Below are 57,671 nucleotides of genomic sequence, written 5' to 3'. Positions count from 1 at the left end.
CCGGATACGCAGCGACAAGGCCGGGGCGCAGCCCAACCAGAGCCTGATCGACGGCATTACCGTGCTCCAGGCCTTGGCCATCTCGACGGAGCCGGTGGGCTGCCGCGAGGTCGCGCGCCGCGTCGGGCTGGAGACGACGCGGGTCAACCGGCTACTCAAGACGCTGACCTATCTCGGCATCGCTCGCCAGACGCCCGATCGCAAATATCGGGCCGGCGCCGGTATGACCGTGCTGGCGGCCCAGAGCCTGTTCGCCTCGGGACTGCTGCGGCGTGCATTGCCGGCGCTCGAGGAACTGCGTCACTTCGGCCATACCGTCGCGATGGGCGTTCGCTGGCGCGACAATGTCAGCTATCTGTTCCACGCGCCGCCCAACATGCCGGCGACCGATGCGCTGGGCCGTATCGGGCTTTACCCCGCGACGCGCGGCGGCATCGGCATGGCGCTGCTCGCGACGCTGGAAGATGACGAGATCCATGAGATCTACGCCAAGGGAGACATACCCGGTTACGCCGATATCGATGCCCTGCTGCTGGCGCTGAGCGACATCCGCCGCAAAGGCTATGCCCGCTTGCGCGTCAAGGACGAGCGCGAGCAGCATACGGTGGCGATCACCGTGGGCGAGACAGCCTATGCGGCGATCGGCCTGTCGGGATGGATTCCCGAGGCGGCGATGCCGACTATGCTCGAAGCGCTGCGCGTCGCCGCTGCGGAAATCCAGGCGAGGGGCTTGGAACGCGGCGACGAAATCGCGCCAGCGGATCCGGCGCTCGACTATCGCCTCGCCGTTTAGGCTAGGTTGGGGCCTCAGATTCCTGGCGTCATTCCCGCGGAATCCTCCTGTCACCCCAGCGCACCTCCCGTCACCCCAGCGTACGCTGGGGTCTCTGGCGGTGACGCGATGCCGCTTGAGATCCCAGCTTTCGCTGGGATGACGAGTTTGGGAAATTAATCCCTTTAAGAACAACGGGTTATTTTTGGCCTCAACCTAAGGCTCAGCGCGCGGCACTGGCATGCTGCAGACGGTCGAGGACCGTCCCAAGCTCGCGCTGGTCGGTTTCGTCGAACTCGGGACCGGCGGCGCGTGTATAGGCCGAGGTGATCACGCCACGCCGCCGCAACACTTCCTTCGTGAGACGCCAGCGATAGACCGCCTGGATCATCAGGATCGGCAGCAACGCCTCGTACAACCGCCAGACTTCGGCGCGGTCGCCGGCGAGATGAGCGCGCATCAACGCGACATGCACCTCGGGCGTCTCGGCGGCGGGCATGCTGCCGATCGCGCCGCGCGCTAGCTCATCAGTGATGTACCGCCCGCCGGCGCCCCCGAAAACGCCCTCGAGATGCGGGACGCCGCTGGCCAGCAACGCAGAGATGCGCTGCCCGCACGGCATATTCTCCTCCTTGACCCAGCGGATCGCGTCGGACGCCGCGACGATGCGCGCGACCGCATCGGCGGCGAGCCCCAGGCCCATCGGCGCAGGCGCATTTTGCAGCATGATCGGCAAGCCGGCCTGCGCGCCCAGATCGCGATAGAAACGGGAAAGCGCGTCGACATCGGGGCCCAGCGCGCGAGGCGTCATCACCATCGCGGCGCTGGCGCCCGCCGCCGCCCCGGCCGTAGCCAGCCCTGCGCTATCGCCGACCTCATCGCTGCTGGCGCCGACCACGAACCGCACGCGACCGGCGACCGCGCCGCCGATCAGACCGATGAGTTCTCCGCGTTCGTCGAGCGTCAGCAGGTCATATTCGCTGGCAAGACCGGGAAAGACGAGACCATCGGCGCCCGACGCAACGACATACTCGACGACCGATCGCATGCCGTCGGGGTCGATATCGCCGCGGTCGGTAAAGACGGTCGGCAGCACCGGAAAGACGCCGCCGAAGGAAGACTGGCTCATTGAAATCCTATCGCAAGAGACGGGGGAGGTGGTCGAACTGCTTCACCCGAGCGAACCAAGAAGGGCGAACCGAACGCGTCAGAATTTCGCGTTGAACCCGAGCGAGAAGCGACGCCCCTGAATGCCGTAGAAAGAGGTAGCCTCAGGTGATTCCACGTAGCGGCGCTGGATTTCGTTGGTCAGGTTCGTGCCGTCGGCGAAGATCGTGAAGCGACCGAATTCATAGCGGATCGATGCGTCGACGGTCCGGAACGGCGCATAATAGATCGCCGTGCTGCCCGGCCCGACGCTGTCGAAGAACTTGTCGCGATAATTGTACGCGACGCGCGCGCCGAAGCCGTATTTCTCGTAATAGGCGACCAGATTGTAATTGACCTTCGACAGACCCTGGAAAGGCAAAGATTGTCCCTTGCGATCGAGCAGGCTGGTCGAGCTGTCGATGTACGAGAAATTGGCGACGACGCCGAAACCGTCGAGCGGCGAGGGAAGGAAAGAGAATGGCGTCTGGAACAGCACTTCGACGCCCTTCACCTTGCCGCCGGCACCATTATAGGGCCGCGTGATCAGATAGCCTTCGGGCTGGCCTGGCGGCGCGACTTCCCCCGGCGGGATTTCGTAGCTCGCCTTGCTGTAGATGAAGGTCTTCACGTCCTTGTAGAACGCGCCGACGGTCAACGCCGAACCGGGCGCGAAATACCATTCGAGCGACGCGTCGAACTGATCGGCGCGCAACGGCTGCAGCCGGGGATTGCCGGCGTTGCCATTATAGGGCGTCAACCGGTTGAGCGTCAGGTTCGGCGACAGATCGATCGAGTCGGGCAGCCCCAGGACCTTGGCATAGCCGGCGCGAAGCAGGAGCTTGTTGGTGATTTCCAGCTTGGCGACCGCGCTCGGCAGCCAATCGACCGATTGCGTCTTCACCGTCAACGGATCGGCCAGACCGCTCGCGCGCTTGATGGCGCCATTCGCTTCGCGCGTCGTGTCGGTATAGCGCAGCCCGACATTGCCGGTCAGCGGCATCGATCCCAGCCGTGTCGCGAAATTGATCTTGGCATAGGCCGCCATCGTCTTCTCGCCGATGCGGAAGGATTGCAGCGGATCGACGAAGCCGGCCGGGCACAGGCCGCTATTGGGCGCGATCGTGTTGCAGGCTCCCCCGATCGGGAGCGCCCAGGCATTCGCCGCGAGATATTTGGTGGCGATCGACGGGGCGTTCCCACCCAACAGGTCGGCATAGCCCCGAACGCTATAAATGGACGGACCCGACGACAGCAGGAACGTGTTGGCGGCCGTGGTACCGGCGAAGGCGACCTGGTTCTGGTTCGTCTGACGCGTCGTGGTCAGCGCCGAGTAACGCATGCCGGCATCGATCTCGGAAATGAACGAATTCTCCGGCTTGAAGGCGAAGTCGACCTTGCCGGCCGTTTCCTGGGCGGTGTTGCGGTTGAAATTGTCGAAGGCGTTCGAATAGCGGAACGACGCCGGATTGGTCGTGTCGAGACCCGCGGGGCCGGTCAGGCTGGGAATGCCGCCTTCGTTGACATCGAACGCGAAGGGATATTTGCTGACGCTCTGGACCCGGACGAATTCCTGGGTGACATCCATCGTCGAGCGCGAATAATTCACTTCGGGCCTGGCTGAGAAGCGCCCGTCATTTGTGCTCCACTTGAAACCCAGGGCACTAGTGAAAGTGTCGCTCTTGACCCTGAGCGCTTCGGCGTTGCCTTGCGCCACCTGGTTGATGACGCCCGAGGTCAGGATCTCGTTCGACGACAGGGTGTAGGAGGTATAGTCGCCGGCATTGCTGCTGAGCGGCACCGAGAACCAGTCGCGCGTGCGCGACGTCTTGAGGTGCGAGTAAGCCGCGTCGCCGTAAAGCTCGAAATTGGGGCTGGGCCGCCATTGAAACGCGCCATTGCCACCGATCTTTTCGCGCTTTTCGCGCAGACGCTGGAACCGGAAATCGGCGATATAGGTGCCGGGAATCCCGTCGCCATTCGGATCGTTCGCCTTGGGATGGGCGGGCGTGTTGAACGCCGAAGTGAGGGGGGTGTAGCCGGTGAAGGAATTGAATGAATCCTCGTTCACCGGCTTGTTCGAATAGGTGGCGTTGAGCAGGATGCCGAACGTGTCGTTGGCGAACGTGTTCGAATAGAGTGCCGACCCGTCATAGCCCCATCTCTTGTCCTGGTCGGAATAGACCGTGGACCCCGACACCGAGATGAGCTGACCCGGTTTGTCGAACGGCTTGCGCGTGATGATGTCGACCGTGCCACTCAGCGAGCCGTCGGTCCGGTCCGCGCCTTGCAGCTTGATGACGTCGAGGCGGCCGATCAGTTCGGAGGGAAAGAGCGAGAGCGGGCCGTAATCGGAATCGAGCACCGACGCGATGCCCGCACCGCGGCCATTGGGATTGATCAGCGTGCGCCCGTTGATCTCGCTACGGTTCTGACGAAGGCCGCGGATCGAAACGCTCGTTCCTTCGCCGAGCGCGCGGCGGATCTGGACGCCCGATATGCGCTGCAGCGATTCCGCGATGTTGTTGTCCGGCAGTTTTGCGACATCGGTGGCGACGACCGAATCCTGGAACTGGTCGGTGTTGCGTTTGACCTGGAGCGCTTCGGCGAGGCTCTTGCGATAGCCGGTGACGACGATCTCCTTGTCGCCCGCGCTGGGCGCATCGGCCGCCTGGCCGCTATCGGTGGAGGCTGCGGCATTGAGTGTGCCTGCCTTGTCCTGCGCCAAAGCCGGACTACCGGCGACGAGGGCGCCGAGACACACCCCGCCAAGCCAAAAGCCTGCTCTCATCGTTCCTCTCCCCTGCGATCTTATCGTCTAGTGAGGAATTAATGTTGCACATTTAGCTACACGTCAACTGAATTATTCGGCCATATTACAGTGTTTCGTCCGAGTGGCGCCCGGAAAAATGGCGCAATATGTTGCTATAAAGAGGTTAGCGGCGCGTCACCGATGCCCCGCCATCGATCTGATAATCGACGCCGGTGATCCAGCTCGCCTCATCGGAGCACAGGAACAGCGCCAGCGCCGCAACGTCCTCCGGCCGGCCGATACGGCCGAGCGGGTGGCGCTTGATGTTGGCGGCGATCGCCGATTGGGGGTCGGGTCGCGCCTCCATCCCGCGGCGCCAGAGCGGCGTATCGATCGACGCCGGGCGGACCGAGTTCACCCGGACGTTATCGGGCGCGAGCTCCAGCGCGAGCGTGCGCATCAGGCTGTCGAGCGCGGCCTTGGATGCCGCATAGGCGGCCAGCCCTGGGGTGGCGTAGGTCGAATTGATCGACGAAACGAACAGGAAACAGCCGCGCCGCCGCGCTTGCATGCCCGGCGCGAACGCCTGCGCCAGGCTCAACGCGGCGCCGACATTCACCGCAAACATCTGTGCCAGGAATGCCGCGTCGGTATCCATCGTCGGGCGAGAGTCGCCCATCGCGGCGGCGTGTACGACGATGTCGGGCGCCAGGCCGGAGGTCCTGATCGCGTCGACGGCGTGCGCCAGTGACGTCTCGTCGCCAAGATCGCATAGCAAGCGCAGGTCGCCGGATGGCGCCTCCACCCGGTCGAGCGCGATGATGCGACACCCTTCGCCCGCGAACCGCGCGGCGATCGCACCGCCGATACCACCCGCGGCCCCCGTTACCAACGCGACTTGCCCGGCGAGGCGTTGTGTCATGCGAACATCCCTTTTGCCCGGAGAAGAGCGGCAAGGCGCAGGAAACCCGCCGCGGTCAATCGGTCATTGTCGGCAATCTCGGCGGCGCCGCCCAGCTGGCGGATCGCAGCGGCGAACAAGGATGCGACCATAGGCGCGCCGGCCACCAGGCATGTCGCGCCCGGCGCGAGCGGCAAATTCTCCCGCACATCGGATCCGATCACCACGCCCCACAGGAAGGACGCGGCATCGCCGGCTTGCATCCGGTCAGCCTGCACATTCGATCGCGCCGCGAACAGCAGTCGGGCAAGGCCGCCGCCCTCGGCACCGCGAGCAACGCCGGCGCGGAATGCGGCTCCCTCCTCGGGCTCGGCCGCCATCAGGGGCGCGAGCACGCTGCGTTCGGCGAACACGCGATACAGTTCGACGGTCATCGAAGTGTGGAATTGCGTGACCTGCGCGCCGTCATGCGCCAGCCATTTGCCGTGCATGCCCGGCACCGACAGGAACAGCCCCGCTCGTCCCCCGGATTGCTCCAGCGCACCGATCGCCGCCACTTCCTCGCCGCGCAATACATCGGGATCGCCGAAGCGTTGCTCGCACGCCAGGCCGGGCAGAAAGAGGACGGCATGATCGCCGATCCGGCCGGCCACCGCGCCATCGGCGATTGCTTCCGGGCCGGCGGGGCAGTCGACGCGCGCGATTTCCTGCCAGCCCATCGCCGAGCCGATCATACCGCTCAGCAGCAAAGGATTCTGAGGATCGGGCCAACGCGCCCGCAGCCGGTCGACATGCTCGACGATCCCGTCGCGACCCAGGTCCGCCAGCCGCACGGTTTCTATCTGCGTATCGAGCGTTTCGCCGTCGCGCCGAAACAGACGGGCTCGCAATTGCGCGGTGCCCCATTCGACCGCGATCAGGTTCTCGCTCACGCCGCAATCTCGCGGTCGAGCATCGATCGGCCGGTCGTCGCCAGAAAGGCCGCCAGCAGTCCGAGCGGATAGGCGATCGCGATCATCAGGAACATCGGCCGATAGGTCATGGTCGCCACCAACGCGCCGACGAGTTGCGTCGTGACGATCGTGGCGAGGCCGCCGATGATACCGTTCACTGCCATCACTTTCCCGATATGCCGCCCCGGATACAAGTCCACGCACAAGGCGGTCTGGTTGGTCACCCAGGCGGTATGGACCAGTGCCACCAGCGCGCCGAGCGCAAGGCTGATCGAGACGGCAGGCGCCAGCGCGTTGAAGGCGCCGATCGGCGCGATCACGGCGACGAGCGCCATCGTCGCCACCCTGGCACGCGCCGGCCGCATGCCGCGCCTCACCAACGCGCCCGAGACGATGCCGCCGAGCACCGAACCGACACCCGCCGACGCATAGACCACCCAGCTCAGCCGGCCCATTTCGGCAACGGTCAGTCCGCGTTCCTCAGTCAGATATTTGGGAAACCAGAACAGATAGAAGAACCAGACCGGGTTGGTGAGGGCGTTGCCGATCGCGATCAGCCAGACTCCGCGGGTGCGAAGCACTGCACCCCATTCCGCCGGCGCGGGACCCGCGCGTTGCTCCGGCATTGTAGCCAGATCGACCGGACCGATACGACGGGGTCGATAGGCCATCTGCCAGACGGCGAGCCAGGTCAGCCCGATCGCTCCCGTGACGACGAACGTCGCGCGCCAACCGACCGTGATGAGCAGGGTGGTGATCAGGATCGGCGCCAGTGCCGCCCCGAAATGCGCGGCGGACGAATAGATGCCGATCGCCAGCGCGCGCTCGCGGTTGGGAAACCATTCCTGGACGAGCTTGGGCGAAGCGATCCAGCCGCCGGCCTCCGCGATCCCGAGCGCGAACCGCGTGGCGGCAAGCTGCCACATGCTTCCCGCCATGCCCGACAGCGCACTGGCCAGCGACCACCAGCCGACGAACAGCGCCATCGAGCGCCGGGCGCCGAGCCGATCCACGATCAGCGCCGAGATCAATCCGCCGATCGTGTAAGCGGCCAGGAAAGCGTTGACGAGGGCGGCATAGCCGACATCGCTGATCCGCAACTGCCCCTGGATGGTGCCGGCCATCAACGCCAGCGTCTGGCGGTCGAGATAATTGAGCACCGCGGCAGCCGCGAGCATGGCCACGACGAACCAGCGAAAACGCGGCCAGCGCTGTCCGGTTGCTGCCATTATCTCTCCCCGCGTCGAGCCATCATTGCCAAGGCCCTGTCTGCCCGGTAGCTAAAGGCGTGTAGCCGTTATAGCAACATGTTTAGTGAAAACGGGGAGCGAGCGTGGTAGAGCCGATGCAGGGGATCGCTCCACACATGTCATGGCCCGTCGGCGCTGCACTCGCCGAATGCCCGGTCTGGATTCCGGAGGCGCGGCTACTCGCCTGGGTCGATATCCTGGGTCCGACCTATAATTTGCTGGATCCTGTCACCGGCATCAATCGCTCCATTCCCCTCCATGCCAAGATCGGATCGGCAGCGCCGCTCGACGCGGGAGAGGCGATGCTGGCGCTCGAAGACGGCCTATGGCTGTTCCGGCAGGGCGGGTCTCTCGAGCCATTGCCATCGCCGGACATGACGGGTGTGCACTTCAACGACGGCAAATGCGATCCGGCGGGCCGGTTCTGGGTAGGCACGCGCGCGACTGATGGATCGGCAGGCGGCGGCGCCTTGTATCGCGTCGATCATGAACGCCGGGTCACGGCAATGGACAGCGGCTTCGACGTTCCGAACGGTATGGGCTGGAGTCCGGACGGACGATCTTTCTATCTGATCGATACGGTCCCGCGGCTGCTCTACCGCTACGATTTCGATCTGGCGGGCGGCGCGATTTCCAACCGAACGATATTGCACCGGTTCGAAGACACTGCCGGCAAGCCGGATGGCATGGCCGTGGACCGCGACGGCTATATCTGGTGCGCGATGTGGGACGGCGGCGGCATCGCGCGGCTTGCACCGGACGGAACGCAAGTCGGCTGGCTTCCCACCCCTTGCCAGCGGCCGACGAGCTGCGCCTTTGGCGGGGACGACCTGAGCACGTTGTTCGTTACCACGGCGGCCTATGGCCTCGATCCGCTCGATGTGCGGTTCGGCCAAGCCGGCAGCATTCTCGCGTTTCGCATCGACTGCGTTCCATAGTGAAGATACTTTAGCCGTTTGCGGGTTGAGCCCCGCCGCCGGCAAAGCCGTCGGCCGGATCGGCGTGCGCCGTCCGCCGGCCGTGCGGGGCGCTCGCTTCGCGATCGGCGCGGGCGCAGCCGCGCCTGCGCTCCGCACAACAAGAGGCCGGCCCCTTTCGGGACCGGCCTCCGCCCTCATACGCTACGCGAGGGGACTGTCTCTCCCGGATACGCTACGCGGGAGAACTCGACTGTTCGGGATTAGCGGCGGCAGTAACCGGGGCGATCCGAGCGATCGATTGCCCGGCCGGCCAAGGCGCCGACACCGGCGCCCAGGATGGTGCCGATCGTGCGGTCGCCGCGGCCGGCAACCGTATTGCCGAGCAGGCCGCCGGCGATCGCGCCGACGATCGTGCCGCCGTCACCATCGTTGCACTTCTGACGCGCACGATAGCTGCGGTTATAGCCACGGTAGCTGCGGTCATATCCGCGATAGCTGCGGTCGTTACCGCTATAATAGCCGTCACGGTTGTAATAGCCGTCGCGGTTGTATCCGTCGCCATACGACCGGTCGTAGCCGTAACGCTGCGCCTGCGCCGGGGCGAGGGGAACAACGGCACCGGCAGTCATCGCGAGCGCGGCGCCAACGAGCGAAAGGGTCTTCAGCATTTGTCGTCTCCGTCTCTAAAATTCATCCTTCGATCGGTCGCGGGCTCCGGCGATTTCCGTCTGCCCATTCCGTGTCGATGAAGAGGTTTTGCCCGATTCGCATTGAGCCAAGGCTGAATGCGTCCGTTATCCGCCGTTCAGGCTGGCGGGTTGCCGCGCGACGGCTATGAGGGCCGGCGATGCGCCGCCGCCACCGCTATCCCCTAATGCTCGTGCTCGCCTTGCTCTGTCAGTGGAGTGGTACGCCCGAACGGCCGATGCTTGGCCGCATCCCCGACATTACGGCGACGCGCGTGCCACTCGACGGCGCCGACCCTGCGCGCATCAAAATCGGGGCGATGACCTTCATGGGCGGCGTTCGCCTGACCAGCCGCGACACGGCCTTCGGCGGCTATTCGTCGATGACGATCGACCGTGGACTGTTCACGCTGCTCAGCGATGGCGGGACGATCGCGCGGTTTCGGCTCGACGATCATTTTCGGCTGAGCGCTCGCGCATTCGGCGACCTGCCGACGGGTCCGGGAACGGGGTGGAACAGGGCGCAACGCGACACCGAATCGATGGCCCTGGATCCCGCGACCGGACAAGTGTGGGTGGGGTATGAGCGCGCCAACCAGATCTGGCGCTACTCGCCTGGCCTGACCTCGCCCGCCAGCATGGTGGCGCCGCAGCCGATGGCCGACTGGTCCGCCAATGGCGGTGCCGAATCGATGGTGCGGCTGCACGACGGCCGCTTCCTGGTGATCGCCGAGACCAGCCGCCGGCTGCCGAGCCAGGCGCGCAGTGCGCTGATGTTCGATCGCGATCCGGTCGAGAAACCGCTCAAGGGATTCGAGTTCGGCTATCTACCGCCCGATGGCTATGATCCGTCCGACGCGACCGAATTGCCCGACGGGCGTGTCCTGGTCCTCAACCGCCGGTTCGATCTTCCCTTTCGATGGAGCGCGGTACTGACGCTGATCGATCCGCGCCGCATCCGCCCGGGCATGACGATTCGCGGGCGCGAGATCGCGCGGCTTGCGCCGCCGCTGACGGTCGATAATTTCGAAGGGTTGGCGATCACGCGCGAACGCGGCGCGACGATGCTATGGATGGTCAGCGACGACAATCTGCTGTTCCTGCAGCAGACGCTGCTGATGAAGTTCCGGCTGGATTTGTAATCGACCCTCGCCGATCCACTTACGCCGGGGAGACATATTTTCTGGCAGTGGGAATCAACCCCCGGGCCGCCTCGGCCAGCAAAACTGCAAGACGCCGCGCCGCAGAAACGACTCCGGCCCGCTCGCCGGTGTGGAGAGCGGGCCGGTAGCGATTCGCTTGAAGGTCCGACCGAGTCGGACCGGCGCGATTACGCGGCCTGGGTGTCGCCCAGCTTCTTCTTGACGTCGCGCTTCAGGCGACGCGCACGCAGCGACAGATCGTCGTCGCTGGTCTTGACCAGCCAGTTGTCGAGACCGCCGACATGCTCGACCGAGCGCAGGCCGTGCGTCGACACGCGCAGCTTGACGCTGGTGCCCAGCGCGTCAGACAGCAAGGTCACGTTCTGCAAATTGGGCAGGAACGTCCGCTTGGTCTTGTTATTGGCGTGGGAAACGTTGTGACCCACCTGCCGGCCCTTGCCGGTCAGCTCGCAAATGCGCGACATCGCTATCAATCCTGAGTTTCGGGCCAAGACGAACCTGACCCCGGAAAGGTGGCGCCGATAGCGTCTGTCGGGCGGCGGGTCAACAGATTCGCTCTTTTCCGTGCAACCTGCTCTTGTGGCGAAACGTTGATTACGCGAACGATTCGATTTCTAGGAGACGATTATAATGCGGTTCCTGCTCGCTCTGGTCGGCATTGCCGCCCTTATCCTGATCGCCTTATTGGCCTTTGGGATGATCTCGATCAACGGCAAATCAGGGTCGCTGCCGACCGTCAAGCTGGAGGGCGGCAGCGCGCCCGAAGTCAACGCCAACATGGCGACGGTCAATTTCGGCACTGAAAACAAGACGGTAGAGGTCCCTACCGTGACCACCACCACCAAGACCATCAAGGTCCCGACGATCAGCGTCGACAAGCCCGGCACGCCTCCGGCCAATTCGGCGGCGCCGCAATAAGCGGGTTCCAGCTGCCTCCACCGATGCGTGCCGCGCTCGACGCGGCGGCCGCCGCCGCGGCGATGGGGGAGGTCCCTGTCGGCGCGGTAGTGGTATTGGACGGCCGCGTCATCGCCACCGCCGCCAACGCGCCGCGCACGCGCCACGACCCGACCGCGCATGCCGAGATGCTGGCGATTCGCGCCGCCGCCGAAGCGATCGGGGATGATCGGCTGAGCAATTGCGATCTGTGGGTGACGCTGGAGCCTTGCGCGATGTGCGCGGGCGCCATCGCCCATGCCCGGATCGCGCGGCTCTATTACGGCGCGTCCGATCCCAAGGGCGGCGCGGTCGAGCATGGTCCATGCCTGTTCGCGCAGCCGACGGTGCACCATCGTCCGGAAATCTATCCCGGGATTGGCGAGGAGGAGGCCGCGCGACTGTTGCGCGATTTCTTCGCGACGCGGCGAGGTGAGGGGAAGTAACTCTCCCCTCCCGCTTGCGCGTTCCGGGTCGGTTGCGCCCCCGGCGCAACCTGAACAGTCCGGGGGACTGTTCACTCGGAACGGGGCCGGGGGAGGGCGAGTCATGTCTCAGATCCGACCTTGCAACATGCCCTCCCCTAACCCCTCCCGCGAGCGGGAGGGGAATGAGCGACGACACGCCATGTTGCGCGACCTTCGTACCCGCGTGTAGGCATAAGCGCACATCATGACCTTGCCCCCGCCACCCGCGCCCTATCCATGGATCGATGTCGTCATCATCCTCATACTCGTCGCGGTGAACGGGGTGTTCGCGATGAGCGAGCTGGCGATCGCCTCGTCGCGCAAGGCGCGGCTGGAGGCGATGGCGCGGACCGGCAGCCGTGGCGCGCGCGCGGCGATCAACCTGGCCGCCGATCCCGGCAAGTTCCTGTCGACCGTCCAGGTCGGGATCACGCTCATCGCGGTGATCTCGGGTGCCTATTCTGGCGAGGCGCTGGGCGGGCCGACCGCGATAAGGCTGCAGCAATGGTTCGGGTGGAGTACCGAATTCTCCGACAAGGCCGGCTTCGCGCTGGTGATCGGTCTGACCACCTTCCTCTCGCTGATCATCGGAGAACTGGTCCCCAAGCAGATCGCGTTGCGCTCGCCCGAGCCGATCGCCGCGGTGATGGCGCTGCCGATGACCTGGCTCGCGCGGGCCGCGGCGCCGGTCGTCTGGCTGCTCGATTCGACCAGTTCGATGCTGTTCAGGCTGATCGGCCTGAGTCACGACAGCGAGGACCAGGTCACCGCCGAGGAACTCCACCTGATCGTGGCCGAGGCGTCCAAATCGGGCGTGATCGAGGAGCATGAACGCTCGATCATCTCGGGCGTGGTGCGCCTTGCCGACCGGCCGGTACGCGAAGTGATGACCCCCAGGACCGAAGTCGATTGGCTCGATATCGGGCTGGACGATGCGGGCATTCGCCAGAAGCTCGCGACGACGGCGCACACCAGGCTTCCGGTCGCGGAGGGGTCGGTCGATTCGGTGATCGGCGTGGTCCAGGCGCGCGACATCGTTGCTGCGGCGATCCGCGGCGATCGGCTCGATCTCAAGGTGCTGATGCGCTCGGCGCCGATCGTGATCGATCAGCTCGATGCGATGGACGCGCTGGTGCGGCTGCGGCGCGCCGAAGTGCCGATGGCGCTGATCCACGACGAATATGGACATTTCGAGGGGATCGTGACCCCGGCCGACCTGCTCGCCGCGATCGCCGGCGCCTTCGCGTCGGATACCGATCCGCACGAAAACCCCGATTTCGTCCAGCGCGAGGATGGCAGCTATCTGGTCGCCGGGTCGGCTTCGGCCGATCTCGTCGCCGAGAAACTCGACCTCAACCTGCCCGACGATCGCGATTACGCCACCGCCGCGGGCCTGGTCCTGGCAGCGCTCAAGCGGCTGCCCCAGGAAGGCGAGAGTGTTGTGCAACAGGGCTGGCGGTTCGAGGTGGTCGACCTCGACGGTCGCCGGATCGACAAATTGCTGGTGTCGAGAGCGCGCGGCGAGTGACGCCGTTCGAGGCCAAAGCGAGCCGTTGGCGCGTATTGTTACTGCTCGCCGGCGCGCTCGGCTTCGTCGCGGTCGGCATTTGGCTGCTCCGGCTGGATGCGCCGACCACGAAACGCACCTTGGTGGCTTGGGCAGGGATCATCATATTCGGGGCATTCTTCCTGATCGGCCTGCCGCGCTTATTCCAGCAGGGCGTCGTGCTCCGGATCGATGCGCGGGGGGTCTGGTGGCGCCAATGGTCCGACCAGACGATCCCCTGGAGCGCGATCGAGAGAATTTCCGTTGGCAAGGTTCAGCGCCAGCGCTTCGCATGCCTGTTCCTGAGCGATCCGCGGGCGTTCCCGTCGACGACGCTGCAGGGCAAGCTGGCACGCGCGAATAAGGCGATGGGCTTTGGCGACATCGCGCTCAACACGTCTGGCACCGACCAATCGTTCGACGCGATGATGGCGGCGATCGCCAGGTTGGCGCCGGCCGGCCTGTTGCCCTAGCGGCTGTTTCAGCAAAGCTGAAACGGTCGCGGCACCGGCCCGCTCCCCCACCCGACCTCCCAATCAGTTTATTCTATGGGAGGTCGGGTGGGGGAGCGGGCCGGGACCGTCTCAGCGAAGCTGAAAACGACTCTAACCCAGCTTCCCGAACTCCGCCTCATACGCGGCGGTATCGCCGGCCGCGAGCAGCTTGGCCTGTTCGATCCAGCGATCGCGCCCCATGCGCCCGGTGAACGCGCCCAATTGCACGTCGAGCGTGGACGCCTCGTCCGGCGATAGCGTCGCGAGCTGATCGACCCGGGTGATACCGCGCTCGGCCAGCATGGCCGCGACCTTGGGCCCGAGGCCCTTGATCGTGGTCAGCGCTAGCGCGCCGGCGGCATTCGGTGCCGGTGCGGCAGGCGCGGGCGGCGGTGAGGGTTCCGGCGATGCGGCGGCCGGTTCCGGAGCCGGCGCGGGTTCCGGCGGTGGGGCCGGCGGCTCGGTCGGCGCCTCGGCGGCTGGCTCCGGTTCCGGCACAGGCTCCGCTACCGGTTCCGGCGTCTGCGCAACCGATTCGGGCTCGGCTGCCGACGCCGCGATTGGCTCCGGCGCGAGTTCGCGCGCGGCTAGGGGTTGCGGTTCGACGTCACGGGCGACCGGCGAGGCAGGCGGTGGGCTCGGCAGCGCTTCCGGCTCCGGCTGGGGGCGCGGTTCATCGGGCGGCAGGCCGGTATCGGCAGCCGCCGGTGGCGGCGGGGGTGCGGGGGGCAAGGTCGTGCCGGCTTCCTCAGCGCGCTCCTCGGCGGCTTCCTCGACACGGTGGCGCTCGCGCGCTTTCTTCTGACCCCAGATCATGCCGGCGATCACCAGCACCGCGAACGCCGCGATCAGGATCAGCACGATCACCGTCCAGTCCTGAAAGATGTAGGCGGCGGCACCGACCGGTGGCGGGTTGGCGGAGTCCATGAACAGTTTTCCCGTACGACGAAGCGTCGGCTATCCTAGAGAGGGAGCGCTGGTTTCGCCAGTGATCGGGATCAGCCCTCTCGCGCAATCTCGCGCCAGCCGATGTCGCGGCGGCAAAAGCCGCTGGGAAAGTCGATCGCGTCGACCGCGCGATAGGCGGCGGCCTGCGCCGCGCGGACATCGGCGCCGCGCGCGGTGACCGCGAGGACGCGGCCGCCCGACGCGACGAGCCGGCCATCGGCGAGCCTGGTGCCGGCCTGGAATATCTTCGCCCCTTCTGCCTCGGCAGCTTGGATCCCGTCGATAGCGCCGCCGGTCTCGGGCGTGCCGGGATAGCCGACCGCCGCCATCACCACGGTCAGCGCGACATCCTCGCTGAAGACGGGGGAGGGCGCCTCGGCCAGCCGGCCTTGCGCTATCGCCAGCAGCAATGGCAGCAGATCGCTGTCGAGCCGCATCATCAGCACTTGGCATTCGGGATCGCCGAACCGGGCATTATATTCGATCAGCTTGGGGCCGGCGTTAGTGAGCATTAGCCCGGCATAGAGCACGCCCGAATAGGGCATGCCTTCCGCCGCCAGCGTGGCGACGGTCGGCGCGACGATCTCGCGCAGCGCTTGCGCTTCGAGGTCGGGAGTCAGCACGCGCGCGGGACTATAGGCGCCCATACCGCCGGTATTGGGGCCGGTATCGCCGTCGCCGACGCGCTTGTGGTCCTGCGCCGATCCGAACGCGACCATCGCCTGGCCGTCGGTCAGCACGAACAGGCTGACTTCCTCGCCCTCGAGGAATTCCTCGATCACCGCGCTGGCGCCCGGTTCGGCGAACAATGTTTCGATCGCGTCCTCGGCTTCGGCGGCGGTTATCGCCACGACGACGCCTTTGCCGGCCGCCAGCCCGTCGGCCTTGACCACGACCGGCGCGCCGAACGCGGCGAGCGCGGCGCGAGCTTCTTCCAGCGAGTGGACGGCGCGATAGCCTGCGGTCGGGATATTGGCGCGGTCGCATAGCGCCTTGGTAAAGGCCTTGGATCCTTCGAGCTGGGCCGGCGCCTTGTCGGGGCCGAACACCGTGAAGCCAGCGGCGCGCAGATCGTCGGCGATCCCGGCGACCAAGGGCGCCTCGGGGCCGACCACGACCAATTCGACATGATTGGTGTGGCAGAAATCGATCACCGCGTCATGATCGGTCACGTCGACCGCGACGAGCTCGGCGCTTTCCGCTATGCCCGGATTACCGGGCGCGGCGTAGAGTTTGGTGAGCAGCGGCGATTGCGCGAGCTTCCACGCGAGGCCATGTTCGCGTCCACCCGATCCGATCAGCAGGACGTTCATGCCCGACCCTTTTCCAGAAGATTCGCCGCGGCTGGTAGCCGAGGCCATGCCCGGCGACAATTCCGCCGCCGAAAGCGTGTCCGAACTGTCGGGTCGACTCAAGCGGATGGTCGAGGGCGAATTCGGCCGCGTGCGCCTGCGCGGCGAGATTTCGGGATGGAAGCGCGCCGCCTCCGGCCATTGCTATCTGAGCCTGAAAGACGACCAGGCGGTGATCGATGGCGTGATGTGGAAAGGGCAGGCGGCTTTGATCCCGTTCAGCCCGCAGGACGGGATTGAGGTGATCGTCAGCGGCAAGCTGACCACCTATCCCGGCCGCTCCAAATATCAGATCGTCGTCGACCGCATGGAGCTGGCGGGCGAAGGCGCGCTGATGGCGTTGCTCGAAAAGCTCAAGGCGCAATTGAGCGCAGAAGGCCTGTTCGACCAGGGCCGCAAGAAAAAGCTGCCGTTCATGCCGAAGGTGATCGGGGTGGTCACCTCGCCGACCGGCGCGGTGATCCGGGACATCTTGCACCGGCTCGCCGATCGCTGCCCGACGCATGTCCTGGTATGGCCGGTCAAGGTGCAGGGCGACGGTGCGGCGCGCGACGTCGCCGCGGCGATCCGCGGCTTCGATGCCATCGCGCCGGGCGGGCCGGTGCCGCGTCCCGACCTCGTCATCGTCGCGCGTGGCGGCGGGTCGGTCGAGGACCTGTGGGCGTTCAATGAGGAAGTGGTGGTCCGGGCGATCGCCGCCTGCTCGATCCCGCTGATCTCGGCCGTGGGGCATGAGACCGACACCAGCCTATCCGACCATGCCGCCGATTTGCGCGCGCCGACGCCGACCGCCGCGGCCGAAATCGCAGTGCCGGTGCTGGCCGATTTGCGGTTGGGTCTCGATTCATACGCGCAGCGCGCCGAACGGTGCGCCAGGCGCTATGTCGAGCGCGGGCGCGAGCAGAGCGACTCGCTGGCGCGGTTGCTGCCCAAGCGCGACGCGTTGCTGGGGCCGCAGCGCCAGCGTGCCGACGACAATGCGCAGCGGCTCGACCGCGCGCTCGAACGGCGCATCACGCTGGCGCGCGGCCAGCTCGATCGCAGCGCCGGGGCGTTGCGGCCGGCGATGCTGGCACAACGTCTCTCCGCGGCGCGCGATCGGTTGGCGGGCGCCTGGAAGCTGGTCGAGGCGCTCAATCCCAGCCATGTGCTCGACCGCGGCTATGCCTGGGTCGAGGCGAAGACGGGTGGCGTCCTGACCAGCGCCGCAGCAGCGCGCAAGGCGGGAGCGTTGGTGCTCCATTTTGGTGACGGTGACGTCGCGGCGCGGGTTGAGGGCGCGGGCGGCAAGGCATATGTAAAGGATAAGCCGGACCAGCCGACGTTGCTGTAACACTAGTCGGGGCCGGCCTGACTTTTTTGAGATTTCGAGGATCGCTGCAATGCTGATGTCCAATACCGATCGGCCGGCGCGCCTCCACTACATGGCCAATGGTTTTCGCGTGCTGGTGCCCGGGGGCCATGTGACCTGCGCAATATCGGGCGTACCGATCGCGCTCGACGATCTGCGCTATTGGAGCGTCGCGCGACAGGAAGCCTATGCCAGTGCCGACCTCGCGCTAGAGGCTGAAGGACGGAAGTGAGGCGCGCGCGGCGCTGGGTCCTCGGCCTCGCCGCGTTGAGCATGCTGGGTAGCTGCGTCGAGCCGGGCTCGCCGCCCGCCACGCGTCCCGCGCCCGTGGTCGTCGCCACACCGCCGCCGCCCGCGTCACGCATGCCGACGGTGCCGCTCGGCGATTTCAGCTTCAAGGGCAGCATGATCCAGGGCGGCCTGCTCATCGGCACCGCGCCCGCCGGGACCCAGCGGGTCAGCTTCAACGGCGACGAGGTGCCGGTGGCGCCCGACGGCCGCTTCGTGATTGCCTTCGATCGCGATGCCGGACCGGCGGCAACCGTGGCCGCGACGCTGGACGATGGCCGCTCGGTCTCGCGTACGCTGACGATCAATCCACGGGCTTGGGACATCTCGCGTCTGTCGACCTTGCCCAAATATCCCGTGCCGATGCCGCAATTCGAGAAATTACGGCCAGCCGAAATCGCCCAGATCAACGCGGCGCGGCGCCAGGATACGAGCTCTATGGGGTGGCGGCAGCCGTTCATGTGGCCGGCAACCGGGCGTATCTCGACCCTGTTCGGATCGCAGCGCATCTATCGCAACGGCGAGGCGGGGGCCTACCATTCGGGCACCGATGTCGCGGTGCCGGCGGGTACCCCGGTGCTGGCGCCGGCCGACGGCGTCGTCATCCTGGCCTCCGATCATCCCTTCCTGCTCGAAGGCAACCTGTTGATGATTGACCATGGCATGGGCCTCAACAGCGCGCTGATGCACTTGTCGCGGATCGTCGTCACGCCCGGCCAGGCGGTGAAGCGGGGGCAGATCGTCGCGTTTTCCGGCGCGACCGGGCGCGTGACCGGCGCGCATCTCCATTGGAGCCTGCGCTGGCGCAATGCGAAGATCGATCCGCTGCTGGTCGCGGGACCGATGCCGGGGACGAAATAGGCGTCACTGCCTTAGTGAAATAAGACACCAAGGCTGACCCTTTGTTGCAGCCGCGCTACGCGTGGATTCCAAAAGCTAGTTCGACCTTGCTTAGAATCTTTACAAAGCCCGCTTCGGCCTTACCCACGGCTCATCGACCGGTGCTGGAGGGCTTGCGGTCACAATCGATGGGGATGTGATCCTGCGCGCGGCACCGCCGGCGCGCGGGTCTGATCCCCTGTAAATGGGGGTTTCACTTCGATGGCCTTTTTCAACAACGCGTACCGCAACCGGCTGCTCGCGACCGCCGCGCCGCTCGGTCTGATGTTTGCGGCCGCGCCGGCTGCTGCGCAGGACAAGCCGGCGACGCCGGTAGCTGACGCCGTGGCGTCCGACGACCAGCAGCAGGACATCGTCGTCACCGGCACCCTGTTCCGTCGTACCGACACCGAGACGCCGTCGCCGGTCACCGTGCTGACGTCCGACAGCCTTGCCAAGGCCGGCATCACCAACGTGTCCGATGCGATCCGTTCGATCTCGGCCGACAGCGCGGGCTCGATCGGCACCGGCTTCCAGACGGGCTTCTCGGCCGGCGGTTCGGCGGTGTCGCTGCGTGGCCTCGGCGTGTCGTCGACGCTGGTCCTGATCAACGGCCTGCGTTCCGCGAATTTCCCGATCAACGACGACGGCCACAATGCCTATGTCGATTTGAACTCGATCCCGTTTAGTCTGGTCGACCGCGTTCAGGTGCTCAAGGACGGCGCCTCGTCCATCTATGGCGCCGATGCGATCGGCGGCGTGGTGAACATCTTCCTCAAGAAGCAATTCACCGGACTCGAGGGGAGCGTCCAAGGCGGTACCACCGAAAAGGGCGACGGCTCGCGCTACCGTGCCGAATTGACCGCCGGCATTGGCGACTATCAGACCAAGGGGTGGAACTTTTACCTCAACGGAGAATATCAATGGGACGGTCGCATCTCGAACCATGATCGCGGTTTCCCCTACAACACCCAGGACCTGAGGCCCGTCGGTGGTCTCGACAACAATACCGCCGACCAGTCGCTGACCGTCAACACCCCAACCGCCTACGTAACCCGTGTCGGTCAAAGCGACCTCAACAACCCGCTGTCGGGTCAGGCGGGGTCTCCGCTCACCAACCAATATGTCGCACTCGGCCTGCAAAATTGTGCGGCGGGCACCTATTCGGTGACCAGCGGATTGGCACAGGGCGTCGGTTGCAAGTACGATCTGACCGATCTGTATCGACAGGTCCAGCCTAAGCAGGAGCGCTATTCGTTCACCGGAAAGTTCAGCGTCCGGCTGAGTGAGAATATCGAAGCCTATGTCATGGGCAGCTATAGCCGCGACTTCGTCAGCATTACCAGCGCGTTCCCGTCGGCGATCCGCCAGACGCAGCCCTTCGGCGGCGCGCCGGCGATCGCGTCGAGCAACCCGGGCATCGTGTTGCCGGTCTATATCTGCGCAGCGGGCGTCAATTGCGCGACCGATCCGAACCGCCAACTCAACCCGAACAACCCGTATGCCGCAACCTATGCCGCCAACCCAAGCCAAGGGGCGGCGCGCATCTATTACCTGTTCGGCGACATCAAGGCGGGCAGCGATCGCGTCAACGAGGTCGCGCGTGTGGCAGCCGGCCTGAACGGCAGCTTCAGCGGCTTCGACTGGAAGATCGACGGCGTCTATGCGCGTGACGATCTTCAGATCACGCAGCATGGCCTACTCAACATTGCTGGGCTGATGAAGGCGATCAACACTGGCTCGTATAATTTCGTCAATCCGTCGGCGAATACCGACGCCGTGCGCAATACGATCGCCCCCGACAAGGTTACTCCGTCCTATTCGCAGATGTATTCGCTCGACGCGTCGGTTTCGAAGAAGCTGTTCGATCTGCCGGGCGGGCCGTTGCAATTCGCGGTCGGCGGTCAGGTCCGCAACGAGAAGTTGATCAATCGCAACCAGAACGCGGCGCTCGATACCTACGGCCTGACCACCTCGTCGGCATTCGGCAAGCACACCGTCTGGGCGGGCTATTTCGAACTCGACGCGCCTGTCCTCAGCATTCTCGATATCAACGTGTCGGGCCGGTACGACCATTACTCTGAGGGTTTCAGCCACTTCTCGCCCAAAGTCGGATTCAAGCTGACTCCGATCAAGGAATTCGCGATCCGCGGATCCTATGCGGAAGGCTTCCGTGCGCCGACTTTCGCAGAGTCGGGGGCCAACAGCCAATATGCCGGCTTCGTCAGCACGACGCCACCGTGCAACTTCATCCTTACTCATGGTGGAACGGGAAACACCACGGCGTGCAACGCCAACGGTAATCCTTACAATACACAATATTCCCTTGGCCGTGGCTATGCCGGTAACCCGAACCTGAAGCCCGAGACCTCGCGTAGTTTCACGGTGGGCACGATCTTCCAGCCGGTAAAGTGGTTCAGCGCAACTGTTGATTACTACAACGTCAAGAAGTCGAACCTGATCGTCGGCGGCCCGCTGACTGGGGCGGCGGTGAGTGCCTATTATGGTGCGGCCAACGCGACTGCGGCCTGCGCGGCGGTCGCCGCCGTCGGTGCGGGTTATTCGTGCAATGTGGTCGATGCGGTCGATCCGCTCTATCCGACCGCCTTGCCACGCCTCCTCATTCTCAACGTGCCATGGGTCAACGCGAACTTCGCGATCACAAGCGGTATCGACGCATCGGCGTCGGTCAAGTTCTCGACCGGCACCTTCAAGTTCACGAGCAAGGTCGAGGTCACGCATATCTTCAAGTACGATCTCCATACGACCACCGGCGCCATCCAGCATTATGCCGGTACGCTTGGGCCGTACGACCTCTCTTCGGGCAACGGCACGCCTGATTGGCGCGGCAACTGGCAGACCACGATCGAGAATGGCCCTTGGTCGCTGTCGGCGACGGCATATTATGTCGGCAAGATCAAAGCTGTGTCCGAGGATCAAGGGCTGCCGCTCGATTGTGCGGGCGGCAATCTCTACACACGGTCGTCCCCGCAGAACAACGATCCGCGGTTCTGCTACATCAACTCGTTCATCAACGTCGATCTGAACGCGTCGGTGCGGGTCAACGACAAGTTCACGTTCTTTGCCAATGTCGGCAATGTGCTCAACGCTCGGGCGCCATTGGCGGCCGCGGCCTATGCGAGCGCGCCGAACTTCCTGACAACCTGGCATTATGCTGGCGTGGTCGGCCGCAAGTTCAGCGCCGGCGCCAACTTCAAGTTCTGACGAAAATATGCCGGCGGCGGGTGGAAGCCCGCCGCCGGAGGTTCAAACGATGATGCTGTTAGGTCGCGATCGTTCGCGCCACACCGGTCACCGTTAATATGCATCCGCGTCGCGTAAGCCGACGACCGGCCGGCACTTTCAGCTTCAAAATGCGGTATGATCCAGGGGCGACTGGTGATCGGCGCTGCGCCGGTTAAGGGCCGTGCGGGTCAGCTTCAACGTGGCTTGCAAGGCGCGACGTGAAGATCGAAACGCTGCCGGCGATCGGACTAATGGCAGGCGAAATAACTCTAGCTGACGCACTGTATTGCTACAATACATCACTGACATTCCGTGGGTGCGGAAATGATAGGCGCTCGCGGGCTCAAGACAAACGCGACGCCAGTTCCAACTTGTACCAAATGACATTGCCGAGGATCGATGGCGCCCGCGCCGTAATTTGAAATGTGAGGCTCTCGATCGGCCGGACCCTGCGTATTCGGTGTGACTTTCGTGTAACTCTCTGCTGCAAATCGGCAATCATTTGGCGTTCCAGCTTTACAACGATTGTATCGGCGGTAACCAGTCGCTCATTCCGGACAGGCTCAGAGGTCTGACGGTATTGGGGGCTCATGATTCGCGCCGGTAAACGAGCGCGGGCCTGGCCCGCTACATGGGGATTACGCATCGATGGTATCTTTCCGAACGACGTCCAAGCTTCGCCTGCTTGCTGCCGCGGCTCCGCTCGGCCTGCTCGCACTGGCGACGCCCGCTCAGGCGCAGGAAACGCCTGCTTCGCCGGCTCCCGCCCCCGCAGGCGACCAGGCGACCGACAACTCGCCCGACATCGTCGTCACCGGGACGCTGTTCCGCCGCACCGACACCGAGACCCCGTCGCCGGTCACCGTGCTGACCACGGAAAACCTTTCCCGCGCCGGCATCACCACGGTCGCTGACGCGATTCGCTCGGTTTCGGCCGATAGCGCCGGCTCGATCCCGACCGGTTTCCAGGGCGGCTTCTCGGCCGGTGGCTCGGCGGTCTCGCTGCGCGGCCTCGGCGTTTCATCGACCCTCGTGCTCATCGACGGCCTGCGCTCGACCAACTTCCCGCTCAACGACGACGGCCACAACGCCTATGTCGACCTGAACTCGATCCCGTTCAGCGCCGTGGAGCGCGTCGAAGTGCTCAAGGACGGCGCGTCGTCGACCTACGGCGCCGACGCGATCGGCGGCGTGGTCAACGTCATCCTGCGCAAGCAGTTCAAGGGCCTTCAGGGCGGCGTCGAAGGCGGCGTTGCCGAAGGCGGCTATGCCTCGCGCTATCGCGCCAATCTCATGGGCGGCATCGGCGATTACGAGACGGCCGGCTGGAACCTCTGGGTCAATGGTGAGTATCAGCGCGACGGTCGTGTTTCGGTCGCCGATGTCGGCTTTCCGTTCAACACCACCGACCTGAGCTCGATCGGCCTGGCTGATCAGAACACCGCCGACAGTGCGCTTTCCACCGCCACGATCAACGCGGTCGTGCGCCGCACCACCCAGTCGAACCTCAACGACCCGTTCACGGGCGGTACTGCGGCAACCGGCGCTTATTCGACGCTCAATCTGGGGAGCTGCACCAAGGGTACGTACACCGATTCGTCCGGCAATATCGGGTGTATCCACAATAATACGCTTGAATTTAGCCAGGTGCAGCCGTTCTCGGAGAAATACTCCTTTACCGGCCGCTTCAGCTATCGCGTCAGCGACAATATCGAACTGTACGCGCTGGGCAGCTATTCGCACAGCCAGGTCAACATCAAGGGCACGCCGCCGGCAATCCGTCAGCGTCAGCCTTATGGTGCGGCGCCGACCACGGCGTCGAACAACCCGGGCATCGTGCTCCCCTATTTCGTCTGCAACGCGGGCGTCGACTGCGTCACTGCGGCGGATCGTCGCCTGAATCCGAACAACCCCTATGCGACCAACCTGGGCGCCGATGCGGCGACGGCGATGGCGAATGCGGCGCGCGTCTATTACCTGTTCGGCGACATTCCGGCCGCGACCGAGCGTGGCAACGAGGTTATCCGTGGCGCTATCGGCCTCAACGGCAAGTTCGGCGATGGCTGGAGTTTCCGGGTCGAGGCAGTCGGCGCGCGCGACAATATGGAGCTGAATGCGTTCGGCGTCATCAATATCGCCGGCCTGAAGCAGGCGGTGAACACCGGGGCATACAATTTCGTCAACCCCAGCCTGAATACTGCGGCGGTGCGTAACCTGATCTCGCCGACCGTCACGAACCGGGCCTATACGTCGCTCGCGTCGCTCGACGCGTCGATCGCCAAGGAATTGCTGACGCTGCCGGGTGGTCCGTTGCAGGTCGCGGTCGGTGGCCAGATCCGTCGCGAAACGCTCAACAATCCGGGCCTCAATCCGAACCTCGCCAATTATGCCAACACGGCGGCGGCGTTCGGTGCGCATACGGTGTCGGCGGGCTATTTCGAAATCAGCGCGCCGGTCCTCAAGGAACTCGAGATCGACGCGTCGGGCCGTTACGACCATTATTCGGAAGGCTTCAGCCACTTCTCGCCGAAGGTCGGGTTCAAGTTCACGCCGATCAAGGAACTGGCACTTCGCGGCACCTTCTCGAAGGGCTTCCGCGCTCCCACCTTCGCCGAAAGCAACCCGCGGTCGAGCTATCCGGGCTTCGTGACCTACCAGCCGAACTGCAAGTTCCAGGTCGCTCACGGCGGCACGTTTGATGCGGTCGATCCCACGAAGTGCACGGCCGGCTCCAATCCATATGCTCAGTCGTACAGCGTCGGTGGCGGCTTCTCGGGCAATCCGGACCTGAAGCCGGAGACCTCGCGTGCCTTCACCGCGGGTTTGATCGTACAGCCGACTCGGTGGTTGAGCTTCACGGTCGACTATTACAACGTGAAGAAGAAGGACGTGATCGTCGCCGGTCCGAACGCCGGTGCGGCGCGTAGCGCCTATTATTCGGTTGCCGGCAACACTTATCCGTCCGGTGCTGCCGCTGCCGCCGCTGGCTGTGCTGCGGTCGCTGCGATCCCGGGTTATTCGTGCGGTGCCACCGACGCGATCGATCCGTTGTTCCCGAACGCCCTGCCGCGCGTGCTCGTGATCAACGGTCCGTACGTCAATGCGGGTTACTTCAAGACCGCCGGTCTCGATTACTCGCTTGAGGCGCGTATTCCGATCACCGACGATGTGAAGCTGATCAGCCGACTGGACGTCAACCAGATCCTGCACTTCAATGTCGATTTCGGTGACGGTGTGGTCCGCAAATATGCGGGTACGATCGGACCGTACGAACTGTCGTCGGGTGCAGGTACTCCGCGTTTCCGCGGCAACTGGCAGAACACCCTGCAGATCGGCAATTTCTCGCTGACCGCGACGACGTATTACGTGGGCCGGATCAAGCAGGTCGGCGCTGACGATCTGGATGCGGACGCGAATAACAATATCGATCTTTCGTGCGCAGGCTCGGCTGGGGCGTTCTATCCCTATCCGACCGGAACCGTATCGAAGTACTGCTATATCAAGAGCTTCATCTATGCCGACCTCAATGCGACGGTTAAGGTGAACGACGATTTCAGCTTCTATCTCAATGTCGGCAACTTCACGAATGCGCGTGCACCGATCGCGGTGACCTCGTATTCGGGTACGAACTACCTGCCGACCTGGCATTACGCTGGCGTCATCGGCCGTACCTTCCGGGCGGGTGCGAACTTCAAGTTCTGATCCGTCAGAATGAGAAAACTGAAGGGGTGGGGCCGCAAGGCTCCGCCCCTTTTCATTTGTCTGCGCGGCCTGGTTGCCCGACGGAGGAGCTTGTGACCTTTTTGCTACAGGTGCGATCAAACGCGCCCGAACTTGTCAAACCTAGCTTTACAGCGGGAAAGCCAAGCTTAATCCCTGCCCTATTAGCCTCGGACGTACCTGGGAGGGTGGTTCGTAGGGGCTTGGCAACGCTCGAACCTGAAATGGGGGCAAGGGACGGGCCAGGCAAAGGGAATATTTCGTGACCAATTCGACTGTTTCGCGTTCGCTCCGCGGAAGCGCCGCGCTGCGCGCGCTGATGCTGTGCGGCGCCGGCGCGTCGGCGGCTTTGTTCGCCGCTCCGGCATTCGCTCAGGACACCCAGGCTCCGGCGGCGGATGCCGCGCCCGCACCGCAGGACGATCAGGCGGCAGCGCCCGAAATCGTCGTTACCGGTACGCTGTTGCGCAATTCGGCGACTGCGACCGCCGCGCCGCTGACGACCTTGACCTCGGACGATTTGGCCAAACGTGGCCTCAACACCGTGGCCGACGCGATCAACTCGCTGGCGGCTAACAATGCCGGCTCGATGAACAAGAGCTGGAACAGCTTCAACTTCGCGACCGGCGCCACCGCCGTATCGCTGCGCGGTCTGACCACCGGCAACACGCTGACCCTGTTCGACGGTCTCCGCAGCGCGCCCTATCCGCTGGCGGATGACGGCCACCGCAACTTCGTAGATCTCAACACCATCCCCAGCGGGATCGTCGATCGCATCGAAGTGCTCCAGGACGGCGCCTCGTCGACCTACGGCGCCGACGCCGTGGCCGGCGTGGTCAACGTCATCGTCAAGAAGGAAATCACCGGCGTTCACCTAGACGGATCGGCGGGCATTTCGGAATATGGCGACGCCGGCGAGCAGCGCCTGAGCGGCACGGTCGGCTATGGCAAGCTGTCGGAGCAGGGCTTCAACATTTATGCCAATGTCGAGTACCAGAAGAACGATCCGCTTTACGCGCGTGACCGCAAGTTTCCCTATAACGGCGCTGATCTGAGCAGCATCTGCAATGCGCCCGGGAACTGCCTCAACAACGGCGTGGTAAACGGCATTCAGGGCGACGGCTCGTTCCCGGGCGTTGGATCGACCATGGTTCCCGCCATCCGTCCTTATAATACAACCACCCTAACCTTTGTAGATCCGGGCGGCACCAGCCACACGTTCGCGCCCGGCACCGTGGCGATGGGGCCGTGGCAGCTCGCCAATCCTGGGGCAGGGTGCGGAAATCTGACATCCGTCACGCTCAACGCCGCCCAGCAAGGGTCGGCGGCGCCTAGGTTCACCCAGAACACCGACGGCAGCTACTCGTTCAACAACGTCGGCTATACCGGGGTGACGAACGGGGCGCAGCAGTGCCAGCAAGACAACGTCAACCGTTATCTCCAAGAGCAGCCTACAGTCGAACGTTTGGGCGGGACCATTCGTGGCACGGTCAATTTGGGCAGCAGGGCGCAGGCCTATGCGATGTTCAATTTCTATCAGACGAAGACCGACACGTCGATCGCTCCGCTGTCGTTCGCTGGCCAGACCGCAGCGGGCGGTACGCAGTTCACGCTAAGCCCGGTGCTGTTGCCGGTCTATGTCTGCCCGCGTGGCACGACCGTCGCCTGCACGGCAGCCAACGGTACGCTCAACCCGAACAATCCCTATGCCGCCAGCGGCCAGTTCGCACGGGTGAACTACCGTTACGACCAGCCGCGTATCACGCTGTCGGATGCACGTACCTATCGCGCGTCGGCGGGCGTCAACGGTTCTTTCGGCGATAACTGGCGCTATGCGGCGGACTTCACCTGGTCGCAGGTCGACCTGAAGATCACCAACAAGAACTACCTCTATGCCCAGCATCTGGTCGACGTGATCAACGACGGCAGCTTCAATTTCATCAATCCATCGCTGAACTCGCAGGCGATCCGCGATTATATCGCGCCGATCAATGTCACAAACTCACGCTCGAACCTGTGGCAAGCCCAGGCAACGCTGTCGAAGGACCTGTTCCAGCTTCCGGGCGGGGCATTGTCGGCGGCGGTCGGCGTATCGTACCGCAAGGAATCGATCACCAACCCGAGCGCCAACCCGGCCAACGAGGTCAACCCGGCCGATCGCTATTACAGCGTCAACGCCGTGGGTGCGACCGGCAGCCGCAACGTCAAGTCGGCCTTCTTCGAAGTCGAGGCGCCGATTGTGGATATGCTGAGCCTGAACGCTTCGGGGCGCTATGACGACTATTCGTCGGGGCAGAAGAACTTCTCGCCGAAGTTCACCGCGATCTTCAAGCCGATCAAGGAAATCAAGCTGCGGGGTACCTTCTCGAAGGGCTTCCGCATTCCGAGCTTTAACGAGGCTTATGGTCTGCCGACGACCGGCTATATCACAGCCCAGGTCAGCGATCCGGCGTTCATCGCCGCCCACGGCGGCAATGCCTATGCCACCCAGCCTTACTCCTATGGCCTGACCGCCGTTGGGAATCCGTCGCTGAAGCCGGAGAAATCGACGTCCTATACCGGCGGTATCGTTATTGAGCCGAACCGCAACTTCTCGTTCACTGCGGATTATTGGCACATCAAGATCAAGGGCCTGATCACCAACCCCGATTATTCGGGTGTGGAGGATGCCTATTATGCCAATAACGGCGTTGTGAACATTCCTGGCCTGACGGTGCTTCCGGGCATCAAGGATCCGGATCATCCCAACGCGTTGCCATTGCTGGGCTTCATTCAATATTCGTTCGTCAACGCCGATTCTGAAACCGCTTCGGGTCTCGACTTTTCGGGTACTGCGCGCTTCCCGATCGGTAGCAGCATCAGCTTCACCAGCCGGGTCGACGCGTCATACCTGATCAAGCTGGAGAAAAACCTGTCGACAGGCGTCCAGCGTTATGACGGCACGCTCAGCCCGTGCGACATCACGTCGTGCTCGGGTGCGCCGAAGTGGCGCGGCACCTGGACCAACACGCTGGATTTCGGGAAGACATACCTGAGCGCCACGGTGAACTACACCAGCGGCTATGACATGGCGTCGATCGATTACGGTGGCATCAAGGGCGATTGCGACGCCAATGGCGGTGTTTCGGCGGCCACCTATGCCGACGGGACGATCTTCAAGTGCCGAGCCAAGCGCTTCGTCACGCTCGATCTGACCGCGAGCACGAAGATCGCCGATCACTTTACGTTGTACGCCAACGCGCTGAACATCCTTGGCGCGAAACCGGACTTCAACCCCGGCCAGTCCTACAACCTCGGCTATAATTACAACGTGGCCTGGGAAGGCCAGGGCTTTACCGGTCGGTTCTTCCGCGTCGGCGCGAAGGTCGACTTCTAGATCCTCGCTCTCATCGACTGAGTTGATCGGGGCCGCTCCAGCAATGGAGCGGCCCCATTTTTGGTTGCGCTCCAGTCGATCTTCGCCGTGTGGCCAATTTGCTACAGCCGGAACGAAACCAATGCGCGGCGATCCATGCCGGCTTTACACCTTTCCGCACAGGTTCCATCCCCCGCCCATTGCCTCGAACGGGCCTGGGAGGGCGGTTCGCAGGGGCTTGGCGACGCTCGCACCGCAAGGGGGAACGGACGGGCCAGGCAAAGGGAAGACCTTGTGAAAATCAACACGACTGTTTCGCGTTCGCTTCGCGGAGGCGCCGCTTGGCGTGCGCTCGTGCTGTGCGGCGCCGGCGCGTCGGCGGCGTTGTACGTTGCCCCCGCTTTTGCCCAGGACACGCCCGCCCCGGCGCCCGCGCCCGTGGCCGAACCCGCTCCCGCGGCGCCTCAGGACGACCAGTCCGCGAGCAGCGGCGATATCGTCGTCACCGGCACTTTGTTCCGTTCCAACCGGGATACCGTGTCGCCGATCACCACGCTGACGAACGAGAATCTCGAAAAGGCCGGCATCACCAACGTGGCCGATGCTATTCGGTCGATCTCCGCGGACAATTCCGGCTCGATCCCGTCGGCATTCGCCAATGGTTTCGGCTCGGGCGGTGCGGGCGTGTCGTTGCGTGGTCTGACCGTCAACTCGACGCTCGTGTTGATCGACGGTATCCGTACCACCAGCTATCCCTATGCCGATGACGGCCAGCGCTCGTTCGTCGACCTCAACTCGATCCAGAAGAGCAATATCGACCGGATCGAGGTGCTGAAGGACGGCGCCTCGTCGACCTATGGCGCGGACGCGATCGGCGGCGTGGTCAACATCATCACCCGCAAGGAAATCAAGGGCTTCGAGGGTACGGCCGAAGGCGGTATTTCGGAGCGTGGTGACGGTGGCGAACAGCGCCTGACGCTGACTTACGGCTATGGCGATCTGTCGACCCAAGGCTTCAACATCTACCTTACCGGCGAATACGAGCACGACGAGATGATCTCGGCGGCGAACCGCAAATTCCCGTACAATACCGCCGACCTCAGCTCGATCGGCGGCATCAACGGCAATGTCGGTGCGGACGGCGGGTTCGGCACGCGTCTCGGCACAACGAGCGCTGTCGTCCGCCCGGCGATGGAGGCTGTACCCGGCGATATCTTTTCCGGTCAGTTCCTGGTCGATGGGGCGGGCGATCCGCTGGCAACGCGGATCCTCAATCCCGGCGGCTGTGCGACCAACGGCCTGACGATTCAGCACAGCGACGCGACCGGCGATTATTGCGAAGAGAATCAGATTCCGTACGGCACGCTCCAGCCCGAGCAGACGCGCTACGGCGCCACCGCCCACCTGACCGCCAATGTCGGCAGCAATGCGCAGGCCTATCTGACCGGCACCTACTACCACAGTAAGGTCTATTCGGAAGCGGCGCCTTTCTCTGTGCGCCAGCGCAATCCGATCAACACCACCAACCTCGTGCTGCCGGCCATTCTCGCCAATGGGCAGGTCAATCCTAACAACCCCTATGCGGTGGCTGGCTGCACCGAGGGCGTCGATTGCGTCGATGCGCAGCTTTCCTTCGCCTTCCCGCAGCTCATCCAGCGGGCGACCACCGAAAACGACGTCTATCGGGTCGCCGGTGGCATCAGCGGCAAGTTCGGCGACGGCTGGACCTACTCGGTCGATGCCACTTATGCGCGCAGCGACCTGAAGGGCACAAATGCCGGCTATATCAACATTGCCGGCCTGACCTCGGCGGTCCTCAACGGCACGTACAATTTCGTGAACCCGTCAGCGACTCCGCAGTCTGTGATCGATGCCATTTCGCCCAACGCGATCACTACCGCGAAGAGCGAATTGTACATGATCCAGGGCAATTTGACCAAGGAGCTGTTCCAGCTTCCCGGCGGCCCGCTGCAGGTCGGCGTCGGTGGTTCGATCCGGCGTGAGACACTCGATAACCCGAATGCCAATGCCAACAACGCGTTCCTCGGCCTCAATGCCGTGACCGCGTCGGGCAAGCGCACGATCTACTCGGCGTATTTCGAAGTAGACGCCCCGGTAGTGAAGGCCGTCGATATCAACCTTTCGGGGCGCTACGACCACTATTCGGACGGGTTCAGCAACTTTTCGCCCAAGGCGGGCTTCAAGTTCCGCCCGATCCCACAGCTGATGATCCGCGGTACCTATTCGCGCGGTTTCCGCGCGCCGAGCTTCGCGGAATCGCAGAACGGCGCGGTGATCGGCTATACCTCTGCGACGCCACCTTGTTCGGCGATCATTGCGCATGGCGGCGTCGCGACTCCTGATGGGTGCGCCGGCGGCAACGCTTATGTGTCGCCCTATTCGATCGGCTTCAACAGCGCGTCGAACCCGAATCTGAAACCGGAAAAGTCGCGTAGCTTCACCGGTGGCGTGGTGATCGAACCGACACGGTGGCTGAGCTTTACCGCGGACTATTACAATATCCGCAAGACCGACGTGATTTCGGGCGGCCCGCTGTCGGGTGTCGCCATCGACAATTACTATTCGGGTCAGGCGCTGCCCGCGGGCTATTCGTTGGTCCTCGACGATCCGGATCCGCAGTTCCCGAACGCGATCCGCAAGGTGCTGATCGTCAACTCGCCATACGCCAACGCGGCGTCGCTCGAGACGTCGGGCGTAGACGTGTCGCTCGAGGCGCGTATCCCGCTTGGCGGCGCGAAGCTGACGAGCCGCCTCGAAGGGACGGAAATCTTCTACTACCGCTTCGACGGTGGTGACGGGAACGTCCTCGATTATGTCGGCACCCAGGCGCCGTACATTCTGTCGTCGGGCGCCGGCACGCCGCGCTGGCGCGCCAATTGGCAGAATAGCCTTGAGGTCGGAAAGTTCACGCTGACCGGCACGGCTTATTATGTCAGCGGGTACAAGACGATCGCTACCGATCAGAACGGCCCCACGGCTACGACCTGTGCCGACCAGCTCTACAATCCCGGTGAGACCTTCTGCCACACCAAGGGGTTCTTCGACCTGGACCTGGTTGCCCAGTTCAAGGTCAACGACAAGTTCACCTTCTACGTGAACGTGATCAACGTGTTGGACGCATCGGCGCCGCTCAACCCCGCCAATTATGCCGGCGCGGCGGCCAACTACAATCCGACCTGGACCCAGACAGGCATCGTCGGTCGCTACTTCCGCGCAGGCGCGAACTTCAAGTTCTGATCCCCGCCAAAAGCCAAAAAAATGGGGCCGCTCCAGCGATGGAGCGGCCCCTTTTTTATCCGGTGATGGCGGGTCAGACGACCGTCAGGGTCAGCTTGCCATCGCCTTCATCGACCTTGACCGTCTGTCCGTCCTTGACCTCACCCGACAGGATCAGGTCGGCGAGCGGATCCTGCAGATAGCGCTGGACCGCGCGCTTCAGCGGCCGGGCGCCATAGACCGGATCGTAGCCGACACGCCCCAACCAGTCGCGCGCGGCCTGGGTCAGGTCGATCGCGATCTTGCGGTCGGCGAGCAGCTTGCCGACGCGCTCGACCTGGATGTCGACGATCGGTGCCATCTCGCTTTGCCCCAGCCGGTGGAACAGCACGATCTCGTCGAGCCGGTTGAGGAATTCCGGGCGGAAATGCCCGCGGACGATCTCCATCACTTGCGGCTCGACCGAAGCGACACTCTCACCGTCGCCCAGGCTCGACAGATATTGGCTGCCGAGGTTGGAGGTCAGCACGATGATCGTGTTGGTGAAGTCGACCGTGCGGCCTTGGCCGTCGGTCAGGCGGCCGTCGTCGAGCACCTGGAGCAGGATGTTGAAGACATCGCCATGCGCCTTCTCGACCTCGTCGAACAGCACGACCTGATACGGCCGCCGGCGAACCGCTTCGGTTAGAACGCCGCCTTCCTCATAACCGACATAGCCCGGCGGTGCACCGATCAGGCGGGCGACCGAATGCTTCTCCATGAACTCGCTCATGTCGATCCGGACCATCGCCGCGCTGTCGTCGAACAGGAATTCGGCCAGCGCCTTGGTCAGCTCGGTTTTGCCGACGCCGGTCGGGCCGAGGAACAGGAAGCTGCCGAGCGGACGGTTGGGATCCTGCAACCCGGCGCGGGCACGGCGCACCGCGGTCGAGACGGCGCGCACGGCATCGGCCTGGCCGATCACCCGCTTGCCAAGCTGCTGCTCCATCTGGAGCAACTTGGCGCGCTCGCCTTCCATCATCCGGTCGACCGGGATGCCGGTCCAGCGGCTGACGACGCCGGCAATGTCCTCGGCGGTGACTTCCTCGCGCAGCATCGCGCCGACGGTCGCGCCCTGCGCCGCCTCAAGCTGTTTTTCGAGCTGCGGGATGGTGCCGTAGGACAGCTCGCCCGCCTTGGCGAGATCGCCCGATCGCTGTGCCTGGTCGAGCGCGATGCGCGCGGCGTCGAGTTGCTCCTTGAGCTTGGCCTCGGCGCCGATCTTGTCCTTTTCGGCCTGCCAGCGCTGAGTCAGCTCGCTCGACTGCTGCTCGAGATTGGCGAGTTCGCCTTCGAGGTTGACGAGGCGATCCTTCGACGCCGCATCGGTCTCCTTCTTGAGCGCCTCACGCTCGATCTTGAGCTGGATGATACGGCGATCGAGCGTCTCGATCTCCTCCGGCTTGGACTCGACTTCCATGCGGATCCGGCTCGCCGCCTCGTCCATCAGGTCGATCGCCTTGTCGGGCAGGAAACGATCGGTGATGTAGCGGTTGCTGAGCGTCGCCGCCGCGACCAGCGCGGCGTCAGTGATCCGCACGCCGTGGTGCAGCTCATATTTTTCCTTGAGCCCGCGCAGGATCGAGATCGTATCCTCGACCGTGGGCTCGCCGACGAACACCGGCTGGAACCGACGCTGCAGCGCCGGGTCCTTTTCGACGTACTTGCGATATTCGTCGAGCGTAGTCGCACCGACGCAATGCAACTCGCCGCGCGCCAGTGCCGGCTTCAACAGGTTGGACGCGTCCATCGCGCCATCGGTCTTGCCCGCGCCGATCAGCGTGTGCATTTCATCGATGAACAGGATGATGTCACCCTCGGCGCCTTTCACCTCGTCGAGCACACCCTTGAGTCGCTCCTCGAACTCGCCGCGATATTTGGCGCCCGCGATCAGCGAGCCGAGATCGAGTGCCATCAGCCGCCGGTCCTTGAGCGTATCGGGCACGTCGCCATTAGCGATGCGCAGCGCCAGGCCCTCGGCGATCGCGGTCTTGCCGACGCCGGGCTCGCCGATCAGCGCGGGGTTGTTCTTGGTGCGGCGCGCCAGGATCTGGATCGTGCGGCGGATTTCCTCGTCGCGGCCGATCACCGGGTCGAGCTTGCCGTCGCGCGCCGCTTGCGTCAGGTCGCGGGCGAATTTCTTGAGCGCGTCATAGCGGTCCTCGGCGCCTGCAGTATCGGCAGTGCGCCCGCCGCGCAGTTCGTTGATCGCCGCGTTGATGCCCTCAGGTGTCGCGCCGGACGCCTTGATCGCCTTGCCGGCAGCGGTGTTGAGGCTGAGCGCGAGCGCGACGAGCAGCCGCTCGACGGTGACGTAGCTGTCGCCAGCTTTCTGCGCGATCTGTTCGGCCTGATCGAGCACGCGTACCGCATCGTTGTTGAGCCCCGGCTGACTCTGCGCGCCCGAGCCCGACACGGCGGGGATCTTGGCCAAAGCGAGATCGGTTTCGCTCGTCGCCTTTTTCGCGTCGCCGCCAGCTTTTTGAATCAGGCCCGCGGCAAGGCCCTGCTCGTCCTCCAGCAGCGCCTTCAACAGATGTTCGGGAGCGATCTGCTGATGGTTCATGCGGATCGCGACGGTGAGCGCGGATTGCAGGAAGCCCTTGGCGCGGTCGGTAAATTTTTCGAGGTTCATTGGTGGTCCCTGATCGAATCTTGCCACGAATTTAGTGTTGCATCTTTGCAACACAAGGCTTGTCGGCACAATTCGTAACTGCCCTGGGTTGCGATCGTCACGGGTCCGTCACGGACCTTTCTCCAGACTGCAACCCAAATGCCGCCATTGTGCAACGCAGCATGCCTAGGCGCGAGCCCAGTGGGAACGATCCACGTAGCCCAAAGGGAATGTCTCATGATCCGCATCGTATCCGCCTGTCTGCTGGCCGGCACCGCTCTGTCCTGGCCGCTCGCCGCCCAAGCCGCGGACAAGCCCGCTGCCGACGACAAATCCGCGGCCGCGGCGCCTGCGGCCGACGATAGCGCGCCTGCCGCTACCGACACGACCGACGCGACCGACATCGTCGTCATCGGCCGTGGGGAATCGCGTCAGGTGCAGCGGATCGGCGCTGCGGATATCGACATCCTGGCCTCCGGCACCAGCCCGCTCAAGGCGATCTCGAAACTGCCCGGCGTGAATTTCCAGTCGGCCGACCCGTTCGGCGCTTATGAATGGTCGGAACGCGTCTCGATCCGAGGCTTCAACCAGAACCAATTGGGCTTCACCCTCGACGGTATTCCGCTCGGCGACGGCAGCTATGGCAACGTCAACGGCCTTCATATCAGCCGCGCGATCAGCTCGGAGAATATCGGCGAGACGCGGGTGTCGCAGGGCGCCGGGTCGATCGGGACGCAGGCGACCAACAATCTCGGCGGCACGGTCGAATTCTTCTCCTCCAACCCGACCGACACGTTCGGCGCCACGGCCAACGGCACTTATGGCAGCAACAATGCGGTCCGCGCCTTCTTCCGCCTCGACACCGGCACGCTGGGCGAAAACGGGCCGTCGGCCTATGTCTCCTACGCCTTTGCCGACACCGACAAGTGGAAGGGCTGGGGCTCGCAACGCCAGAGCCAGGTCAACGCCAAGTTCGTCGCGCCGGTCACGCCCGGCGTCCGGCTGGTCGGCACGTTCGACTTCTCCGCTCGGCGCGAGAATGACTATCAGGACATGTCGCTCGACATGATCCGCCGGTTGGGCTGGCGCTGGGACAATATCAGCAACGACTTTCCGCTGGCGGTCAAGGTCGCCGATGTCGGCGCGAACACCGGCTATACCGGCGCGCCCAAGCTCAATCCGGCGGCGGGAACGACCTGGCCGGCGCCGATCGCCAATGCCGACGATGCCTATTTCGACGCGGCGGGCCTGCGCAACGACTATCTCGCTTCGCTCGGCGCCGAAAGCAGCGGGGACTCGAAGATCAAGTGGAGCCTGAAGGGCTATTACCATTCGAACCACGGCCAGGGCATCTGGTTCACGCCGTACGTGCCCTCACCATCGGGTGTGCCGATCTCGGTCCGCACCACCGAATATGACATTCGGCGCAAGGGCGTGTTCGGCTCGGTCGGCGGCGATCTCGGCGCATTCGGCGAACTGACCGTCGGCGGCTGGTATGAGCGCAACGATTTCCGCCAGGCGCGCCGCTATTACGGGCTCGACAGCCTGACGGCCTCGACTCGCGACAGCCTGGATTTCCAGGATTACGCGTTCGCGACGCAATGGGATTTCCAATATCACACCGACACTGTGCAATATTATGTCGAGGACAAGCTGACGTTCGGCCGGCTGACGATCAATCTCGGTTGGAAGGGCTATGACGTTCGCGCCACCGCCACGCCGATCGTCGGGGGCGGACTGGCCCAGGGCAAGATCAAGACCACCGACTGGTTCCAGCCGCATGCCGGCTTCGTCTACAAGCTCGGCGGCCAGGCGGAAGTGTTCGGCGGCTTCACCGAAGTGACTCGCGCCTTCGTCGCCTCGGCCACCGGCGGTCCGTTCGCGACGACGCAGGTGGGATTCAACAATCTCGGAAACCTCAAACCCGAAAGCTCGGATACGTACGAACTCGGCGTGCGCGTGCGGTCGGGGCCGTTCACCGGCTCGATCGCCGGCTATTATATCGATTTCCAGAACCGCCTGATCGCGTTCGCCAATGGCGCCGGGATCATTGGCAATCCGGCGATCCTGCAGAATGTCGGCTCGGTCCGCTCGTACGGCATCGAGGCGACGGGCCAGGTCAAGCTGCCCTACGGCTTCGGCCTGTTCGCGTCTTATGCGTATAACGACTCGACCTATCGCGATAACGTCTTCGACGCGAAGGGCGTGCTGGTCGCCAACACCGCGGACAAGACGGTGGTCGACGCGCCCAAGCACATCGCCTCGGGCGAGATCACCTATGACGGTCAGCTGTTCTTCGGGCGGATCGGCGCGAATTATATGTCGAAGCGCTACTTCACTTACGAGAACGATCAGTCGGTTCCCGGCCGCGTCCTGGTCGACGCGACGGTCGGCGTCCGCCTCAATATCGACGGCCGCAAGTTCGAATTGCAGGGCAATGCGACCAATCTGTTCGACAAGAAGTATATCGCCACGATCGGGTCGAACGGCTTCGGCAATCGCGGCGACAACCAGACGCTGCTCGTGGGGGCGCCGCAGCAATTTTTCGTCACGCTCAAGACCAAGTTCTGAACCTGGTTTTCGGGTGAAAAGGGGAGGGGCGCGTCCTTGCGGCGCGCCCTTTTTTTCTTCTAATTCCCTCTCCCATTGGGAGAGGGAGGGAGCCGCCGGAGTCGGCGAAAAGGGTGAGGGCAGGCCATCCTTTATCTGCCCTCACCTTCCCACTCGGCTTCGCCGAGCGGGCCCCTTCCTCTCCCAAAGGGAGAGGAATTTGTTCCCCGTGACAAACCCCGAAGCTTCGCCCACATCTGCCGCACAACACCGGCGGGGAGCGCGGGGATTTGAGGATTCTGAAACGGATCGGTCTGGGTCTGGCCGTATTGCTCGTTCTAATCGCTATCGGCCTGGCGACCTGGGAGCCACTGACAGCGGTTCGTGCCGAGGCACCACCCGCGCATCGTTACGACACGGTAATCGCGCGGGATAAGTTCGGCGTGCCGCACATCTTCGGCGCGACCGATCCCGATGTCGCCTACGGCATCGCTTATGCCCATGCCGAGGATGATTTCTCGACCTTGCAGGACGTCGTCGCAATGGCGCGCGGGCGGCTCGGCGCGCTCGACGGCGCCGATGGGGCGAAGACCGATTACGTCCTCCATTTGCTCCATGCGCGCGAGACGGTCGACCGCGATTATCTGAAGCAGCCGGCCGACGTTCGCTTACTGCTCGATGGCTATGCCTCCGGCCTCAATGCCTATGCCGCGCGGCATCCGGGTGAAGTGAAGCTGGCCAGGCTGTTCCCGGTCAATGGACAGGACATCGCCACCGGCTTCGTGATGCGATCGCCGTTCTTCTTCGGGCTCGATGCGACCTTGGGCGCATTGGTCGGCGATAAACCGCTGCCGAAGGAAAATGCGGGGCCGCAGCCGGACGCGCCGGACGTCACGCCGGTCGGTCCCGATGGCCGCGAGAACGGATCGAACGCCTTTGTCGTCGCGCCGAAAAGATCGTCGGACGGCTTCACCCGGCTCGTCTCCAATTCGCACCAGCCTTGGCGTGGCGCGGTCGCCTGGTACGAGCTCGTCGTCCATTCGAAGACCGGCTGGAATTTCGCCGGGGCGATGCTGCCGGGCGCGCCTTATCCGCTGCTCGGGCACAATGAGACTTTGGGCTGGACCAATACGGTCAATCGCCCGGACCTGATCGATACCTACAAACTCGTGCTCGACGGCGATGGCACGCATTACCGCTTCGACGGGCAGTGGCGGCCACTCGAGAAAGAGACGGTCTGGCTGCCGGTCAAACTGTGGGGACCGTTCGTTTTGCCGGTGCCCAAGGCGGTCTATCGCGCGGTGCAGGGACCGGTGGTCGAGACCAAATCGGGTGCCTATGCGATCCGTTATGCCGGTGCTGACCAGCTCAGGATGGTCGAGCAATATTACCGCCTCACGCGGGCCAAGACGTTCGACGACTGGCAACGCGCGATGGCGATCCAGGGCGTGCCGGCGACCAACTTCCTCTATGCCGACGCGGCCGGCAACATCGCTTATTTCTACAATGCCTCGTTCCTGAAGAGGAAACCGGGGTTCGATTATTCGAAAGTGCTGCCGGGCGACACCTCGGCCGATTACGCGCCAGGGACGGTCCCCTGGGCGATGGTGCCGCGCAACGTGAACCCGCGATCGGGTTTCCTGGTCAACGCCAATTCGACGCCGTTCCTGTCGGCGGGCGTGGGTTCAGAGATGAACCCGGCCGACTGGTCGCCGCTGCTGGGGATCGAGACCGACACGACCAACCGCGACAACCGCGCGCTCGAACTGATGAGCGCCAACCCCGCGATCAGCCAGGCCGATCTCGAGGCGATCAAGTTCGATACCGGGGTCAGCCATCGCGGCTGGACCGGCAAATGGTTCGCCGATCTGATCGCCGCCGATCCGAAAGGCGACAAGCAGGTGGCGGCGGCGCAGGCGTTGCTGCGGCAATGGGACTGGATGCTCGACGGCAAGGGGCCGGCCGACGCCCTCGGCGCATTGATGATGAAGGAGGGGCAGAAATGGCATTATAATCGCCAACCCGAGGCCGATCCGCGCGCGACTTTGGTCGAGGCGACCGGCTATCTCCGCCGCGTGTTCGGCCGGCTCGACCCGCCGCTCGGCACGATGATACGGTTGCGCCAGGGCAAGATCGATCTGCCGCTCGACGGTGGACCCGAAGTGTTGCGCGCCACCGCCAATTGGGACGAAGCGCCTGATGGCCGGCTCGCGGTCAAGCATGGCGACAGCTTCGTGATGTTCGTCCAATGGGACAAAGCCGGCCGCGTCTCGTCGCGATCGATCCAGCCGTTTGGGGCCGCGACGACACGACCCGACTCTCCGCATTATACCGACCAATCGGCCTTGTTCGTCGCGCACAAATTAAAACCAGTCTGGTTCTATCCGCGTGATCTCAAAGCAAATATCGAACGTCTCTACCGCCCGTGACTTGCCAGTGACGCGAAGCCGACTTAGCCTCGCTTCATCCGATTTTCCTTTCCGATCGACCAGGGGCATCCATGACCATCAAGCTTTTCGCGCTTTCCGGCGTCGCGTTGCTCGCGATCGCCATTCCCGATCTTGCCGCCGCACAGACCAAGCCCGCCGCCGCCAAAGCCGCCAAGCGCGCCACGCTGCCGCCGGCCGCGCCAGTCAGCGTACTCGCCAAGTCGGTCGACATTCCCTTCACCGAGTTCACGCTCAAGAACGGTTTGCGCGTCATCGTCCATACCGATCGCAAGGCGCCGGTGGTGGCGGTCAGTGTGTGGTACAATGTCGGGTCGAAGATGGAGCCCGCCGGCAAGACCGGCTTTGCCCATCTGTTCGAGCATCTGATGTTCAACGGCAGCGAGAATGCGCCGGGCGATTTCTTCGTGCCCTTGAAGAATGTCGGCGCGACCGATTTCAACGGCACCACCTATTTCGACCGTACCAATTATTTCGAAACGGTGCCGACCCCGGCGCTCGAGCGCGCTTTGTTCCTCGAGAGCGATCGCATGGGCTATCTGACCGGCGCGATCACCCAGGCCGTGCTCGACGAGCAGCGTGGCGTCGTCCAGAACGAGAAGCGCCAGGGCGACAACGAGCCCTATGGCCTGTTCGAATATCGCCAGCTGACCGGCCTGTTTCCCAAGGGACACCCCTATGAGCATTCGACGATCGGCTCGATGGCCGATCTCGACAGCGCCAGCCTCGCCGACGTGAAGGGCTGGTTCAAGGAGCATTACGGCCCGAACAACGCCGTGCTGGTGCTTGCCGGCGATATCGATGCCGCTGCCGCCAGGCCGCTGGTCGAGAAATATTTCGGCGGCATCCCGGCGGGCCCCAAGACGGTGCTGCCCGATGCGCCGGTACCGACTTTGCCGACCGCGAAATACGAAGTGATGAAGGATCGCGTCGCGGCCACCCGGATCACCCGGTCCTGGGCGGTGCCCGGCCTCAACGACCCCGACAGCGTCGGGCTCGACGTCGCGGCGGGCGTGCTCGGCGGGGGCGGCAGCTCGCGGCTCTATGACGCGCTGGTGCGCAAGGAGAAGCTCGCGGTGCGGGTCAGCGCGGGCAATCAGAGCTTCAGCCAGGTCGGCATTTTCGAGATCAATGTCGATGTGCGCCCAGGCGTCGACGCCGCGGCGGTCGCCAAGCGGCTCGACGCGATCGTCGCCGATTTCCTGGCGACCGGCCCAACCGCTGACGAAGTGCAGCGCTTTCAAGTGCGCAGCATCGCCGGACGCGTGAAGGGGCTGGAATCGGTCGGCGGATTCGGCGGCAAGGCCGTCACCCTGGCCGAAGGCGCGCTCTATTCGGACGATCCCGCGCATTACAAAAAGGAGATGGCCGAGCTTGCCGTCGAGACTCCGGCCAAGGTCAAGGCTGTCGCCGGCAAATGGCTCCGCCGCCCGGTCTATGGCGTCGACATCGTGCCGGGCCCGCGCGATGCCTATGAAGAGGCGGCGGTGCCCAAGCCGGTCGCGGTCAAAGCCGCCGACGAACCCGCCGCCAAGGGCACGCGCGGCGCGCTGCCGGACGTCGGATCGATCGCCAACCTGACCTTCCCCAAGGTGGAGCGGGCCAAGCTGGCGAACGGCGTGACGCTGATTTACGCGCAGCGCACCGCGACCCCAGTCACCCGGATCATGGCCAATTTCGACGCCGGCGTCGCCGCCGACGTGCCGACCGCTCTTGGTACGCAGCAACTCACCCTGGCGGCGATGAGCTCGGGCACGACCAGCCTCGTTTCGCTCGATTATGCCGAAGCGCAGGAGCGGCTGGGCGCCAACATCACTGCCGGGATCGACAGCGACAGCACGGCCTTTTCGATCGACATGCCCAGCCCCAACCTGAAGCCAGGGGTGGCCTTGTTCGCCGATGTGCTGCGCAACCCAGCGTTCGCGCCCGCCGAGATCGATCGCCTGCGCAACCAGCAGCTCGCCGGGATCGCATCGGAACTGACCAACGCTAATGCTCTGGCCGGCCGCGCCATGGGCCGCCTGATCTACGGCCCGCAATCGCCTTACGCCAAGTCGTTCGGTGGCGGCGACGCCAATGCGGTCGCCAAGCTGACTCGCGACGATTTGATCGCTTTCCGCCAGGCCTGGCTGCGCCCCGACAAGGCGACCCTGTTCGTGATCAGCGACCGCCCGCTCGATGAGGTCAAGACGGCGCTCGATACGGCCCTTGGCGACTGGACCGTGGACGGCGCGGCCGGGACCAAGAACGATGTCGTCAAGGTCGCGCCCGCGGCGCCGAAAATCCTGCTGGTCGATCGCCCGGATTCTCCGCAATCGGTGATCTATGGCGGCATCCCGACCAGCCTGGTCGGGACCGATGAGCTGCTCCCGGTCAACACCGCCAATGACGGGTTGGGCGGCGGTTTCCTCGGCCGGATCAACATGGACCTGCGTGAAGACAAGCACTGGACCTATGGCGCCAGCGGCCGTTTCTCCCGCGCGCAGGGCGCGACGCCCTTCATCATTTCGGCGGGCGTCCAGGCGGATCGCACCGGTGATTCGATCGTCGCGGCGATGAGCGACGTCACCTCCTATGTCGGCGACAAGCCGATGACCCAGGAGGAATATGATCGCGCGATCGCCGGGGCGATTCGCTCGCTGTCGGGCAGCTTCGAGAGCTCACGTGCGGTGATGGGCGCGATGGTGTCGAACTTTATCTACAAACGGCCGGACGATTATTACGCGACCATCGCCGACCGATATCGCGCGCTGACTTTGCCCCAACTCCGTAGCGTCATCACGCAGGCGATCGACCCCAAGAAGGTGGTCTGGGTCGTGGTCGGCGATGCCAAGACGGTCAGGCCCCAGCTTGACAAGGTCGGGCTGCCTGTCGAGGTCGTGCCTGCGGCGTCGCTGGGCGCGCGCTGACGGAATTCACGGGAGAGAATAGATGGCAGTCGATGGCGTGTACGAGACGGTCGTGAAGTCGCCGATGGGCGACCAGAAGGCGACGCTGACGGTAAAAGCGGACGGCACCAGCTGGACCGGCACCCAGGCAGGCGCGATGGGCACTGCCGAGATCACCGACGGCGTGGTCGACGGCAACACGATCAAATGGTCGATGAACATCACCGTGCCGATGCCGATGACCTTGACCAACGAAGCGACGATCGACGGCGACACGATCACCGGATCGGTGACGGCCGGTGCGTTCGGCAGCTTTCCGCTGACCGGCACGCGCGTGGGCTAACCGAGTTGGCCCACGGTCCGCGCAGCGGACGCGGGCCGGCGGCGCGGAATTAACTTCCGCGCCGCTGCCTGGATAGAAGGCCCGCCTCCTGGTGTGGAGGCGGGCCTTTTCGTTGCTGGGCTGTCTCGATTGTTGGCAAGGTAATGGCCGCATTCAGCCGTCTACCGAGACCCGCCAAATTCGCTTGAATCGCTTTGTGTCGATCTGACGATATCGTCGCTTTCCGGCCCCGCCCGGCGGCGGGGCCGGGCGATATTCAACGTGCGGCCAATTCGGCCGCTCCGGGCTTTGCCGGCGCGAGGGGCATGCTGTAGGAGATAGAATAGGACCTATATGCGCCATCGACAGTGCCGGTTACTTTATTTCCGCGCACGATCAGTTCGAAGCGGCTTCCCGTCGGGAAACGGCCACGGAGGATCACTAGGCCAGCCTTTTCGGTCTTCGTGTAGCTATAGGTTTCACCATCGCGCTGGAAGGTGATCTCGGTCGGCTTTTCGCCGGCGAAGGCGGGCGCGGTCGTGACAAGAAGCAACGCGGCCGAAGCGAAGAACGTTTTGGTCATGATCTTTCCTTTCGTATGTCGAAAGCCAGATCAGCATCCCCGCCACCGCCAGTCATATTGCAGTGCAGCAAAATGCCAATCGCAAAGATTGCGCGAACGGTTGCACAATATGAACGCGGGTATGCGTTGGTCGCGAAGCCGTGCGGAGCGCCAAGCCGTACCGCGCGCACGACGAGCGGCGCGCGCTTCATCGCAATTGGTTTGTCGGTCCTCCCGGCACACTGATATTCTTAACCCGAGTGTGGGAGGGAATAGCGTCATGAAGATTAGCCCGTTGATCTGCGGGGCCATCGTCGCCGCAATGGTGCCGGCCGCCGCCTTGGCCGACGATCCGCGCGATCCGGCGATGCGCAACGCGGAAGCACGGGCGCGCGACAGCGCGATAACCCGCCAGTTGAACCGCCAGGAAAATGCGCGAGTCCTCAAGCGCGGCGTGACATGGCGGGTGGTGCGTGGGGCCGGACGCGACGAGGCCGACGACGGCGACTATGCTGCCGCTGCGCAAGACCATGAGCGGGATATGTCGGAGTACCGCCGCAGCCGCGCCCGGTACGAGCGGGAGATGGCCGCATGGCGCCGGGCCGTGGCCGCGTGTGATGCGGGCGACTATGCCGCCTGCGACAATTGATATCTGATATCCGGGCGTGAGTGGCTGACTCTGCCCTCTAATGGCAGAACGTTAGAGGGCCGGGAAACCACCACGCATCGAGGAAGCGGCCTCAGTCAGCATAAGCAAGGTTGCGAACAGCGCTAAAGGCGCCAGGTGGGCGAATTCGCGATGACGCAACACGGTCAACACCGCAGCAGCGATGATGACGGCGCCGAAGACCAAGCCCGTCCCTCGAGTGGCAGGAAAGGCGATCAGGATCGCGACCACCATTTCCAACCCGCCGGTAACGCGGCACCACCATCGCGGGTAACCCCAACGGACGAAGCTTTTCTGCGTCGCGGGCAAGCCGATCGCATTGACTAAGCCGGCACCGAAGAACGCGATGACGGCCAGCCAGATCGAGAGAAGGTCGAGCATATCAGGCGGCTCCCATGATCAAGGGGATCGCCGCCAGGACCATCAGCGCAGCGGTTAGGCCGTGGATGCCAAGGGCCCTGTTAGTAGAGCCTTTCGCAGCAAGGATGAGCGCCATATCGCCTGCCGGGATCATCGCCTCGATCAACAAGACGATGCCGACCGTTTGGGGCGTGCACCATGCCATCATGGCCAGCACGACCAGCCCCGAAGCGACGTCGCGCGAACCTTTGAGGCGAAGCCACCACGCAACGTTCGTGCCCTGTTCGGGAAGCGGGAGGCCGAAGCTCTCTGTCGCGGCCCTGGGCCGGGCGAGATACATGATGCCGATCGCGATGATCCCGATCGCGACCAGCAACGCCACGCCATTTGAGAACCAATGCATCTGCGTCTCCTTGTGTATCGGTAGATAATCTAGCATTGCTAGTAAATCAAGCCATGCTATGACCATCGCCGCCGCACAGGAGGTTGAGTTGGGCATTTCGGAGAGAAAAGGCCGGGAACGGGTCGAGCGCGAGCAGCGCATCGTCGCGTCGGCACGCTCGATTGCCGAAGCCGAGGGATGGGCTGCCGTCACGATCCGCCGTCTCGCGGAGGAGGTCGAATACAGCCAACCGGTCCTCTACTCGCATTTCGAGAACAGGGACGCGATTGTGGCGGCAGTCGCCGTCGAGGGTTTCCGGGAAATGGCGATAGCGCTTCAACAAGCGGCGCGACGACCGGCCGGCCGTGGGGCCGCTTTGCGCGATGTAGCGATAGCCTATCTCGCCTTCGCTCGCGAGCATCCAGCCGTTTACGAAGCGATGTTTGCGATGCGAACCAACCTGCATTTCGCGGAGGCCGACACCAAATCGGAATTGAGGGACGGGTTTGCGGCGTTGATGGCCGTGGTCGCGCCGTCAAGCAGCGATGCCGAGATCGCCACCGAGACATTCTGGGCAGCCCTTCATGGGCTAGCCGAGCTCGAACGTTCGGGTCGTATCAGGCCAAGCGCACGTAGCGAGCGGATTACGCTCCTCTGCGGACTTTTCGAGCGCTGAGCCGAAGGCAGTCATCGGCGACCGCCGATCCGCATAACCAGCTCATCACGATTCAAAAGTTGCACGCGAAACGACTCCACGCCACGATCCTTGGGCATTTGGCGGGGGAAAGAAGCATGCGCTGGCGGCTGGCATTGACGATCGGGCTGGCGGCGCTCGCCGCTTCCGGCGGAACCGCCCAAACCTATGACGACCGCCCGACAAAGGCGGTCCCCGCAAACTACGGCTTCAACTACGATCGCCGCGTGGTCGAGATCCCGATGCGCGACGGGACCAAGCTGCACACCGTCATCCTGACGCCCAAGGGCGCGACCGATGCGCCTATCCTGCTGACCCGCACGCCGTACAGTGCCGAGGTGCTGACCACCAATCGCAAGAGCGGCGATCTCGCGACCACGCTCTACGGTTACGACAATGCGACCGACGTCATCGTCGATGGCGGCTATATCCGCGTCATCCAGGACATTCGCGGCAAATACGGCTCGGGCGGCACCTTCGTGATGAACCGCGCTTTGGTCGGCACGGCGGAGAATCCGACCAAGGTCGATGATGCGACCGATTGCTATGACACGATCGACTGGCTGGTGAAGAACCTGAAGGCGTCGAACGGCAAGGTCGGCATCCTCGGCATCAGCTATGACGGCTACGAGCCGCTCGCGGCATTGGTGAATCCGCATCCGGCGCTCAAGGTGTCGGTGCCGATGAACCCGATGGTCGACGGCTGGATGGGCGACGACTGGTTCCATAACGGCGCGTTCCGCCAGATGAACATGGACTATATCTGGGAGCAGGAAGCGACGCGCGACAACAGCTCGCCTTGGATAAGCTCGAGCGACGACATCTACGATTTCTACATGCGCGCGGGGTCGGCGGGCGAACTCGGCAAGCGCATGGGGCTGGAGCAGATCGGCTTCTGGAAAAGTATCCTGGCGCACCCCGCTTACGACAAGTTCTGGCAGGACCGCGCGATGGATGCGTACCTCGCCAGGCAGCCGCTCAAGGTGCCGGTGATGCTGGTCCATTCGTTATGGGATCAGGAGGATAGCTACGGCGCGCTGGCGGTCTATCGCGCGCTCGAGCCCAAGGACGCCAATAACGACATGGTCTATCTGTCGATGGGGCCGTGGCACCACGGGCAGGAGATCGAAGATGCCGACACGCTCGGTCAGATGCGCTGGGGACAGGATACCGGCACCTGGTGGCGCCGGAACGTGCTGGCGCCGTTCCTCGCGCATTACCTCAAAGGCGCACCGATGGACGTCGCGCCGGTCACCGCGTTCGAGAGCGGGACCAACGAATGGCGGCGCTTCCAGTCCTGGCCGAAGGACGCGGGGGAGGGCGATCGACTATATCTGAAGCCTGGAGCCGCCTTGGGCTTCGACGCGGCGGCAAGTGGCGAGGAAACCGCCGATTATGTCTCCGATCCGGCGCATCCGGTGCTGTTCCGCAACCGTCCGGTCCAGGCGGTGGGCTATGACAACAACCCCTGGCCCAATTGGCTCGCCGATGATCAGCGCGCGGTATCGAGCCGGCCCGACGTGCTGACCTTCACCAGCGAGGCGCTGACCCAGCCGCTCAAGATTTCGGGGCGGCCAATGGTCAAGCTGACCGCCTCGACCAGCGGCACCGATAGCGACTGGGTAGTCAAACTGATCGACGTCTGGCCCGACCAGGTGCCCGGACGGCCGGGGTTCGGCGGCTATCAATTCGCGGTCGGCATGGACATCTTCCGCGGGCGATACCGCGAGAGCTTCTCCGCGCCCAAAGCGCTGACGCCCAATGCGCCGCTCCAATACAGTTTCGCGCTGCCCGCGGCGAACCATGTGTTCCTGCCCGGGCACCGGATCATGGTGCAGGTGCAATCGAGCTGGTTTCCGCTCTACGACCGCAATCCGCAGAGTTTCGTGCCGAACATCTTCCTCGCCAAGCCGGCTGATTATGTGAAGGCGACGCAGCGGGTGTGGGTGTCTGGGCCGAGCGAAAGCTACGTCGCGCTGCCGGTGGTGAAGTGAGGAGGGAAACAATGTTCGATCGGCGTCAGGTCCTGAAAGCGAGTGCCGCCCTGGCTGCGCTATCCGCCGCACCGGCGTGGGCGCGGCCAGCCGGGTCTGCGCTCGATGCGCTGTTCGACAGTTTCTTTTCCGAGGGGCTCAAGCAGCGCCCTGAATCGGCGACCCTGCTCGGCTTCGACAAGGGCGCGAACGCCGCGCTTCGCTCGAAACTGTCCGATGGATCGTCGGCAGGGCAAGCGGCGTCGAAGGCGCTGACACAGAGCCAGCTCAAGCGGCTCGCGGCTGTCGATGTCGCTGCGCTCAGTCCGGCGGAAAAGGTCAGCTACGACGTCGTCCTCTACACTCGAAAAGCCGCGGCGGCGGCGCAGGCCTTCGATTTCGGCGGCGGGCGTTCGCCTTATGTGATCAGCCAGCAAGACGGGGCCTATCAGTCGACGCCCAATTTCCTCGATACCAAGCATCCGATCGATAACGCTTCCGACGCCGACGCCTATCTCTCGCGGCTGGCGGCGTTCGGGAAGCAGCTCGACGACGACACCGCGCAGATGAAGCATGACGTGGCGGCGAGCGTGGTCCCGCCGGACTTCCTGATCGGCAAGACGCTGACGCAATTGACCGCGATGCGCGTGCCGGCGGCGCAGGCGACTGTCGTCGCGTCGATCCAGCGCCGTGCCGCCGCCAAAGGCCTCGACGCGCATTACGGCAAGGACGCCGCCAGGATCTACGATGAGCACATCCTGCCGGCGATCGACCGCCAGATCGCGGCGGTGAAGGGCGTGCAGGGCAAGGCGACGCACGACGCCGGGGTGTGGAAGCTGAAAGAGGGCGACGCCTTCTACCGCATGGCGCTCGAAGGCTCGACCACGACGCGGCTGTCGCCCGAGGAAGTCCACCAATTCGGGCTCGACCAGGCCAAGGCGATCGGCGACCGCATCGCGCAATTGATGGACAAGGCCGGCGTTCCGGCGGGGCCGCTCGGCCAGCGATTGGCGAGCATCTATAAGCTGCCGGGGCAGGTCTATCCCAATACCGATGAGGGCAAGGCGCAGGCGATCGCGTTTTGCAACGGCCGGCTCGACGCGATCCGCGGCCGCTTGCCCGAGGTGTTCAAACGCATGCCGACCTACAAATTCGAAGTGCGGCGCGTTCCCAAGGAGATCGAGGCAGGTGCCGCGTCGGCCTATAGCCAGGGCCCGGCGATCGACGGATCGCGGCCGGGGCTGGTCTATTTCAACCTGCACGATTCGGCGGAATGGCCCAAATTCATGCTGCCGACCGTGGTCTATCATGAAGGCCTGCCCGGGCATCAGTTCGAGGGCGGGCTTGCACTATCGAACGCCAGCCTGCCGCTGATCCGCAAGTCGATCGGCTTTTCGGGTTATGCCGAGGGCTGGGCACTCTACGCCGAGCAAGTCGCGGCCGAGCTCGGCATGTATGACGGCGATCCTTTGGGAGAGATCGGGTATCTGAAAGAGGCACTGTTTCGCGCGCACCGCTGCATCATCGATACCGGGCTGCACCATTTCAAATGGAGCCGCGAAAAGGCGATCGCGCTGTTCGTCGACGGTCAGGGCGAGGCGCCGGGCTTCGCCGACCGCGAGATCGACCGCTATTGCGCCAGTCCCGGCCAGGCGTGCAGCTACAAGCTTGGCCATTCGAGTATCGTCAAACTACGCGACCGGGCCAAGGCGGCGCAAGGCGACAAGTTCGACATCAAGGAATTCCACGAAGCGGTGCTGGCGAACGGCCGCGTGCCGCTGGAGATATTGGAGCAATTGGTCGGGAATTGGATCGGGGTGTGACCTAAAAATCCTCCCCGGCACGGGGAGGAATTTGAAGGATCAGTCCCGCTTCAACCGCGTCACATGCCCCATCTTGCGCCCCGGCCGGGCATTGCCCTTGCCATAGAGGTGCAGATGCGCGCCCGGCTCGGCCAGGATCGTCGCCCAGTCATCCGCCTCGGCGCCGATCAGATTGACCATCTCGACCGCTGGGGCGGTCAGCGCGGTATCGCCGAGCGGCAGGCCGCAGATCGCGCGGATATGGTTCTCGAATTGCGAGGCGACCGCGCCCTCGATCGTCCAATGCCCCGAATTGTGCACGCGCGGCGCCATTTCGTTGAACACCGGTCCCTCGGCGGTGGCGAAGAATTCACAGGCGATCACGCCGACATAGCCGAGCTGGTCGGCGATCCGCCCGGTCAGCGCCGCGGCGACTCCCCATTGGTTGGCGATCTCGGCCGGCGCCGGCAGCGACGAGCGCGCCAGGATGCCAAGCTTATGCTCGTTCCATGGCGGCGGATAGCTGACCATCGATCCATCATGTCCGCGGGCGAGGATGATCGAGAATTCGTGGGTGAAATTGACGAAACCTTCCAGGATCGCGGGACGCTGGCCGATATCGCTCCACGCCGCCTCGGCCGCGTCGCGTGCCGCGATCCGCACCTGGCCCTTGCCGTCATAGCCGAGCCGCAGCGTCTTGAGGATCGCCGGCGTGCCGATCTCGTCGAGTGCCGCGTGCAACTCGTCGAGGCTGGCGACGCGCCGCCACGGCGCGGTACGCCCGCCGATCGTGTCGACGAACGCTTTCTCGCTCGCGCGGTCCTGGGCGATGCCGAGCGCTTGCGGGGCCGGGTGGACCGGCACTTGGGTCGCCAGATAGGTGACCGGCTCGATCGCGATATTCTCGAATTCGTAGGTCACGACGTCACAGCGCGCCGCCATTTCATCGAGCACGATGCGGCTGTGATAATCGGCGCGAGTGAAGCTGGAGGCGGTCTGCGCCGCGACGCTTTCGGCGTCGGGGGCGAGGATGTGGGTGCGATAGCCGAGCTCGGCCGCGGCCGAGGCCAGCATGCGCCCGAGCTGGCCGCCGCCCAGAATGCCGATCGTCGAACCGGGGGGAAGCGCGGTCATTCGGGATCGATCGCGACGCTGTCGGTCTGTCTCGCGCGCCACGCCTTGAGCCGCTCGGTCAGCGCCTCATCGCTCGTCGCGAGGATCGCCGCGGCGAGCAGTCCCGCGTTGATCGCCCCGGCCTTGCCGATCGCTAGCGTACCGACGGGCACGCCGCCCGGCATCTGGACGATCGAATAGAGGCTGTCGGCGCCCTTCAGCGCCTTCGACTCCACCGGCACGCCAAGTACCGGCAAATGCGTCATCGATGCCGCCATGCCCGGCAGATGCGCGGCCCCACCGGCGCCCGCGATGATTACCTTCAGGCCGCGATCGGCGGCACTGGTGGCGTAATCGTAAAGTCGCTGCGGCGTGCGATGCGCGCTGACCACCTTGGTCTCATGCGGCACGCCGAGTTCTTCGAGCTTCTCGGCAGCATGACGCATCGTCTCCCAGTCGGAAGTCGAGCCCATGATGATGCCGACGAGCGGTTGCATCCGCCGCCCCTAGCCAAGGGGGCGAGGCAGGGCAACCATCCTAGCCCGACAGAACTACAACGCCTCTTTGCAGCCGCGGGTCAGATGCACGCCGCGCAGGAAGCCGCGCCGGGCGAAACCGGCCTGGGTTGCCGCGGCGAGGCGGCGGTCGGCAGCGGCGGCGCCCGATACTTCGCGCACTACCCCGCGAAACGGGATCAGCGAATTGACTACCGCCCCGCCCGCCGCCTTGCCTACGCTCATCTTGTCGTTGGGACCGCCCGCGCTGTAGTCCGGACCGAGCGCCGCATCGAGCACGCGCACCGCATCGGCGATCTGTCGGCATGTCTTCAGGCCGGCGAGCGAATAGGGCGCATTCGACGCTTCGACCAGCGAAGGCGGGATCTTGGTCTTGGCGATGCCGACATCCTTGGCCGGCTGGCTGACCACGTCCTTGGTATCGTCGATCGTCTCTTTCCGCTTCTCGTCGCGCGTCGATTGCGGCGCCGGATCGGCGGTGGCCGGCGCCGTGGTGGTGACGGGAGCGGCGGGCGCTGTGCTCTGCGCCAACGCCAAGGGTGACAGCAACACCGCGCCGGCGACGCCCAGCGCCGCGATAAATATCTTCCCGTAGCCACCCGCTTGCATCTGATTTCTCCATTCGGGCGATCGCCCGATCGTTACGCTTGGAGAAGAAACGCGCGTCGCGGGCGGTCGATCCCTCCGCCGCGGCTCAATCGGCAGTGGTCGGATCGATCACATTGCGCACCTCGGCGATCGAATTGGCCGGAAAACCCGCAGTCTCGGCATGCTGGCGGATCAGGTCGGCGGATGGCGCGCGATAGATGCAGTAGATCTTGTCGTCGGTGACGTAGCTGTGAACCCATTGGATTTCGGGGCCGAGGTCGCGCAGCACGCTGCACGAAGTCTGCGACGCGCCCTTGAGGTCGGCGGCGCTGGCGCCGCCGATTCCCGGCATATCCCGTTCGATGACGAATTGCGGCATGGCGATTCTCCCAATGACCAACCGGAGGCTGCGCCTTCGCCGGGGCGGGGGATAGGAAAAATGCGTCCGCGCTGTCGATATCGGCCTTGCCAGTTCGTCGACTATAATGGGCGAGGCAATCACGCGGCGATGGCGCCGCGGCTCGACCCAGGAGTTTTCCGATGCGTTTCATGTCCATCGTCACCTCGCCGCGGTCGGAGACATACGGCAATCCGACGCCCGAGCTTCTCGAAGCCATGGGCAAGCTCGCCGACCGCGAGATCAAGGCCGGCCGCATGATCGACAATGGCGGGCTGATGCCGATCGAGCAGGGCGCTCGCATCACTATCAGGAACGGCGAGTTGAGCGTGCTCGACGGCCCGTTCGTCGAGGCCAAGGAAGTCATTGGCGGCTACGCAATTTCCGAGTTTGCGAGCAAGGAAGAGGCAGTCGCACTGGCGGTCGAATTCATGCAGCTCCACAAGGATCATATGCCCGGCTGGGAAGGCACATGCGAAGTCCGCGCGTTCGCCGGTCCGCCCACGGCTTGATCGCGTCGCGACCTTTGCAGCGTCGGCGGCCGTGACGGCCGCCGACGCACATCGCTCGATCCTGGCCGTCTGGCGGATCGAGCAGCCCCGGCTAATCACCAGCCTGGCGCGGATGCTGCGCGACGTGCCGCTGGCCGAGGAGCTGACCCAGGACGCCTTGCTCGCCGCGATCGAGCGCTGGCCGCTGACGGGCGTGCCCGAACGATCGGGGGCCTGGCTGATGACGACCGCCCGGCGGTTGGCGGTCGATCACATCCGGCGATTGCCGATGCTCGACCGCAATCACGCATTCCTCCTGCACGAACTGGAGCAGGAGCAAGCGGAGACACCCGATTACGACGCATTTCTCGACGATGATATCGGAGACGAGATGCTGCGGCTGATCTTCACCGCTTGCCATCCGCTTCTACCCTATGACACCCGGCCTGCGCTGGCGTTGCGGATGATCTGCGGGCTGACCACGGCCGAGATCGCGCGGGCATTCCTGGTCTCCGAGGCGACCGTTGCGCAGCGGATCGTCCGCGCCAAACGAACTTTGTCCGACTCGGGTCTCGCCTATGAGACGCCGCGCGGCGACGAACTTGCCGAACGATTATCGTCGGTGCTCGAGGTCATCTATCTGATCTTCAACGAAGGCTATACCGCGGCGCGCGGCGATGATTGGTTGCGCCCCGACCTGTGCAGCGAGGCGTTGCGGCTGGCGCGCGTGGTCGTCGCCATCGCTCCGCACCAGCCCGAAGCGCACGGACTGCTCGCCTTGATGGAACTCAACGCCTCGCGCACCGCGGCCCGGATCGATCCGGCCGGTGAGCCGATCCTGCTGCTCGATCAGGATCGCACTTTATGGGACCGCGCCCAGATTCAGCGCGGGATGCGATCACTGGCACAGGCCGAGGAATTGGGCGGTATAAACGGGTTCTACACGCTGCAGGCGGCGATCGTCGCCTGCCATGCGCGCGCCGCGCGTGCCGCCGAAACCGACTGGCTGCGCATCGCATTGCTCTATGCAGAATTGTCCGCGGTTACCCGATCGCCGATCGTCGAACTCAACCGCGCGATAGCGGTGGGCATGGCGGAGGGACCCGCCTCGGGGCTCGCCATCCTTGACCGCATCGCCGATGCGCCCGAGCTGAAAGGCTATCATTTGCTGCCGAGCGTGCGCGGCGATTTGTTGCGGCGCCTGGGGCGTCACGAGGAGGCGCGGGCGGCATTCGAAGCGGCCGCCGCGCTCGCCGGCAACCGGCGCGAACGCGACTTGCTCAACCGGCGCGCACGCGAACAGGATTGACGGCGCTGGCCGCGTGCCCGGCTACGCGTCACCGCTCGCTGAGATAATAGCGGTCGGTTGCGGCAAGCTGGTCATCCAGCTGGTAGACGATCGGCTGGCCAGTCGGGATTTCCAGGCCAGTGATCTCATCGTCGGGAATGTTCGACAGATGCTTGACCAACGCGCGCAGCGAATTGCCGTGGGCGGAGATCAGCACGCGCTGCCCGTCCTTGAGCGCCGGGGCGATGCGCCCTTCCCAATAAGGCAGCACGCGCGCGATCGTGTCTTTCAGGCTCTCGGTGTTCGGGATGGCGATGCCGGCGTAGCGGCGATCCTTCGATAGATCGTACTCGCTGCCCGCTTCCAACGGCGGCGGCGGAATATCGAAGCTGCGGCGCCAGACATGGACCTGCTCGTCGCCGTGCTTCGCGGCGGTCTCGGCCTTGTTGAGCCCGGTCAGCCCGCCATAATGCCGCTCGTTCAGCCGCCAGTCCTTCTCGACCGGCAGCCACAGCCGCCCCATCGCCTCGAGGGCGAGGTCGAGCGTCTTGATCGCGCGCGTCTGGAGCGAGGTGAAGCACATGTCGAAATCGAGACCCTTGGCCGCCATCAACTCGCCGGCCAGCCGCGCTTCCTCGGCGCCCTTTTCGGTCACGTCGACATCCCACCAGCCGGTGAAGCGGTTTTCGAGGTTCCAGGCCGACTGGCCGTGGCGGATCAGGACGAGCATGGGCACGAAGCTACTCCTTGCGGGGGATCGGGCGGCTCTGTAGCGCTTCGGGCCGTAACGGCAAACCTGGAGAGCGAGTCATGGCGATCGTGCGGCAACCCATGGTGTATGACGGCCCGGGCGGCCCGTTCGAAGGCGTGTTCGCCTATGACGATGAGGTCGAGACCGCGCGGCCGGGGGTGATGGTCGTGCCCAACGTGCTGGGCCAGAAGGAATCGGACAGCGTCACCGCCGAGAATATCGCCAAGCTCGGCTATGTCGGCTTCGTCGCCGACGTGTTCGGGCAGGGGCGGCGCAAGACCTTCGCCTCGGAAAATCCGGCCGAATATATGAACGAGTTAAACGCCGATCGCGGTCTGCTGCGCGACCGGTTGAAGGCGTCGCTCGACGTGCTCAAGGGTTTCCAGCTGGTCGATCCGGCGAGGACCGCGGTCTATGGCTATTGCTTCGGCGGCAAGTGCGCGCTCGACGTGGCCCGCGCCGGGTTCGACGTGCTGGGCGTGGTGTCGTTTCACGGCGTCTACGACAAGCCCGATTACGCCAGCGTTACCCCGATCAAGGCCAAGGTCCTGGTCTGCCACGGCTGGGAAGACCCGATCGTGCCGCCCGACGTGATGGTCGGTTTGGGCAAGGAATTGAGCGATGGCGAGGCTGATTGGCAGATCCACGCTTATGGGACTGCCGGTCACGCCTTTACCGATATCGATCGCAAGCACGGCACGGCACCGACGCGACCCGGCGTTGCCTATGAGGAACGTGCCGACCGTCGCAGTTGGAAAGCCGCCAGCGACTTCCTCGCGGAGTTGTTCGGGTAGGTTGAGAACCCAAATAAGTCGCTGTTCTGAAGCGATCCATTTCCAAACTCGTCATCCCCGCGACAGCGGGGACCCATCTCGGAGAGAAGTCACGCGCGCCTCGGCTGTTTGTCAGGTTGGAGCGAGCAGGAGATGGGTCCCCGCTGTCGCGGGGATGACTGTAGGAATATGAGTCTCCAACCCAGGAGGCGAGGGCGCCCGCAAGCACCGCGTTTTCCCGATCAGATTCCGTCGATCACTTCTTCGATCGTTTCCAGGCACGCTACCGCCAGGACCTTGCACCGATCCGGCGACCAGCCGAATTCGAGGTCGGGATTGGGGTCGTGGTCCTTGAACGGCATTTCCAGGGTCATCGACACCGCGCCGAACCGCTCGGCGAGCTGGTTGGTCGACATCGTCAGATTGGCCTTGCCCGGAGCGGACTTTTCATAGCCTTTGGCGGTCTGGAATTCGGGCGTGCGCGCCGCGAGGCGCCGGCCGAAATCGTAGAATTTCTCGCCGAATGCGTCTGTCCAGCTCGGAATGCCTTCATAGCCGGCCAGGAAATTGGCCGGGATCGCCTCGTCGCCATGGACGTCCATCGCGAGCTTGACCCCGGTCGCGTCCATCGCGTCGCGGACCAGCTTCACCTCGGGGCTCTTCGCCATCGTCGGCTCGTGCCATTCGCGGTTGAGATTGATCCCCGCAGCATTGGTCCGAAGGTGCCCACGGAACGTGCCGTCGGGGTTCATGTTGGGCACGACGTAGAACGTGCACTTGGCCTTGACCGCATCCGCCGCGGGGCTGGTCAGCCACTCGAGAGCGCCTTCCATCCACCATTCGGCCATGCTCTCGCCCGGATGCTGACGGGCATAGAGCCAGACCGGCTTGTCGCCCGTGCCGATGGTCAGCAAGTCGATCGCGCGCCCGTCAAGCGTATGGCCGAGCTCGCGGTGCGTCACGCCGGGCTTGGCGGCATAGGTCGCGATCAGATCCTCATGCCGTTCCATCGTGTAGGGCGCGAAATAGGCGAACCAGGCGACCTGCGCATCCGACTGCCAGTCGAATTCGAGCACGCCGTTGTCGTAGCGCGTGGGGACCATCCGCCAGTGGACGCGGTCGGTAGAGGCGCGTGCCTTATAACCCGGCCAGCCGAACGGATAGGCCGATTTGCCCGCATTCAAGATGCGGAAGGTCAGCTTACGCCCGGCCGCATTGGCGACGCGGAACGAGAACCATTGATAGAAATCGGACAGATGGTCCTTGGCTATTTCCAGGTCGACGCGGTCGCCCTGGATCTCGACAACGCGGATATTGCCGCCGTCGAACGCGGCGGTGATGGCAGGAAGGGAATCGGTCATTTGACTTCGATAGTCCGGCCCGACTCGCCAGGGAACCCGGTGAACAAGGCGGTCGCCAATTTCGGCGCGACCTTGTCCGCGACCGCATTGCCGACCACGCCGATCGCGCGCGACTGGGCGCGGCCTTCCCACACGCCGAGATCGCCCTGGCGCTGGTTGATCTTGACCGACAGCATGCTCAGCGCGTCCTCGCGATCCCGCCCGCGGCCGATCGGGAACGAGACGCCGCCGCCCAGCCCGACGCCACCGCCGCCGCCATTGCCGCTCCACGTCCCACCGCCCAGGCCGATCCTGAACGGCGAGCGCTCGCGGACCGGACGCGCCTCGGTATGGAAGCCGATCTTGGCGACATAGACGCTCTTCGACCCGTCGGGGACCAGGGTATAGCCTTGCTTGGCCAAGGCATCGCCGACCGCCAGGGCATAGGCCTGATATTCGGGACCATTATCGATGCCCTCATCGGGCACCAGGGCGATCGTCCCGCGGCCGACCTCATCGGCGCGATAGCGAGTCACTTCGGTGGGGAAGGAGGCGGGCGCGGTCGCGCACCCCGTCACCATCAGGGCTGCCGTCAGCAGGATCGCTTTACGCATTCACTCTTCTCCACCATCGCGTTGCACCGGTATGTTGCCTTCTAGAGTCTGTTTCAGCAAAGCTGAAACGGTCGCGGTGCCRGCCCGCTCCCCCACCCGRCCTCCCAATCAGGATATTCTATGGGAGGTCGGGTGGGGG

General features: G+C 64.3%; 45 protein-coding genes (1 of these 45 running past the window's edge). 25 read left to right on the top strand and 20 right to left on the bottom strand.

What is annotated here, in order from left to right; genetic code table 11:
- A protein-coding gene (locus AC1DRD_RS16985; protein ID WP_478029736.1) for an IclR family transcriptional regulator crosses the window boundary here: on the top strand, positions 1-793 show its 3' portion. 35 nt of this gene lie to the left of the window's left edge; only the last 793 of its 828 coding nucleotides appear in the window; its start codon lies beyond the left edge, outside the window; it ends in the stop codon at positions 791-793.
- A gap of 202 nt (positions 794-995) precedes the next feature.
- On the opposite strand, the gene AC1DRD_RS16980 is transcribed toward AC1DRD_RS16985, so the two are convergent.
- The 5 genes from AC1DRD_RS16980 to AC1DRD_RS16960 form a co-directional block, all read right to left on the bottom strand.
- Positions 996-1,901: a dihydrodipicolinate synthase family protein gene (locus tag AC1DRD_RS16980; RefSeq protein WP_478029737.1), complete on the bottom strand. Its 906-nt coding sequence runs from the start codon at positions 1,899-1,901 to the stop codon at positions 996-998.
- 78 nt (positions 1,902-1,979) lie between these two features.
- The gene (locus AC1DRD_RS16975; protein ID WP_478042255.1) at positions 1,980-4,709 is read right to left on the bottom strand and encodes a TonB-dependent receptor; all 2,730 of its coding nucleotides are present in this window, start codon (positions 4,707-4,709) and stop codon (positions 1,980-1,982) included.
- A gap of 145 nt (positions 4,710-4,854) precedes the next feature.
- The gene (locus AC1DRD_RS16970; RefSeq protein WP_478042254.1) at positions 4,855-5,592 is read right to left on the bottom strand and encodes an SDR family NAD(P)-dependent oxidoreductase; all 738 of its coding nucleotides are present in this window, start codon (positions 5,590-5,592) and stop codon (positions 4,855-4,857) included.
- Positions 5,589-6,503 carry a 2-dehydro-3-deoxygalactonokinase gene (locus tag AC1DRD_RS16965; RefSeq protein WP_478042253.1) on the bottom strand — a complete coding sequence of 305 codons (915 nt, stop codon included), beginning with the start codon at positions 6,501-6,503 and terminating at the stop codon, positions 5,589-5,591. Before AC1DRD_RS16965 ends, AC1DRD_RS16970 begins: the two co-directional genes overlap by 4 nt.
- Positions 6,500-7,753, bottom strand: coding sequence for an MFS transporter (locus AC1DRD_RS16960; RefSeq protein WP_478042252.1), 1,254 nt, complete (start codon positions 7,751-7,753; stop codon positions 6,500-6,502). The genes AC1DRD_RS16965 and AC1DRD_RS16960 overlap by 4 nt, the downstream gene beginning before the upstream one ends.
- Positions 7,754-7,890: 137 nt before the next feature.
- Here AC1DRD_RS16960 and AC1DRD_RS16955 point away from each other — a divergent pair, with 137 nt between their 5' ends.
- A complete protein-coding gene (locus AC1DRD_RS16955) occupies positions 7,891-8,712 on the top strand; it encodes an SMP-30/gluconolactonase/LRE family protein (protein ID WP_478042251.1) in 822 nt (273 codons plus the stop codon).
- Positions 8,713-8,954: 242 nt separating this feature from the next.
- On the opposite strand, the gene AC1DRD_RS16950 is transcribed toward AC1DRD_RS16955, so the two are convergent.
- Positions 8,955-9,362: a glycine zipper 2TM domain-containing protein gene (locus AC1DRD_RS16950; protein ID WP_478029743.1), complete on the bottom strand. Its 408-nt coding sequence runs from the start codon at positions 9,360-9,362 to the stop codon at positions 8,955-8,957.
- A gap of 179 nt (positions 9,363-9,541) precedes the next feature.
- Between AC1DRD_RS16950 and AC1DRD_RS16945 the strand changes: the two genes are divergently transcribed.
- The gene (locus AC1DRD_RS16945; RefSeq protein WP_478042250.1) at positions 9,542-10,522 is read left to right on the top strand and encodes an esterase-like activity of phytase family protein; all 981 of its coding nucleotides are present in this window, start codon (positions 9,542-9,544) and stop codon (positions 10,520-10,522) included.
- Between the two features lie 188 nt (positions 10,523-10,710).
- Here AC1DRD_RS16945 and rpmB read toward each other — a convergent pair whose 3' ends face one another.
- The gene (gene rpmB, locus AC1DRD_RS16940; RefSeq protein WP_066812698.1) at positions 10,711-11,007 is read right to left on the bottom strand and encodes a 50S ribosomal protein L28; all 297 of its coding nucleotides are present in this window, start codon (positions 11,005-11,007) and stop codon (positions 10,711-10,713) included.
- 166 nt (positions 11,008-11,173) lie between these two features.
- Here rpmB and AC1DRD_RS16935 point away from each other — a divergent pair, with 166 nt between their 5' ends.
- The 4 genes from AC1DRD_RS16935 to AC1DRD_RS16920 all read left to right on the top strand — a co-directional run bounded on the left by AC1DRD_RS16935 (position 11,174) and on the right by AC1DRD_RS16920 (position 13,965).
- Entirely contained in the window at positions 11,174-11,461 is a 288-nt protein-coding gene (locus tag AC1DRD_RS16935) for a hypothetical protein (protein ID WP_478029745.1), read from the top strand.
- Positions 11,462-11,484: 23 nt separating this feature from the next.
- Positions 11,485-11,925: a nucleoside deaminase gene (locus AC1DRD_RS16930; RefSeq protein WP_478029893.1), complete on the top strand. Its 441-nt coding sequence runs from the start codon at positions 11,485-11,487 to the stop codon at positions 11,923-11,925.
- Positions 11,926-12,151: 226 nt separating this feature from the next.
- Entirely contained in the window at positions 12,152-13,474 is a 1,323-nt protein-coding gene (locus tag AC1DRD_RS16925; protein WP_478029746.1) for a hemolysin family protein, read from the top strand.
- Positions 13,471-13,965, top strand: a complete 495-nt coding sequence (locus AC1DRD_RS16920; protein ID WP_478042249.1) for an STM3941 family protein — start codon at positions 13,471-13,473, stop codon at positions 13,963-13,965. Before AC1DRD_RS16925 ends, AC1DRD_RS16920 begins: the two co-directional genes overlap by 4 nt.
- 132 nt (positions 13,966-14,097) lie before the next feature.
- Here AC1DRD_RS16920 and AC1DRD_RS16915 read toward each other — a convergent pair whose 3' ends face one another.
- Together AC1DRD_RS16915 and purD are read right to left on the bottom strand one after the other, a co-directional pair.
- Positions 14,098-14,913: a helix-hairpin-helix domain-containing protein gene (locus tag AC1DRD_RS16915; RefSeq protein WP_478042248.1), complete on the bottom strand. Its 816-nt coding sequence runs from the start codon at positions 14,911-14,913 to the stop codon at positions 14,098-14,100.
- A 71-nt stretch (positions 14,914-14,984) separates the two neighbouring features.
- Entirely contained in the window at positions 14,985-16,247 is a 1,263-nt protein-coding gene (gene purD / locus AC1DRD_RS16910) for a phosphoribosylamine--glycine ligase (protein WP_478042247.1), read from the bottom strand.
- Here purD and xseA point away from each other — a divergent pair.
- The 7 genes from xseA to AC1DRD_RS16875 all read left to right on the top strand — a co-directional run bounded on the left by xseA (position 16,246) and on the right by AC1DRD_RS16875 (position 32,383).
- Positions 16,246-17,619, top strand: a complete 1,374-nt coding sequence (xseA, locus tag AC1DRD_RS16905) for an exodeoxyribonuclease VII large subunit (RefSeq protein WP_478042246.1) — start codon at positions 16,246-16,248, stop codon at positions 17,617-17,619. The genes purD and xseA overlap by 2 nt on opposite strands.
- 49 nt (positions 17,620-17,668) lie before the next feature.
- On the top strand, positions 17,669-17,869 hold the full coding sequence (locus tag AC1DRD_RS16900; protein ID WP_066807417.1) for a DUF2093 domain-containing protein: 201 nt from the start codon (positions 17,669-17,671) through the stop codon (positions 17,867-17,869).
- A complete protein-coding gene (locus tag AC1DRD_RS16895; RefSeq protein ID WP_478042245.1) occupies positions 17,866-18,786 on the top strand; it encodes a peptidoglycan DD-metalloendopeptidase family protein in 921 nt (306 codons plus the stop codon). Before AC1DRD_RS16900 ends, AC1DRD_RS16895 begins: the two co-directional genes overlap by 4 nt.
- A 240-nt stretch (positions 18,787-19,026) precedes the next feature.
- Positions 19,027-22,029 carry a TonB-dependent receptor plug domain-containing protein gene (locus AC1DRD_RS16890; protein ID WP_478042244.1) on the top strand — a complete coding sequence of 1,001 codons (3,003 nt, stop codon included), beginning with the start codon at positions 19,027-19,029 and terminating at the stop codon, positions 22,027-22,029.
- 669 nt (positions 22,030-22,698) lie between these two features.
- On the top strand, positions 22,699-25,752 hold the full coding sequence (locus AC1DRD_RS16885; RefSeq protein ID WP_478042243.1) for a TonB-dependent receptor domain-containing protein: 3,054 nt from the start codon (positions 22,699-22,701) through the stop codon (positions 25,750-25,752).
- 280 nt (positions 25,753-26,032) lie between these two features.
- Positions 26,033-29,146, top strand: a complete 3,114-nt coding sequence (locus AC1DRD_RS16880; protein WP_478042242.1) for a TonB-dependent receptor domain-containing protein — start codon at positions 26,033-26,035, stop codon at positions 29,144-29,146.
- A 273-nt stretch (positions 29,147-29,419) separates the two neighbouring features.
- Positions 29,420-32,383 (top strand): TonB-dependent receptor plug domain-containing protein, encoded by a 2,964-nt coding sequence (locus AC1DRD_RS16875; RefSeq protein ID WP_478042241.1) that lies wholly within the window; start codon positions 29,420-29,422, stop codon positions 32,381-32,383.
- Between the two features lie 73 nt (positions 32,384-32,456).
- Here the strand turns inward: AC1DRD_RS16875 and clpB are convergent, their stop codons facing one another.
- Entirely contained in the window at positions 32,457-35,036 is a 2,580-nt protein-coding gene (clpB, locus tag AC1DRD_RS16870; RefSeq protein ID WP_478042240.1) for an ATP-dependent chaperone ClpB, read from the bottom strand.
- Positions 35,037-35,252: 216 nt separating this feature from the next.
- Here clpB and AC1DRD_RS16865 point away from each other — a divergent pair, with 216 nt between their 5' ends.
- The 4 genes from AC1DRD_RS16865 to AC1DRD_RS16850 all read left to right on the top strand — a co-directional run bounded on the left by AC1DRD_RS16865 (position 35,253) and on the right by AC1DRD_RS16850 (position 43,243).
- Positions 35,253-37,586: a TonB-dependent receptor gene (locus AC1DRD_RS16865; protein WP_478042239.1), complete on the top strand. Its 2,334-nt coding sequence runs from the start codon at positions 35,253-35,255 to the stop codon at positions 37,584-37,586.
- A gap of 269 nt (positions 37,587-37,855) precedes the next feature.
- A complete protein-coding gene (locus AC1DRD_RS16860) occupies positions 37,856-39,994 on the top strand; it encodes a penicillin acylase family protein (RefSeq protein WP_478042238.1) in 2,139 nt (712 codons plus the stop codon).
- A gap of 71 nt (positions 39,995-40,065) precedes the next feature.
- Positions 40,066-42,921 carry a M16 family metallopeptidase gene (locus AC1DRD_RS16855; protein WP_478042237.1) on the top strand — a complete coding sequence of 952 codons (2,856 nt, stop codon included), beginning with the start codon at positions 40,066-40,068 and terminating at the stop codon, positions 42,919-42,921.
- Positions 42,922-42,943: 22 nt separating this feature from the next.
- A complete protein-coding gene (locus AC1DRD_RS16850) occupies positions 42,944-43,243 on the top strand; it encodes a hypothetical protein (protein ID WP_478042236.1) in 300 nt (99 codons plus the stop codon).
- 256 nt (positions 43,244-43,499) lie between these two features.
- Here AC1DRD_RS16850 and AC1DRD_RS16845 read toward each other — a convergent pair whose 3' ends face one another.
- Positions 43,500-43,805, bottom strand: a complete 306-nt coding sequence (locus AC1DRD_RS16845; RefSeq protein ID WP_478042235.1) for a hypothetical protein — start codon at positions 43,803-43,805, stop codon at positions 43,500-43,502.
- A 259-nt stretch (positions 43,806-44,064) separates the two neighbouring features.
- Here AC1DRD_RS16845 and AC1DRD_RS16840 point away from each other — a divergent pair, with 259 nt between their 5' ends.
- The gene (locus tag AC1DRD_RS16840; RefSeq protein ID WP_478029761.1) at positions 44,065-44,433 is read left to right on the top strand and encodes a hypothetical protein; all 369 of its coding nucleotides are present in this window, start codon (positions 44,065-44,067) and stop codon (positions 44,431-44,433) included.
- Between the two features lie 51 nt (positions 44,434-44,484).
- On the opposite strand, the gene AC1DRD_RS16835 is transcribed toward AC1DRD_RS16840, so the two are convergent.
- A complete protein-coding gene (locus tag AC1DRD_RS16835) occupies positions 44,485-44,832 on the bottom strand; it encodes a DoxX family protein (RefSeq protein ID WP_478029762.1) in 348 nt (115 codons plus the stop codon).
- A gap of 1 nt (position 44,833) precedes the next feature.
- Entirely contained in the window at positions 44,834-45,214 is a 381-nt protein-coding gene (locus tag AC1DRD_RS16830; RefSeq protein ID WP_478029763.1) for a DUF4267 domain-containing protein, read from the bottom strand.
- Positions 45,215-45,272: 58 nt separating this feature from the next.
- Between AC1DRD_RS16830 and AC1DRD_RS16825 the strand changes: the two genes are divergently transcribed.
- From AC1DRD_RS16825 to AC1DRD_RS16815, 3 genes are all read left to right on the top strand, one after another.
- Entirely contained in the window at positions 45,273-45,869 is a 597-nt protein-coding gene (locus tag AC1DRD_RS16825; RefSeq protein ID WP_478029764.1) for a TetR/AcrR family transcriptional regulator, read from the top strand.
- Between the two features lie 116 nt (positions 45,870-45,985).
- Complete coding sequence (locus AC1DRD_RS16820; protein ID WP_478029765.1) at positions 45,986-47,881, top strand: CocE/NonD family hydrolase; 1,896 nt, start codon at positions 45,986-45,988, stop codon at positions 47,879-47,881.
- A gap of 11 nt (positions 47,882-47,892) precedes the next feature.
- Positions 47,893-49,683, top strand: coding sequence for a DUF885 domain-containing protein (locus AC1DRD_RS16815; protein ID WP_478029766.1), 1,791 nt, complete (start codon positions 47,893-47,895; stop codon positions 49,681-49,683).
- Between the two features lie 39 nt (positions 49,684-49,722).
- Here the strand turns inward: AC1DRD_RS16815 and AC1DRD_RS16810 are convergent, their stop codons facing one another.
- From AC1DRD_RS16810 to AC1DRD_RS16795, 4 genes are all read right to left on the bottom strand, one after another.
- Positions 49,723-50,796, bottom strand: coding sequence for a 5-(carboxyamino)imidazole ribonucleotide synthase (locus tag AC1DRD_RS16810; RefSeq protein WP_478029767.1), 1,074 nt, complete (start codon positions 50,794-50,796; stop codon positions 49,723-49,725).
- Complete coding sequence (gene purE, locus AC1DRD_RS16805) at positions 50,793-51,272, bottom strand: 5-(carboxyamino)imidazole ribonucleotide mutase (RefSeq protein ID WP_478029768.1); 480 nt, start codon at positions 51,270-51,272, stop codon at positions 50,793-50,795. Before purE ends, AC1DRD_RS16810 begins: the two co-directional genes overlap by 4 nt.
- Before the next feature lie 54 nt (positions 51,273-51,326).
- Positions 51,327-51,899, bottom strand: a complete 573-nt coding sequence (locus AC1DRD_RS16800; RefSeq protein ID WP_478042234.1) for a hypothetical protein — start codon at positions 51,897-51,899, stop codon at positions 51,327-51,329.
- A gap of 85 nt (positions 51,900-51,984) precedes the next feature.
- Positions 51,985-52,257, bottom strand: coding sequence for a DUF4242 domain-containing protein (locus tag AC1DRD_RS16795; RefSeq protein ID WP_066827486.1), 273 nt, complete (start codon positions 52,255-52,257; stop codon positions 51,985-51,987).
- Between the two features lie 161 nt (positions 52,258-52,418).
- On the opposite strand from AC1DRD_RS16795, the gene AC1DRD_RS16790 reads away from it, so the two are divergent.
- Both AC1DRD_RS16790 and AC1DRD_RS16785 read left to right on the top strand, forming a co-directional pair.
- Complete coding sequence (locus AC1DRD_RS16790; RefSeq protein ID WP_066827498.1) at positions 52,419-52,787, top strand: YciI family protein; 369 nt, start codon at positions 52,419-52,421, stop codon at positions 52,785-52,787.
- 31 nt (positions 52,788-52,818) lie between these two features.
- Positions 52,819-54,075, top strand: coding sequence for an RNA polymerase sigma factor (locus tag AC1DRD_RS16785; RefSeq protein WP_478042233.1), 1,257 nt, complete (start codon positions 52,819-52,821; stop codon positions 54,073-54,075).
- A gap of 28 nt (positions 54,076-54,103) precedes the next feature.
- Here the strand turns inward: AC1DRD_RS16785 and gpmA are convergent, their stop codons facing one another.
- Positions 54,104-54,790, bottom strand: a complete 687-nt coding sequence (gene gpmA, locus AC1DRD_RS16780) for a 2,3-diphosphoglycerate-dependent phosphoglycerate mutase (RefSeq protein ID WP_478042232.1) — start codon at positions 54,788-54,790, stop codon at positions 54,104-54,106.
- A gap of 74 nt (positions 54,791-54,864) precedes the next feature.
- On the opposite strand from gpmA, the gene AC1DRD_RS16775 reads away from it, so the two are divergent.
- Complete coding sequence (locus tag AC1DRD_RS16775; RefSeq protein ID WP_478042231.1) at positions 54,865-55,599, top strand: dienelactone hydrolase family protein; 735 nt, start codon at positions 54,865-54,867, stop codon at positions 55,597-55,599.
- A gap of 221 nt (positions 55,600-55,820) precedes the next feature.
- Here the strand turns inward: AC1DRD_RS16775 and AC1DRD_RS16770 are convergent, their stop codons facing one another.
- Together AC1DRD_RS16770 and AC1DRD_RS16765 are read right to left on the bottom strand one after the other, a co-directional pair.
- Entirely contained in the window at positions 55,821-56,939 is a 1,119-nt protein-coding gene (locus tag AC1DRD_RS16770) for a M14 family metallopeptidase (protein ID WP_478042230.1), read from the bottom strand.
- Positions 56,936-57,532 carry a DUF4136 domain-containing protein gene (locus tag AC1DRD_RS16765; protein ID WP_478042229.1) on the bottom strand — a complete coding sequence of 199 codons (597 nt, stop codon included), beginning with the start codon at positions 57,530-57,532 and terminating at the stop codon, positions 56,936-56,938. Before AC1DRD_RS16765 ends, AC1DRD_RS16770 begins: the two co-directional genes overlap by 4 nt.
- Positions 57,533-57,671 lie beyond the last annotated feature (139 nt).

The sequence above is a fragment of the Sphingomonas sp. P4_G2 genome (assembly GCF_056401155.1).
This window is presented reverse-complemented; position numbering and strand designations above follow the sequence as displayed.

Coding starts and splice junctions, on each gene's coding strand:
- AC1DRD_RS16980 (WP_478029737.1), bottom strand. CDS start 1,901: ATGAGCCAGTCTTCCTTCGGCGGCGTCTTTCCGGTGCTGCCGACCGTC.
- AC1DRD_RS16975 (WP_478042255.1), bottom strand. CDS start 4,709: ATGAGAGCAGGCTTTTGGCTTGGCGGGGTGTGTCTCGGCGCCCTCGTC.
- AC1DRD_RS16970 (WP_478042254.1), bottom strand. CDS start 5,592: ATGACACAACGCCTCGCCGGGCAAGTCGCGTTGGTAACGGGGGCCGCG.
- AC1DRD_RS16960 (WP_478042252.1), bottom strand. CDS start 7,753: ATGGCAGCAACCGGACAGCGCTGGCCGCGTTTTCGCTGGTTCGTCGTG.
- AC1DRD_RS16955 (WP_478042251.1), top strand. CDS start 7,891: ATGTCATGGCCCGTCGGCGCTGCACTCGCCGAATGCCCGGTCTGGATT.
- AC1DRD_RS16950 (WP_478029743.1), bottom strand. CDS start 9,362: ATGCTGAAGACCCTTTCGCTCGTTGGCGCCGCGCTCGCGATGACTGCC.
- AC1DRD_RS16945 (WP_478042250.1), top strand. CDS start 9,542: ATGCGCCGCCGCCACCGCTATCCCCTAATGCTCGTGCTCGCCTTGCTC.
- rpmB (WP_066812698.1), bottom strand. CDS start 11,007: ATGTCGCGCATTTGCGAGCTGACCGGCAAGGGCCGGCAGGTGGGTCAC.
- AC1DRD_RS16935 (WP_478029745.1), top strand. CDS start 11,174: ATGCGGTTCCTGCTCGCTCTGGTCGGCATTGCCGCCCTTATCCTGATC.
- AC1DRD_RS16930 (WP_478029893.1), top strand. CDS start 11,485: ATGCGTGCCGCGCTCGACGCGGCGGCCGCCGCCGCGGCGATGGGGGAG.
- AC1DRD_RS16925 (WP_478029746.1), top strand. CDS start 12,152: ATGACCTTGCCCCCGCCACCCGCGCCCTATCCATGGATCGATGTCGTC.
- AC1DRD_RS16915 (WP_478042248.1), bottom strand. CDS start 14,913: ATGGACTCCGCCAACCCGCCACCGGTCGGTGCCGCCGCCTACATCTTT.
- xseA (WP_478042246.1), top strand. CDS start 16,246: ATGCCCGACCCTTTTCCAGAAGATTCGCCGCGGCTGGTAGCCGAGGCC.
- purD (WP_478042247.1), bottom strand. CDS start 16,247: ATGAACGTCCTGCTGATCGGATCGGGTGGACGCGAACATGGCCTCGCG.
- AC1DRD_RS16900 (WP_066807417.1), top strand. CDS start 17,669: ATGCTGATGTCCAATACCGATCGGCCGGCGCGCCTCCACTACATGGCC.
- AC1DRD_RS16890 (WP_478042244.1), top strand. CDS start 19,027: ATGGCCTTTTTCAACAACGCGTACCGCAACCGGCTGCTCGCGACCGCC.
- AC1DRD_RS16885 (WP_478042243.1), top strand. CDS start 22,699: ATGGTATCTTTCCGAACGACGTCCAAGCTTCGCCTGCTTGCTGCCGCG.
- clpB (WP_478042240.1), bottom strand. CDS start 35,036: ATGAACCTCGAAAAATTTACCGACCGCGCCAAGGGCTTCCTGCAATCC.
- AC1DRD_RS16865 (WP_478042239.1), top strand. CDS start 35,253: ATGATCCGCATCGTATCCGCCTGTCTGCTGGCCGGCACCGCTCTGTCC.
- AC1DRD_RS16855 (WP_478042237.1), top strand. CDS start 40,066: ATGACCATCAAGCTTTTCGCGCTTTCCGGCGTCGCGTTGCTCGCGATC.
- AC1DRD_RS16850 (WP_478042236.1), top strand. CDS start 42,944: ATGGCAGTCGATGGCGTGTACGAGACGGTCGTGAAGTCGCCGATGGGC.
- AC1DRD_RS16845 (WP_478042235.1), bottom strand. CDS start 43,805: ATGACCAAAACGTTCTTCGCTTCGGCCGCGTTGCTTCTTGTCACGACC.
- AC1DRD_RS16840 (WP_478029761.1), top strand. CDS start 44,065: ATGAAGATTAGCCCGTTGATCTGCGGGGCCATCGTCGCCGCAATGGTG.
- AC1DRD_RS16835 (WP_478029762.1), bottom strand. CDS start 44,832: ATGCTCGACCTTCTCTCGATCTGGCTGGCCGTCATCGCGTTCTTCGGT.
- AC1DRD_RS16830 (WP_478029763.1), bottom strand. CDS start 45,214: ATGCATTGGTTCTCAAATGGCGTGGCGTTGCTGGTCGCGATCGGGATC.
- AC1DRD_RS16825 (WP_478029764.1), top strand. CDS start 45,273: ATGACCATCGCCGCCGCACAGGAGGTTGAGTTGGGCATTTCGGAGAGA.
- AC1DRD_RS16820 (WP_478029765.1), top strand. CDS start 45,986: ATGCGCTGGCGGCTGGCATTGACGATCGGGCTGGCGGCGCTCGCCGCT.
- AC1DRD_RS16815 (WP_478029766.1), top strand. CDS start 47,893: ATGTTCGATCGGCGTCAGGTCCTGAAAGCGAGTGCCGCCCTGGCTGCG.
- AC1DRD_RS16810 (WP_478029767.1), bottom strand. CDS start 50,796: ATGACCGCGCTTCCCCCCGGTTCGACGATCGGCATTCTGGGCGGCGGC.
- purE (WP_478029768.1), bottom strand. CDS start 51,272: ATGCAACCGCTCGTCGGCATCATCATGGGCTCGACTTCCGACTGGGAG.
- AC1DRD_RS16800 (WP_478042234.1), bottom strand. CDS start 51,899: ATGCAAGCGGGTGGCTACGGGAAGATATTTATCGCGGCGCTGGGCGTC.
- AC1DRD_RS16795 (WP_066827486.1), bottom strand. CDS start 52,257: ATGCCGCAATTCGTCATCGAACGGGATATGCCGGGAATCGGCGGCGCC.
- AC1DRD_RS16790 (WP_066827498.1), top strand. CDS start 52,419: ATGCGTTTCATGTCCATCGTCACCTCGCCGCGGTCGGAGACATACGGC.
- AC1DRD_RS16775 (WP_478042231.1), top strand. CDS start 54,865: ATGGCGATCGTGCGGCAACCCATGGTGTATGACGGCCCGGGCGGCCCG.
- AC1DRD_RS16770 (WP_478042230.1), bottom strand. CDS start 56,939: ATGACCGATTCCCTTCCTGCCATCACCGCCGCGTTCGACGGCGGCAAT.
- AC1DRD_RS16765 (WP_478042229.1), bottom strand. CDS start 57,532: ATGCGTAAAGCGATCCTGCTGACGGCAGCCCTGATGGTGACGGGGTGC.